Origin of the sequence: Streptomyces sp. NPDC091649, from assembly GCF_044756785.1 — a bacterium.
Lineage (GTDB): Bacteria > Actinomycetota > Actinomycetes > Streptomycetales > Streptomycetaceae > Streptomyces.
Genome location: NZ_JBIVTR010000013.1, coordinates 116,293 through 172,510, shown reverse-complemented (window position 1 = coordinate 172,510; position 56,218 = coordinate 116,293). Strand labels below are relative to the sequence as shown.

Genomic DNA, 56,218 nt, shown 5'->3' with positions numbered 1-56,218 from the left:
AGGTGGGCTCCCCCGACGTCGAGGCGGGGCTCTCGTGAGGTCGGGCCGGGGCTCTCGTGAGGTCGGGGCGGGGGCTCTCCCGCCGGGGCGAGCCCGACGCGCCGGGTCGCGGCCGGACCGCCGCGCCGGCCCAAAGGAGGGCCGGGATTCTGAGCCGGCAGCCCAAGCGCCTTGCCGGGAACCGGAGTTGAATTCGTGGTGTCGGGCGTGGTGATCCACGAGGCCACGCATCCCGACAGACGGAACCGAACCCACCGGGAGACGTACGATGATCGACCAAGAGACCTTCGTCGAGCTGATGAGCGGGGTGTGCGCCCCGGTCACCGTGGTGACGGCGATGACCGCCGACGGGCGGCCGCACGGCAGCACCGTGTCGAGTTTCGCCTCGCTCTCGCTCGCCCCTCCGCTGGTGAGCTTCGCCCTGGACCGCTCCTCGGGCCTGCTGGCCCACCTCCAGCCGGGTGACCGGGTGGGGGTGAACATCCTCGGCGCCCACCAGCGGGAACTGGCGTCGACGTTCGCCCGCCGGAGCCGGGGACCGGGCCTGAAGTTCGACGGCGTCGACTGGACCGTCCGCGCCGGACTGCCCTTCCTGCCCGAGTCCGCCGGCTGGACAGCGGGACGCGTCGAACGCCACGTGGACGGCGGTGACCACATCCTGCTCGTCGTGCAGGTCGAGGAGGCCGAGTCGACCCCCGCCGCCCCGCTGGTCTACGCGCGCCGGGTCTTCGGCACCCACTCCCCGCTCGCAGTCGCGAGCTGACCCCTTCCCCGCACGACCGCCGACCCCGGAGTGACGACGCATGAGCATCATCATGGACGCCCCCCGCACCACCGACGCCGCGCGCACGCTGCGGGCCGATCTCGTCGAGCGCGCAGCCGCGCTGCGACCGCTGCTGGAGGGCAACGCCGATCCGACCGACCGCGAGCGCGGAGTACCCGTGGAGAACGTGGCCGCCCTGGCCGAGGCCGGGCTGCTCTCGCTGATGCGGCCCGCCCGCTACGGTGGCCTGCAGACCGACTACCGCACCCTGCTGGAGGTCGGCCGCGAGGTCGGGCGTGCCTGCGGCTCCACCGCCTGGGTGGCCTCCCTGCTCAACGCCAACGCGTGGTTCGTCGGCCTCTTCCCCGCCCGGGCCCAGGACGACGTCTGGGCCGGGACCCCCGACGCCCGGGTCGCCGGCGTCGTGACCCCCTCGGGAACCGCGCACCCGGTCGAGGGCGGGTACCGGGTGAGCGGGCGCTGGGCCCCGGCCTCCGGGTGCGCCCACGCCGACTGGGCGGTCCTCGGCGTCACCCGGCCGGACGCCGAGGGCACGCCGGACGCCGTCGGCATCGTGCTGGCGCCGATGCCGGAGCTGACCGTCGAGGACACCTGGTTCGTGGCGGGCCTGCGCGGCACCGCGTCGAACACGCTCACGGGCGAGGACCTGTTCGTGCCCGCGCACCGCTTCCACTCCGTCCCCGACGCCGTCGAGGGCCGCTACGCCACACCCTTCACCGGCGAGGCGCTCTACCGGGCGCCGTTCGTGCCGGCCGCCGCGCTCGTGCTGACCGGGCCCCTGCTCGGGCTGGCCGCCGCCGCTGTCGATCTCCTGACGGAGAGGGCCCCGCGGCGATCACTGACCATGACGAGCTACGCCACCCAGGCCGAGGCCCCCACCGTCCAGCTCGCCATGGCCGAGGCGGCGTCGCTCGCTGACTCCGCCCGACTGCACGCCTACCGCGCCGCCGCCGACCTCGACGAGGCCGCGCGGGCCGGGGTGTTCCCCGATTACGACGCCCGGGCACGGATGCGGATGGACGCGGGCAGGGCGGCGGTCCACGCGCGTGAGGCGGTCCGCGTCGTGTGCTCGGCCCAGGGCGCTTCGGGCTTCGGCGAGTCCAACCCGCTCCAGCGCGTCTGGCGCGACATCGAGACCGGGAGCCGCCACGCCGTCCTCAACCCCGAGGTGGCTGCCGAGATCTACGGGCAGTCGCTGTTCGGCATCCGGGGCGCGGTGTCGGCGATGGTGTAGGGCGGTCCCGGCCGGTCGCGCGCCGGAACGCTTGAGGCGCGGCGGCCGGGTCAGGGCGTCGGCGTGTGCGCTTCAACGGTGACGCGGGGCAGCAGGTCGGCGTAGGCCGCCGCGTCGAACTCGCCGGCCGTAGGGGACAGCACGGTCGCCGTCGACAGGGCCACCGCCCGGGCCAGCCGCTCCGGCCAGGGAAGGCCCTCGGTCAGGGCGGAGAGCAGCCCGGCCACCGCGGAGTCGCCCGCACCGGTCGGGTTGCCGCGCACGGGCGCGGGCGGAGCGGCCCGCCAGACGCCGTCCGGGGTGAGCGCGAGCACCCCCTCCGGGCCCAGGGACGCGATCACGGCGTGGGCGCCCCGCCGGCGGGCGTCCCCCGCGGCGCGCAGGGGTTCGCGGGAGCCGGTCAGCCGGGCCAGTTCCTCCGCGTTCGGCTTGACCAGGTCGGGGCGGGCGGCGATGCCCCGGCGCAGCGGTTCTCCGCTGGTGTCCAGGAGCACGGGCACGGCGGCGGCGCGGGCGATCCGGATCAGTTCCGCGTAGGCCCCGACGTGGATGCCGGGCGGCAGACTGCCGCAGAGGGCGACCGCGTCGGCTCCGGCGACCAGCCCCTCGTACGTCCGCAGGAACGCGGCCCATTCGGCGGGGCTCACCTGCGGTCCCGGTTCGTTGAGCTGGGTGGTGTCGCCGGTCGAGCGGTCGGTGACCGCCAGGGTGCGGCGAGTGTTCCCGGCGACGGCCACGAGGGCGTCGCGCGGCGGGAGCGGGGCGAGCAGGGACCGCAGGACGTCCCCGGTCGGGCCTCCGGCGAAGCCGGTGACGACGCTCTCGTGGCCCAGCGCCCCGAGGACCCGGGCGACGTTGAGTCCCTTGCCGCCGGGGCGTTCGGTGACCTCGCCGACCCGGTGGCTGCTGTGCGGGACGAGCGCGTCGACGGTGTACGTCACGTCGAGCGCCGTGTTCAGGGTGACGGTCAGGATCACCTTCCGGTCCCTCCCTCGGTCCGCCGGTCCGTGGCCCGGTGTTCCCGGACACCGGTGGTGCCGCGTACCGCCGAGCCGGTGGTACGAGCCTGTTGATCATGTCAAAGGGAAGGCGGCCGGGCCCAGTCCGGGGGCCCGACCGCCATCTCTTCGTTATGCGGGGAGCGGCTGCTCCGCGGGGCTCAGGCCGTCTTGGGCTCGATGATCCACTCGCCCCGGCGCATGACGCCCTTGAGGACGAAGTCCTCGTCGAGGACCACCAGGTCGGCGTCCTTGCCCGCCTCCAGCGAGCCGACCCGGTCGTCGACGCCGAGCAGCCGGGCGGGGTTGGCGGAGATGGACCGGACGACGTCCTCGACGGGGATGCGGTCGAGGACGACCGCCCGCCGGAACGCGGTGTCCAGGGTGAGCGTGGAGCCGGCGATCGAGCCGCCCTCCACCAGCCGGGCCACCCCGTCGGTGACCTCGACCGCGAGCGGACCGAGTTGGTACCGGCCGTCGCCGAAGCCGGCGGCGTCCATCGCGTCCGTGATCAGCGCGACGCGGCCCGCGCCCTTGTGGCGGTAGGCCAGCTCCAGGACGGCCGGGTGCAGATGCGTGCCGTCGTTGATCAGCTCGACGGTGATCCGGTCGTCCTCCAGGAGGGCGGCGATCGGACCGGGCTCGCGGTGGGCGAGCGGCGGCATCGCGTTGAACAGGTGCGTGGCGACGGTCGCGCCCGCGTCGATGGCCTCGACGGTCTGCTCGTACGTCGCGTCCGTGTGGCCGATCGCGGCGATGACCCCGTGCTCGGCGAGCAGCCGTACGGAGTCGATGCCGCCGGGCAGCTCGGTGGCGAGGGTGAACATCCGGGCGGCGCCGCGCGCGGCGTCCAGCAGCTTGCGGACCTCGGCCGGGTCCGGGTCGCGCAGCAGTTCCTCGCTGTGGGCGCCCTTGCGGCACGGCGAGATGAACGGGCCCTCGAAGTGGATGCCGGCCAGGTCGCCCTGCTCGACCAGCTCGGACAGGACGCCCGCGCGCCGGGCGAGGAAGTCCATCTCGCCGGTGACCGTGGAGGCGACCATGGTGGTGGTGCCGTGCTCGCGGTGCGTACGGATGCCGGTGAGGACCTCGTCCACGGTGCCGGAGGTGAAGGAGGCCCCGCCGCCGCCGTGGTTGTGCATGTCCACGAAGCCGGGGACCACCCAGTGGCCCGCGAGGTCGACGGTCCGGGCGCCCTCCGGTGCACGACCGGCGATCCGGGAGCCCTCGACGGCCACCCGGCCGTCCTCGACGGTGCCGGTGGGGAGCACCACCCGGGCGCCGGCGAGAACGGTGCTGTCTGCTGCGCGTGGGGCCATCAGGCGGAAACCTCCGTGGAGAGTAGATCCCAGGCGAGCAGCCCCGCGCCCAGGCATCCGGCGGTGTCCCCGAGGGCCGCCGGGACGATGTGGGGCAGTTTCTGGAACGTGAGGCGTTCCTCGACGGCCGCACGCAGTGGTGTGAACAAGGTTTCCCCGGCTTCGGCGAGTCCGCCACCGATGATGAGCGTGCCGGGGTCGAGGAGGGTGAGCGCGGTGACGAGGCCGGCGGCGAGTGCGTCGATCGCGTCCTGCCAGACCCGGATCGCCGCGGGGTCGCCCGACTCGACGGCCTTCGCGCAGTCCGCGGCGTCCGCACCGGGGTCGCCGGAGGCGGCGGCCCAGGCCCGGGTCACCGCGGCGGCGGAGGCCAGCGTCTCCAGGCAGCCGCGCTGGCCGCAGCCGCAGTCGGGGCCGTCCGGGCGGACCACGATGTGGCCGATCTCCCCCGCGTCGCCGTGGGCCCCCGCCTCGATGGCGCCCGCGATGCCGATGGCCCCGGCGATCCCGGTGCCCAGCGGGACGAACAGGAAGCGGTCCGAGGTCCGCCCGGCTCCGATCCGGCCCTCGGCGAGGCCGCCGGTGCGGACGTCGTGGCCGAGGGCGACCGGGACGCCGAGGCGTCTTTCCAGCAGGGTGCGCAGCGGTACGTCGCGCCAGCCCAGGTTCGCGGCGTACACCGCGATGCCCTTTTCGGCGTCGACGATGCCGGGCACGGCGACCCCGGCGGCGAGGGCGCTCTCGCCGAGATGCTCCTCGCCGTGGGCGCGCAGCTCCGCCGCGAACGCGAGGATCGACTCGACGACCGCGTCGGCGCCGCGCTCCCGGCCGGTGGCCCGCCGCGCCTGGTGGAGGAGGGTGCCGTCGGTCCCGACCAGCGCGGCCTTCATTCCGGTGCCGCCCACATCGAGGGCGATGACATGTCTCACGGGAGACAGTTTCGCCCGCCGACCCCCAAAAGGTCTAGTCCACTAACGCGGTTTGTTGCGCACCCATACAAAATGATGACCGAGCGAAGGAGGGTCGTTATCTGGCGAAAAGTCGCACATGGGAAGCCCGGACCGGGGGAAAGTGGGCCAAAGGTCTGGACCAAGATACGGCTCGGGGCTCCCGACTGCCAGTGCCCGCAAGCCAGTTGTGGCCCCCAGGGCCCGTATACGTTGCCGAAGCGATACGCCGGTGGTGTAGACCTTCGCGTCGGCAATGGGGGAAAATCGCAGTTCATCCGGGCGGTGTCCAGGACAGGGCGGCATGGCCGCGGCCGAACAGAGGCCGTCGGCCGGCGCCGTGCGCACCGTCCGTGAGCAGGCGATCGACGAGGATGGGCGAGGCTGTGCAGCGGCGCTTTTTGGGTCTGACCGCGGTGGTGGCCGCGCTGGGTATGACGGCAACGTTGTCGGGCTGCGGCGGTGACGCCGCATCGGGCGACGTCACGCTCAGACTGGTGGCCGCCGACTACGGCACCGGCCCCGAGAACAGCTCCGAGAAGTACTGGAGCGGGGTCGCGACGGGCTTCGAGAAGGAGCACCCCGGCATCAAGGTCGACGTCACCGTCCTCCACTGGAAGGACGTCGACCGCGAGGTCGCCGAGATGGTCGAGGCCGGCAACGCCCCGGACATCGCCCAGATCGGCGCGTACGCCGACTACGCCAAGGCGGGCAAGCTCTACGCCGCCGACGAGACGCTCGCGATCCGCACCACGGCGAACTTCCTGCCGAGGCTCAGCGACGCGGGCAAGATCGACGGCACGCTGTACGGCCTGCCCTTCGTCGCCAGCACCCGGCTTCTCTTCTACAACAAGAAGCTCTTCGACCAGGCGGGCCTGAACGCCCCCAAGACCTGGGACGACATCCGGAGTGACGCCACCGCGCTCAAGGCCAAGGGCGTCGACTACCCGTTCGCCCTGCCGCTCGGCCAGGAGGAGGCCCAGGCCGAGACCCTGATGTGGCTGCTCAGCGGCGGCGGCGGCTACACCGACGAGGTCGGCGCCTACGACATCGACTCGGCCCAGAACATCGCCACGTTCCGCTGGCTGCGGGACAACCTCGTCGGCAAGGGCCTCACCGGTCCCATCGAGCCGGGCAAGCTGGACCGGGCCAAGGCGTTCGAGGCGTTCGCCGACGGCAAGGTCGGCATGCTCAACGGCCACCCCACCCTGATGGACGAGGCCGAGGCCAAGGGCATCGAGGTCGGCATGGTGCCGCTGCCCGGCTCCGAGGGCCCCACCAAGGGCTCCATGGGCGTGGCCGACTGGATGATGGGCTTCAAGGAGAACGGCCACCGCAAGGAGATCGGCGCGTTCCTCGACTACGCCTACTCGGACGAGAACGTGCTGGAGTTCGCCGAGGAGTACGACCTGCTCCCGGTGACCGGCAGCGCCTCCGCCGCGATGGAGACCGACAAGAAGCACAAGAAGCTGCGCCCGTTCCTGGCGGCCCTGCCGAACTCGACGCTGACCCCCTACGGCAAGACGTCCTGGGCCACGGCCAGCGAGTCGATCAAGAAGAAGATCGGCGACGCGGTCGCACCGGGCAACAACCCCGAGACCGTTCTCGGCGAGATAGCGACCGAGGCGGCCCAGGCGGAGGCCGCCGAGTAGCCCACCCGGCCCACGGCCGGGGACGCGCTGTCGGGGGCGGGCGTTAGGTTGGTTGATATGACCGCCCCCGACCCCGCCGCCGACGGGACCCCTCCGCCTCCGGGACCGGACGCCGGGCTGTCCGCGCGGGACCGGGCCCTGCTGGCCATGGAGCGGCGGCCCTGGGCCGGGCCCGGGGCGAAGGAGCGGGCAGTCCGCGAGGAGCTGGGGATCTCGCCGGTCCGCTACTACCAGCTGCTGAACGCGCTGATCGAGGACGAGCGGGCGCTGCGCGAGGACCCGGTCACGGTGAACCGGCTGCGCCGCGTGCGGGAAGCGAAGCGCGGCCGCCGCTGAGCGCACCCCGCCGGGGCCCGCGCCCCCGGACCCCGGCACCTCGGCGGCCGGACGGGCCCGGCTTCAGGGCGCGCAGCCGATCACCAGGTCCACCGCGCCGTCCAGGCAGTCCCGCTCCCGGTCGGTCAGATACGGGTTGGCCCGCTGCCGGGCGCGGGCGAGGGCCAGATCGGCGGGCGACGCGCCACCGTCCTCGGCGATCTCCCCGAGGAGCGCCGTCAGCAGGGGCCGGACGGCGGCCCCGGCCGGGGACCGGGGGTCGAGCGCGGTCCGGGCCAGGGTCAGCGCCGACATCGCCCGGTCGAGACCGGGCGGGCCCTCCGCCGCCGTGGACCAGTCGATCACCACCGCGCCCCCCTCCGTCAGCATCACGTTCTCCGGATGCAGCTCCAGGTGGAGCACGGAGTCCTCCGGGTTCGCCGACACCCGGGGCGGTATCCCGTGGAGCTCGCGCAGCAGCCGGGCGAGCAGCGCGCCGGCCTCGGCCGTCCCCAGCCGCCCCGCCAGCAGGGCCTCGGCCAGGGTCGGCCCGGTCAGCCGCTGGAGCACCAGATCCGTGGGGCGGGCATCCGCGGCGGGCGGACCGATGCGCGGAACCGGGAACCCGAAGGCGCCGACGTAACTCATCACGGCCAGCTCCTCCGTGGTGTCGGTGCGGTCGCGGTAGCGGCGAAGGACCCAGGAGCCGTCGAGTGCGTACACGTCGGCGGTGCGTCCCGAGCCCAGAAGTTGCCCTGTGTGCATGAGGGCGAACCTACCCGGGAGCCCCGCCGAAGGGGAGACGGCCCTCACTCCGCCCGGCCGGCCCGCGGGAACGGCTCCGTACCCCGCCGGGGGCGGCCGGAACACCCGCCGCGCGGCCCCATAACGCGGAGGGAGGGGGGTGAACGGGATCTCCTGCCCCGGGCGTCACCGCCGCTACGGTTTCGGCAATTCCCTGGTCCGGACCAACCCCCGCCGGGCCCGGACACCCCCTGAACCAAGGAGAGTTACGTGGAGAGAACCCCGCTCCGCAGACGCGCCCTCGCCGCCGGCACCGCCACGGTGGCCGTGGGCGCGCTCGCCGTCGCCGGGCTGACCGGCGTGGCGTCCGCCGGCCCCGCGGACACCACCGCGCCGTCCGTGTCCGCCGGGAGCCTGTCGCCCGGACTGCTGGCCGCCATGGAGCGCGACCTCGGCCTGGACGCGGACGACGCCCGCAGCCGGATAGCCAACGAGTACCGCGCCGCCGCCGTCGCCGCCGGGCTGGAGAAGTCCCTCGGCGCCAGCTTCGCCGGAGCCCGGGTCAGCGGTAGGAAGGCGGCCCTGACCGTCGCCACCACCGACGCCTCCGAGACCGCCCGGATCACCGCCGCCGGGGCGAAGGCCGAGGTCGTCGGACACAGCCTGGACCGGCTCGAAGGGGTCAAGGAGGCCCTCGACCGGGCCGCGCTGCGCAAGGCGCCCAAGGACGTGCCCGTCTGGTACGTCGACGTCGAGGCCAACCGGGTCGTCGTGAACGCCGCCAGCACCGCCGCCGGCCAGGCGTTCTGGAAGTCGGCCGGGGTCGACGGCGGCCTCGTCACCGTCGCCCGGTCCGCCGAGCGGCCCCGCGCCCTCGCCGACATCCGCGGCGGCGACGCGTACTACATGAACGGCTCCGGCCGCTGTTCCGTCGGCTTCTCGGTGAAGCGCGGCACCCAGAACGGCTTCGCCACCGCGGGCCACTGCGGACGGGTCGGCACGACCACCACCGGTGTCAACCGGCAGGCCCAGGGCACCTTCCAGGGCTCGACCTTCCCCGGCCGCGACTACGCCTGGGTCGCCACCAACGCCGACTGGACGCCGCGTCCGCTGGTCAACGGCTACGGGCGGGGCGACGTCACCGTCGCCGGGTCCACCGCGTCCGTCGTCGGCGCCTCGGTCTGCCGCTCCGGCTCCACCACGGGCTGGCACTGCGGCACCGTCCAGCAGCTCAACACCAGCGTGACCTACCCGGAGGGCACCATCTCCGGCGTGACCCGCACGAGCGTCTGCGCCGAACCCGGCGACTCCGGCGGCTCGTACATCTCCGGCAGCCAGGCGCAGGGCGTCACCTCCGGCGGCTCGGGCAACTGCTCCTCCGGCGGCACGACGTACTTCCAGCCGATCAACCCGCTGCTCCAGGCGTACGGGCTGACCCTGGTCACCAGCGGCGGGCCGACGGACCCGCCCACCGACCCGCCGACCGACCCGCCCACCGACCCGCCGGGCGGCACCTGGGCGGCCGGCACCACCTACGCCGCCGGCGCCACGGTGACGTACGGCGGAGCGACCTACCGCTGCCTCCAGGCGCACACGGCCCAGCCCGGCTGGACCCCCGCGGCCGTCCCGGCGCTCTGGCAGCGGGTCTGACCCGCACCTGACCCCCACCCGCCCCGCGGCCACGATGACCGCCGGGCGGTCACGACGACCGCCCGGCGCCACCGAACCTCCTGAACCTCTCCGCCTCCCCGCACCGAGGACTCCGAGGAACTGTCATGACCCCACAGATGGACAACGCGAACCCCCCTGACCCGGACGCGACCGACGAGGCGTCGGGTGACCGCCGGCGGATCAGCCGCAAGGGCCTCCTGAAGGCCGCGCTCGTCGCGAGTGCGGCGCCCCTGCTCGCCGGAGGGGGCGTCGCACTCGCCCGGGACGCCGCCTCCACCGGGAACGGACCGCTGGCCCCCACCCCGGAGTGCGACGACGGCGACGACCCGACGCCGCCGCAGATGGAGGGGCCGTACTTCAAGCCCAACTCACCGCGCCGCACCAGCCTGGTGACCCCGGGCACCCCCGGCGTGCCGCTCACCGTGAGCGGCTACGTCTTCGGCCGGGCCTGCCGCCCCATCCCCGGGGCCCTGCTCGACTTCTGGCAGGCCGACACCAACGGGTCCTACGACATGGCCCGGTTCGCCTTCCGGGGGCACCAGTTCACCGGGGCGGACGGGTCGTTCAGCCTCACCACCGTCGTGCCGGGCCTCTATCCGGGGCGTACGCGCCACCTCCACGTGAAGGCGCAGGCGCCCGGGGGACGCATCCTGACCACGCAGCTGTACTTCCCGAACGAGCCGCGCAACAACACCGACGCCCTGTTCGACCCGGAGCTGCTGATGAACGTCCGCAGCGCCGGGAACGGGCGCCAGGGCACCTTCGACTTCGTGCTCGACGTCGCCCAGACGCCCGGCCCGACCGATCCGCCCACCGACCCTCCCACCGAGCCGGGGACCAGCTGGTCGTCCGGCACCTCCTACCGCGCGGGTGACCGCGTGACCTACGGCGGGGTCGCCTACCGCTGTCTGCAGGCGCACCTGGCCATGTCGGGCTGGGAGCCGCCGAACGTCCCCGCGTTGTGGGAACGCGGGTAGACGCGGAGACAGCGAGCGCGCACCACCGCCCGCGCCCCGTTCACGCCGTCCGGCGCGTGAACGGGGCGCCTTCCCGTGCTCCGCGCGAAGTTCTCGCGGACCGTCCGAAACATTTCCCCGCCCCCGACGCGTCGTACAGGGGGAAGGGCGGAACGGACGGACCGACGGGGGAGAGCATGAGGGCGTCGCGCACCGAGGAGTTCAAGGTGTTCGCAGCCGGCCGGGCGGGCCATCTGTTCCGCTCGGCCTGCCTGCTGACCAGCGGCGATGTGCACCTCGCCGAGGACCTGGTGCAGGAGACGCTGAGCCGCATGTACGTCCTGTGGGGCCGGGCCCGACGTATCGACAACCCGGCGGCGTACGCCCAGACCGTGCTCGTGCGGGCCTTTTTGACCCACCGGCGACGCCGCTCCGCCGGCGAACGCCCCCTGGCCGAACTGCCCGAGGGCCCTCCGGCCGACACCGACGACCCGGCGCTGCGGATGACGCTGCTCCGGGCCCTGGCCCAGCTGGCTCCCAAGGACCGGGCGGTCGTGGTGCTGCGGTACTGGGAGGACCGCAGCATCGAGGAGACCGCCGCCGTCCTCGAGGTCAGTTCCGCCGCCGTGCGGACCCGCTGTGTGCGGGCGCTCGGACGGCTGCGTGAACTGCTGGGCGGCAGCATCGCGGAGTTCGCCGCGCGCTGACCTCCGGGCATCAGCCCAACCGGCCCCCCCGGAGGGGGCCGTCATCTGCCGAGCAACCGGAACGAGAAGTGGTGGTTCCCCATGCCCTTTGAAGACGAACTCAGCGAGGAACTCCGCCGGACCGGGGAGACCTTCGACCTGACCGGCTCCACCACGGTGGTGGACGGAGCGCTCGAACGCGGCCGGCGGACCGTGCGCCGGCGCCGAACCGCCGCGGTGGCGGGCAGCGTGCTGGCCCTGGCTCTGGTGGGGGGCGGCGGCGCGGTCGCGGCCGGGCTGCTGGATCGCCCCGACCACGCGGCAAACGTCGCGAGCAGCGGCCCGGCCGCGCCGTCGGCCACCGCTGCACCCACCGCCACGCCCACCACCACTCCCACCGCCACACCCACCGCCACGCCGACGGCCGTGCCCACGGACGCCGCCAAGGACGGCCCGCGCTCCGATAAGCCGGTACCGGGACCGTCGTCGTCCACGTCCCTGGACAGGGGGAACCCGGCGCCCTCGCTCGACTACACGCTGCTGATGCCGACCTTCCTGCGGCTGCTGCCCGAGGGGCTCCCGGTCGTGGAGAAGACGGACAGCGGCGGCGAGTTCGCCTCGGTCGTCGTCGACGACGGCGAGGGCCGTTCCCTCGTGCAGATCAATGTGCAGCCCGATATGCGGGACGCCGCCGGCGATCTGTACGGCGAGGCGACCACCCTGCCCGACGGCACTTTGCTCGCGACCTCGAAGAGGCCCGGCGAGAAGGGCGGGGCCGGAGTCCTCTGGTGGTCGGCCGACACGATGCGCCCCGACGGCATGCGGGTCGTCGTCTCGGCCTTCAACTCGGGCGCGCAGTCGACACCCGCCACCCGTCCGGAGCCCGCGCTCACCATGGACCAGCTCACCGCCCTCGCCACCAGCCCGGAATGGCTGAAGCTTCAGCAGTAGCAGTAGCAGTAGCAGTAGCAGAGGCAGAGGCCGTCACTCCGGTTCGTCGGCCGTTGGGCCTCCCCACGTTCGTCCGTCCGGTCACTTGGCGTCCGCGTACCGCTCCACCACCGCCGTGGTGAAGGGGAACCGCACCGGCGTCCGGCCGAAGGCGGTCCGCCCGGCCAGCTCGCCCGCCGCGCGGACCGCCTCCGTGACGGCGGCGGCCTCCCCGGCCGGGCAGTGCACGATCACCTCGTCGTGCTGGAAGAACACCAACTGCGCCCGCAGCCCCTGCTCGAAGAGCGTCCTGCGCAGCGCGGCCAGGAGCAGCAGCGCCCAGTCGGCCGCACTGCCCTGCACCACGAAGTTCCGGGTGAAGCGCCCGCGGGCCCGCGCCAGTCCGCCGTCGGACGCGGAACCGGCTCCCTCGGGGCCTTCCTGAGGGATGCCCGCCTCCTCGTCCTGGCCCGCCAGCGCCACCGGCGGGCTGGTCCGGCCCAGCCAGGTCCGCACCACGCGCCCCTCCTCGCCCGCCCGCGCCGCGTCGTCCACATAGGCGACGGCGAGCGGGAACCGGCGCCGCAGTGCGGCCAGGTTCTTCAGGCCGTCCCCGGACGTCTGGCCGTAGATCGCGCCGAGCAGCGCCAGCTTGGCGTGCTCGCGGTCACCCCGGAACGCCCGGTCGGACAGCGCCTTGTAGAGGTCGCCGTCGTGGCCGGCCACCTCCATCAGACCCCGGTCGCGGGAGATCGCCGCCAGCACCCGGGGCTCCATCTGGTCGGCGTCCGCGACCACCAGCCGCCATCCCTCGTCGGCGACGACGGCCTGGCGTATCACCTTGGGGATCTGGAGGGCCCCGCCGCCGTTGGTCGTCCAGCGGCCGCTGACCGTGCCGCCCGGCTGGTACTCCGGGCGGAAGCGGCCCTCGCGCACCCAGTCCTGGAGCCAGGACCAGCCGTGCGCGGTCCAGATCCGGTACAGCTTCTTGTACGCGATCAGCGGCTCGACCGCCGGGTGGTCCAGCTCCTCCAGCTCCCACCGCCGGGTCGACTTCACCGGAATCCCCGCCTGCGCGAACGCCTTCACCACATCGGCGGGCAGGTCGGGGCGGACCCTTCGGCCGAAGGCCGCCGACACCTCGTCCGCCAGTTCGGCGAGTCTGCGGGGCTCGCCGCCGCCCGCGTACCGCTCGCCCAGGAGTCCGTTCAGCACCTCCCGGTGGACGTCGGCGCGCCAGGGCACCCCGGCCCGGTGCATCTCGGCGGCCACGAGCATCCCCGCCGACTCCGACGCGGTCAGCAGGCGCATCCGGTCCGGGTGTTCCGCCGTGCCGTGGCGGCGCACCTGGTCCGCGTAGACCCGCAGCAGCCCCTCGAACGGCACGCCGGGGCCCGACGACGGCTCGAAGAGGGAGGACTGCGCACCCGGTTCGGCGGACCGGGCGGGCGGGTCCGGGGGCACCGGCGCGCCGTCCAGCCGGGCCAGCGCGGCTGCGGCGGACCGGGGCTCACCGAGCCGCCCCGCGTGCCCGAGCAGCAGCAGCTCGGCGCACTCGATGTCGTAACACCGCTCGACCCGGACTCCGGCGGCCAGCAGCCGGGGGTAGACCTCGGCGGTCGACCGCCACACCCAGCGCACCACATCGGGCCGGGAGCGGACCGCCTCGACGAGGTCGGGCTCGGCGAGGACCGGCCCGGCGGGCATGCCGTCCCGGGCCAGCGGCGCGAGCAGCGCCCCGCCCCCGTCCGCAGCCGCCACCGCCCACCGTTCGGTCATGGGTGCGAGTCTGGCACCCGCCACTGACATCACCCCGGATCCATGGCCGGGCCGCCCCGGATCCACGGCCGCATCACCCGGACCCACGGCCGGGCCGCCCCCGACCCACGGCCGCATCACCCCGGACCTGCGGCCGCACTGCCCCCGGACGCGTGGCCGCGCCGCCCCTGAGCTGCGGACGCAACCGCCCCGGGCCTCCCGGACACCCGGCCCGGCGGGAGCCCGGGAAGCCGGCCCGCGCCGGGGCGCCGACTGGCCGCCCGTCCCCGCAGCCGTGAGGATCACCCCATGGAAGCGATCGTGTACGAGGAGTTCGGCGGCCCCGGCGTCCTGCACCTGGCGCGTCTCGACCCGCCACGCCCCGGCCCCGGCCAGGTCCGGGTCGCCGTGCGCGCGGCCGGCGTGAATCCGCTCGACCACAAGATCCGGAACGGCTGGATGGAGGACGCGTTCCCCACCCCGCTGCCCGCCACGCCCGGCGCCGAGTTCGCCGGGGTGGTCCTGGAGGCGGGGGAGGGCGTCACGGAGTTCGCCCCCGGCGACGACGTCCTCGGCTGGAGCGCCACCGGCTCCTACGCCACCGAGGCGCTGGCCGAGACCGCCGCCCTCGCCCGCAAGCCGGAGGGCCTGTCCTGGGAGGAGGCCGCCGCGCTGCCCGTCTCGACCGGCACCGCCTCCCGGGTCCTGGACGAACTGGCTCTGGCCGAGGGCGAGACACTGCTCCTGCACGGGGCGGGCGGCGGCGTCGGCTCCGTCGCCGTACAGCTCGCGACGGCCCGCGGCGCGACCGTCATCGGCACCGCGTCCCCGGCCAACCACGACTATCTGCGGGTGCTGGGCGCGATCCCGGTGGCGTACGGGAACGGGCTGGTCGAGCGGGTGCGGGAGCTGGCCCCGGAGGGGGTGGACGCGGTCTTCGACGCGTCGGGGCGCGGTGCGCTGCCCGCCTCCATCGAACTGCGCGGCGGCACGACCGACCGGATCGTCACCATCGCGGACGGGAACGCGGCCGAACTGGGCGTCGCCTTCTCCTCCGGCGGCGGCGGACCCTCCGCCGAGCGCCTGGCCGAGCACGCCCGGCTGGCGGAGAGCGGCGAGCTGCGCGTGGAGATCGCCCAGGTCTTCCCGCTCGCCGACGCCGCGAGCGCCCACTCCCTCAGCGAGGGCGGCCACGTCCGGGGCAAGCTGGTCCTGCTGCCGTAGACGGCCGCGGGTGCGGGCGGTGCGGGCCGCGCGGGCGGTGCGGGCGGTGCACCTACCCTTGGCCGGATGGAATCGGTGATCGACCGGGCGTGCGCGGCGGCCCTCTACACGGAGGGCGACGCCGCCCTGGACGCCGGGGCCTCCCTGCTGGCCGCCGCCCCGGACGCCGACGAGGCGCTGCAACGGCGCGGCGAGGAGTTCGTGCGCCGGGCGTGGGACCGCGGCTGGCACCCCGCCGACCTGGTTCGGTTCGTCCGCCGGGAGCTGGACGAGCGGCGGGCGGCGCTGGCCGCGACCCTGATCGCCGCCGAGACCGCCCGGTACAAGGAGCTGCCGCCCCGCTGGCGGCAGCAGCTCGCCGGATTCCCGCCCGCCGTACCCGTCAACAGCCCCGACCGCTTCCGGTACGCGAGCGACCTGCTGGAGCTGTTCCGGCTGCTGCTGCGGCTGCCCGCCATCGAGCCGGTGGGGCCGCCGCCGGGCGCCGCCGCCGACCACCTCCACCGGCCGCCCGCCGCCGACGAGCCCCGCATGCTCACCCGCATCCGGGCTCTGCTGGCGAAGGCGGAGGCGACCGGCTTCCCGGAGGAGGCCGAGGCGCTGACCACCAAGGCCCAGGAGCTGATGGCCCGGCACAGTGTGGACGAGGCGCTCCTCGCCGCCCGGACGCGGAGCCGCGAGACACCGGGCGCCTGCCGGATCGGAGTGGAGCCCCCGTACGAGAGCGCCAAGGCGATCCTGCTCGACGCCGTCGCCTCCGCGAACCGGTGCCGGGCCGTGTGGAACGACGACCTCGGCTTCACCACGGTCGTCGGCTTCGCGCCGGACCTGGAGGCCGTCGAGCTGCTGTTCACCTCCCTGCTCGTCCAGGGGACGGCCGCGATGACCCGGGCGGAGGCCGGGCAGCGCGCCGGGGGACGCAAACGGACCAAGACCTTCCGGCAGGCGTTCCTCATGGGATACGCCCAGCGGCTCGGCCGGCGGCTGGCCGCGGGCACCGAGCGGGCCACGGCCGCCGCTGGCGCGGAAACCGGCGGAGAGGCCGGCGCGGAGGCCGGGGACGTGCTGCTGCCCGTGCTGGCCGCCCGGGACATCGCGGTCACCGACACCGCCGGGCGGATGTTCCCGAGGACCACGACCACCCGGGTCCGCGGTGTCACCGACCTGGACGGCTGGACGCACGGCACCGAGGCCGCCGACCGGGCCCGTATGGGCGGCGGGCCCCGGGGCGGCACGCCGCGCGGACCCGACGGCGAGATCACGGCGGGTCCGCGGACGTGAGCGGTGTGCCGTCCCGACTTGACTGACTCGCTGTCACGTCGCCTGGGGATCGCGGGTGGCGGGGGCCTGGCAGCGGGAGGCCCGTGGCCGTGGGTGATCGTTTCTGTTCTCGACGCAGAACGGTCTCGACGCAGAACGATCACCCGGAAGCCACGGGCTCGGACAGCCATACGGCGTCGCTGCTCGACCTGGGCGCCCTGCCCGTCGCCGCCCCACCCCGCGACCGGAGCGAAATCCCGCGACCGGGGCGAACTCCGTGCACGGCTCCTGGACGCGACCCGTCCCGCGGTGTTCCGCAGCGGCATGATGGGATGGCCATTCCAGCAGGTCAGAGGCGTGAGCGTCCCGCAATCCCCCATATCTCCCCATGCCTCTTGGCGGGCCCGACCCGGAGTGGAATGGTCTTGGTCGCGCCCGCGTCTCGACGTCGGTTCCGAGTCGTGGACGTCGGGCGAGTTCCTTGGACAGGAACAGCAGAGGTGCTCAAGTCGTGACCCACCTTGAGACCGCAATGGGAGACCCGCAAGGGGGAACCCGGAATGGGGAGCAAGCATGAAGAGCTTTTGGCACCGACAGGGCCAGGCGCGTACGGCGACGGGCACGGGGCGTCGCGTGAAGCGGACTGTCGCAGCGGGGGCGGCGGGCCTCGTTCTCGCAACCGGCATGACCGCCCTGGCCACGCCCGCCCAGGCAGCCTCCAAGATCACTTTCACTGTCTCGTACAAGTCGGACGGTTCGGCGAAGATCCTGGTGCGCAACAACGGCGCCGTAGCCGGCGTGGTCCTCTGGGCGGCCGACCCCGACTCCTACCCCTACACGACCGACAACAAGGGTGACACCCTCTACGTCCGGGACCAGTACCGCGACGGCTATGCCATCTCCGGCACCGTCGTCCAGGCATCCGGAGCGCCCAAGCACTACCGCTCTGTCAGCACTTCCGGCCACACCGCGGACTACAGCGTCCGCAAAACCCAGAACCTCGCCGAAGGCCACAAGCTCCAGCTCCGGGCCCAGGTCCTCCAGGGGTCCAAGGTCATCCGGTCCAGCGTCTACTACAAGATCCGCGCTTAGCGCGCTCGGGCCGTCGGCCGCCGAGCGGCCGGCGTTCGACCGCCTCGCGACGCGGCCGTCGCCGCCGCTCCGGTGACCGGCGGCCGGCTGTGGACGGGGGGTCCCCCGTCCACAGGTGGCTCTCGAAGCCGTCGGGCACGGTGGCGAAGGGGCGCGAGCGGTCTTCGGCGAACCCGCCACCAGGTACGGAATCGCGGACCTGTCACCAGGTACGGAATCACTGTCGTTCCGGTCGCCGAGAATCGCCTTACCGCGCCCAAGTTCGAGGACCCATCATGGCGTAGGCCCGACTTGCCCAGAATTGCGGCTAGGCTCGGCCCATGAGCTGGCTCCGGGCGCTGAAGGAGACCGCCCGCTCGGGGCTGGAGATCGAGCGGCAGAGGCTGGAACCCCTCATCGCGCTGCGCGGTGCGGCCGGCCTCGCCCTCGTCGTCGGCACGGTCCTCGTGCTGTTCGGCCCGGAGATCGCGGCGAGCTCCGCCTTCGGGGCGTTCCAGGCGGCCCTCGCCACCTTCCAGCGCAGCTGGCGCCCGCGCCCCGTCCTCGCCCTGGTCTCCGGGGCGAGCCTCGCCGTCTCGACGTTCCTCGGCTATGTCAGCGGCGCCCACGTCGTGCTCTTCCTGTGCCTGCTCGGCGCCTGGACCTTCCTCGCCGGTCTCGCCTGGGCGGCGGGTCCCACGGGCGGCATCATCGCCGCCTCCAACGTCGCGATCATGCTGGTGACGATCACTCTGCCCACCTCGGTCGCGGACGCCGCCGTCCACGCGCTGATGATCGCCGTCGGCGGCGTCGTGCAGGCGGCGCTCATCGTCCTCTTCCCGGTCCGCAGATGGGGCGCCCAGCGCGACGCGCTCGCCGACGCCCTGGCCGCCGAGGCCGACTACGCCCGGCGGCTGCGGCACGACCCGGTCGCCCCCTTCGACCCGCTGCCCCTGATGACCGCCCGCAGCGCCGCCGCCGTCACCCCCCGCCAGGCCCGCCATCGCCCCGCCGAACTGCACGGGGCCCGGGGCGTCGCCGAGCGGCTGCGCCCGGTGCTCGCCTCGCTCGCGGACCCGGCGATGGGGGTGCCCGGCGACGGACTGGAGCGGCTCTGGGTGAACGAGCTGCTGGGCGCCGCCGGCTCGGTCCTGGACGCCGCCGCGCGGGCCGTCCGGCACGGCGAACCCGTGCATCTCTCCGCCACCGACCTGGGTGTCCTGAAGACCCCCGACAACGACGTGATCCTGGTCGGCCCCGCCCGCCGGGCCTCCGACCGGCTCGCGGCGCTGCTCGACGACGTCCTGGAGATCGCGGAGGGCACCGGCACCGACAGCGGTGTCCCCGCCGGTCTCGCCCCGGACACCCGGCACCGGCCCACGCTGCTGAGACTGGTCCCGGTGGTGCTGGCCGCGATGCGCCGCGAACTGCACCACGGCTCGCCGATCCTGCGCCACGCCATCCGGATCGCGGTCGTCGCCGTCTCCGGGTACTTCGTCGGCGCGGCCGTGCCGTTCGGCCACGGCTACTGGGCCCCGATGACCGCCGTCATGGTGATGCGGCCCGAGTTCTCGCAGACGTACTCCCGCTCGGTGGCCCGCTTCGGCGGCACCCTGGTCGGTGTCGGGCTCGCCACCGCCGTCATGCAGACCGCCCACCCCGGTGCCCGGCTCTCCGCGCTGCTCGCGGTGGTCTGCGCCGGGCTGATGTACCTGCTCATGCGCACCGGCTACGCGGTCGGCCAGGTCTGCGTCGCCGCGTACGTCGTCTTCCTGCTCGGCATGGCCGGCGACGACTGGTCCCAGACCGTCACCGAACGCATCGTGCTGACGCTCGTCGGCGGGCTCCTCGCGATGATCTCGTACGCGGTCTACCCCGCCTGGGAGACACCGCGGCTGCGCACCCGGCTGGCCGAGTGGCTGATGGCGGACGGGCGGTACGCGGCCACGGTCGTCGACCGGTACGCGGACCCGGCCTCCCGGGACGCCGCCGACGTCCGCGACGCCCTGATCGCCACCCGGGAGGCCCGGGTGGCGTGGCAGGAGGCGCTGGCGACCGCCCAGCACGAACCCGTACGCCACCGGGGCATCTCCCGGGCCGCCGCCACCGACGCCCAGCTCGCGCTGGCCCAGCTGGGCCGGTCCGCCATGGTCCTGGAGGCCCACCTGCCGTCCCGGTCGGCCGACCCGGTGCCCGGCGCCGCCCAGCTGGCCGAGGCGTTGCGCCGGGCCACCGAGAAGGGCGCGAAGGCGGTACGGGAGCGGCGGCTGCCCGACTGGCAGCCGGTGGTGGACGCGGTGGCCCACTGGGACATGGCCACGCCGACGGAGGACGGCACGACGCCGATCGGCGACCCGGTCGTGCGCCGGGGCGCCGCGCTGCTCCTGGAGGCGCTGGAGGAGTTCACCCGCGCTCTGGACGAGCGCGGCGGCTCCACCCGCGTCAGCAGCACGCTCGCCGGGGACTGAGCGGACCCCGGCGGGCGGGGCCTCAGGCCGTGGCGGGCCTCACGGCGCGGGGATCTCGGGCATGTCCGGGAGCGAGGGCATGTCGGTGGGCAGCTTGCCCGGGTCGGCCTTGGTGAGGGTGTCCTTGACGCCGCCGTCCCACGAGACGACCAGCTTCGTGCCGTCGACGGAGTCGATCGCGCCCATCGTGCGGTCGGTGGAGCCGCCGGTGCACTTCAGCGCCAGCATCGGCTCGCCGCCCATGTCCTTCACATCGCCCTGGCACACCGACCGGTCGGCGACGAGGGCGACCTTGCGGGCGGTGACGGACACGGTGACGTTCTTGCCGTCCGTCAGCCCCGCCCAGGTGCCCTCCAGTGCCGCGACGTCCGTACCGCTGCCGGCGGACTCGCCGGAGCCGTCGTCACCGCCCCCGGGCGTCGCGCTCGCCGCGGAATCCGTCTTCGCGTCCTTGTCCGCGTCGTCGCCGCCGCATGCCGTCAGCGCCAGTGAGGCGGCCAGTGCGGCGACGGCCATCGCGCCCGTGCGTAGAGACCTGGTCACGTGGAGTTCCCCCTTGCTGTTCCCCGGATGAAGGACCGCGCCACGTTACCAAGGTCCGTGTGGTTCAACTCCGGGGAGCGGGAGCGAATGAGACGTGCCGTTCGTCTCTCTTCCGGAGGGCGCGATCGGTTGCCGAATGCCTGTAATCAAAGGAACACCCGCCGTGCACGTGCATCTGCTCATGCATTGGCATATGAACAGAGCTATGATCCGAGCTAGTTGACACTTGCACCTTGCAACTCGGGGAGCGTCCTGTGCACCACGTGTACAACGGCATGGCGGCCACAGAGCTTCACGGAGTCGTCTGGCAGAAAAGCAGGCACAGCAACTCCCAGGGCTCCTGTGTGGAGTTCGCGCGGCTGCCCGGAGGCGATGTGGCGATGCGGAACTCCCGTCACCCCGACGGGCCCGCCCTCGTCTACACGCCCGCGGAGATCGAGGCGCTGCTGCTCGGCGTCAAGGACGGCGAATTCGACCACCTGGCCACCGGCGGCTGACGCCGGGCCCGGCGGGGGCGGGCCGGGACGCGCGCGATCTTCCGGACGCGTGCCCCGGGCCGGACCCGGGGCACGCGGCCCTACGAACCCGCCTTGGCGCTCTCCGGGAGGCGGAAGAGGGCCCAGACCACCTTGCCGTACAGCGGGCCGGAGGGCGGTTCCCCGAGCGGCACGGGCGAGGGGTGCCAGCCCCAGCTGTCGCTGACGCATTCCACCAGGAACAGTCCGCGGCCGGACTCGGCCGAATCCGGCGCCTCGCCCGCCACCGGGCTCTCCCGGCTGGGATCGCGCACCGCGCACACCAGCCGTGAGGTCCAGCGCATCAGGTGCAGCCGCACCGGCGGGTCCTGGAACTCCCGGGGCGGCTCGCCGGGCAGGGCGTGACGCAGGGCGTTGGTGACGAGTTCGGACACCACCAGGGCGACATCGTCGAAACGGTCGCCCAGCTCCCACCGCTCCAGGGTGGACCGGGTGAACTTCCGTGCCCCGCCGACCGCTTCGTAACGCGCGGGCAGAGCGCAGGACGCCGATCCGGCAACCCCTGAGGGGTCGGTGGGGGGAAGCCCCTGCCGTAACGGCTCGAGCATCGTCGATCCATTCGTCCCCATACGAGGCACTCCCGGGATTCGCGGCTGTAGCGGCACTGCCTGTAGCGGTACTGCGGGGGGTACAGCGGCACAACACGAGCACGCAGGTGCGCGACGCCCATGGTTCCGAATGCGCAGGGCAGATGCAAGGGCAGATGCACGTGCACGCGCCGGAACTGCCCGATACCGTGGTGGTTCTGGGGTATTTCTTCCCGAGGTCAGTTTCGGAGCTTTCTGGACGTCTTCACATTTCCGTAATCGAATGAGTACGGGCTGAAGCGTTTTGGTGGCAGAATCCGGCACTCGGGGTTCCGGGGGGCTCCGGGTGCCAGGGAGAGCGATGGGGAGGGTCGGACCAGTGTCGGCAGGCGAGTCGAGTGGATCGGTGGTGCGGCGCATCCTCCTGGGCTCTCAGCTCAGGAGGCTGCGGGAGTCGCGCGGCATCACCCGTGAGGCGGCCGGCTACTCGATCCGGGCCTCCGAATCGAAGATCAGCCGCATGGAGTTGGGACGGGTGAGCTTCAAGGCCAGGGACGTCGAGGACCTGCTCACGCTCTACGGAGTCGCGGACGAGGCGGAGCGGGACTCCCTCCTCGGCCTGGCCCGCGAGGCCAACGTGGCGGGCTGGTGGCACAGTTACGGAGACGTGCTGCCCGGGTGGTTCCAGACGTACATCGGTCTGGAAGGCGCCGCCTCCCTCATACGCGTCTACGAAGTCCAGTTCGTGCACGGTCTGTTGCAGACCGAGGAGTACGCCCACGCGGTCGTCTCGCGCGGAATGCGCGGCGCCTCGCCCGCCGAGATCGACCGCCGGGTGGCGCTGCGTCTGGAGCGCCAGAAGGCCCTCGTCTCGGAGCGCGCCCCGGCCTTCCACGCCGTTCTCGACGAGGCGGCACTCCGCCGCCCGTACGGCGAACGCGACGTCATGCGCGCCCAGCTGCGGCATCTGATCGATATGTCGGAGCAGCCGAACGTCACGCTCCAGGTCATGCCCTTCAGTCACGGTGGTCATGCCGGCGAGAGCGGCTCTTTTACGATGCTGCGTTTCCCGGAATCCGACCTGTCGGACATTGTCTATCTGGAGCAGCTGACGAGCGCGCTCTATCTGGACAAGCCCGAGGAAGTCGCGCAGTACGAAAAGGCCATGGCGGGTCTCGCCCAGGACAGCCCCGCACCGGAAGAGAGCCGGGATCTTTTGCGCGGTCTGCTCCAACTAATCTGATTACTCAGTACGATGACGTCGCATCAGGAGTCTGCGAACGCCTGCAGTAAGGGATTGCATGTCCTACTTCCATGAACTGGCCCACCAGTACATCGACGGCGAGTGGCTGACCGGCAGCGGCTCGTGGGACATCATCGATTTCAATCCCTACAACGGTGAGAAACTCGCCGCCGTCACCGTGGCCACCGCGCTGGAGGTCGACCGGGCCTACCGGGCCGCCGAGCGGGCACAGCAGGAGTGGGCCCTCGTCAACCCCTACGAGCGCCGCGCCGTCCTCGAACGCGCGCTCCGCATCCTCGGCGAACGCGCCGAGGACATCGCCGAGGCGATCATCGACGAGCTGGGCGGCACCCGGCTGCGGGCGCGCTACGAGGTCGATGGCGCGGCGGAGTTCCTGCGCGAGGCGATCCACCAGGCGCTGCGGCCCACCGGGCGGCTGCTGCCCGCCGTGGGGGACGGCCGGGAGAACCGGCTCTACCGGCTGCCCGTCGGCGTCGTGGGCGTCATCAGCGCCTTCAACTTCCCGTTCCTGGTGACGATGAAATCCGTCGCGCCCGCGCTGGCGCTCGGCAACGCGGTCGTCGTGAAGCCCCATCAGAACGCGCCCGTCGTGGGCGGCGGGCTGATAGCGAAGATATTCGAGGACGCGGGACTGCCGGCCGGGCTGCTCAACGTGCTGATCACCGACAGTGCCGAGATCGGCGACGCGTTCATCGAGCACCCCGTGCCGAAGGTGATCTCGTTCACCGGCTCCGACCGGGTCGGCCGGCACGTCGCCGCCACGGCGGCCGGCGCCTTCAAGCGGACCATCCTCGAACTGAGCGGGAACAGCGCCCTGGTGGTGCTGGAGGACGCCGACGTGGACTACGCGGTCCGGGCGGCCGTCTTCAGCCGCTTCCTGTACCAGGGGCAGGTCAGCATGGCGGCCAACCGCATCCTGGTGGACCGGTCGGTGGCGGCGGAGTTCACCGAACGGTTCACCGCCGAGGTGGCCGCCCTCAGGACCGGGGACCCGAGGGACCCGGAGACCCGGATCGGCCCTGTCATCAACGCCTTCCAGGCCGACGCCCTGGACGCCCTGGTCGAGCGGGCGGTCGCGGACGGCGCGACGGCGCTCGTGAGGGGCCGGACCGTCGGCAACGTCGTCGGGCCGACCGTCCTGACCGGTCTCGCGGAGGACTCCCCGCTGCTGACACAGGAGATCCTCGGCCCGGTGGCCCTCCTCATGACGTTCGACGGCGAGGAGGAGGCCGCGCGGATCGTCAACGACGGCCCGTACGGACTCAGCGGCGCGGTGCACACCCGTGACGCGGAGCGCGGGGTGCGGTTCGCGCGGCGCATCGTCAGCGGGATGTTCCACGTCAACGACTCCACCGTGCAGGACGACCCGCTGGTCGCGTTCGGCGGCGAGAAGACGTCCGGGGTGGGGCGGCTGAACGGCGAGGCCGTGGTGGAGGCGTTCACCACGCAGAAGTGGATGTCGATCCAGCACGGACGTTCGGTCTTCCCGTTCTGACGGGCGCCGCCGTCCGCATGCCCACGGGCCCCCGGAAGGTGGTGCGGTAGGCGCTCGGCGACACGCCCAGCGCCGCGTGGAAACGGTGGCGCAGATTGGCCGCCGTTCCGAGCCCGGCGCGGGCGGCCACCTGCTCGACGGGCATGTCCGACTCCTCCAGCAACTCCCGGGCGAGCTCGATGCGTTGCAGGGCCAGCCAGTTCATCGGCGTCAGGCCGACCTCGTCCCGGAACCGCCGGGTGAAGTGCCGCACGCTCATCGACTCCCTGGCCGCCAGCTGCCCGAGCGTGATCGGGTCCTGGAGCCGCCGCAGCGCCCACGCGCGGGCGGCCGAGGTCCCCGGAGCCGACCGTCCGGGCACCGGCCGCCGGATGTACTGGACCTGGCCGCCCTCGCGGTGGGGCGGCACGACCGTGCGCCGGGCCACGTCGTTCGCGACGGCGGTGCCGTGGTCGCGGCGGATCATGTGCAGGCACAGGTCGATCCCGGAGGCGCAGCCCGCCGAGGTCAGGACGGCCCCGCCGTCGGTGTAGAGCACGTCCGGGTCCAGCTCGACCCGCGGGAAGAGCCGGCCGAACAGCTCCGTGTACCTCCAGTGGGTGGTGGCCGTGTGCCCGTCGAGCAGCCCGGCCGACGCCAGCACGAACGCACCGGTGCAGATGGAGGCCACCCGGACGCCGGGCCGGATCAGCGCGAAGGCGTCCGCCAGCGGGGCCGGGAGCGCCGGCGTCTCCTGGACGTAGTCCTCGTACGACGACAGGACGATCACCGTGTCGGCCTCGGCCAGCGCCTCGGGGCCGTGCGGGACCGCCACGGTGAAGTCGCCGTCCGTGCGGACGTCCCCGGGCGTCAGGGAGCAGGTGGCGACCTGGTACAGCGGCTCGCCGTCCGCCGACGCCCCCTGTCTGGCCTGGCCGAAAAGCTGGTGCACGATGCCCAGCTCGATGGGGAGCAGGGCCTCGCGGGCGAGTACGGCGACGCGGTGGCGCCCGGGGTGGGTGAAGACCGTCATGGCCATATCCTTGCGCAGCTGGTCCATCCGGACACTCGTGGTGGCGTGCCTCGCTCGCCAGGCTGCGTGCATGGCTCCCTCCACCTCCACCTCGTCCCCGGCCCCGGCGTCCACGCGGCCCTCCCGCCGGCTCCGTATCCACCGTGCCTGGCTGATGGCCGCCGTCGCGGGCGCGGCCATCGTCACGGCCGGCGCGTTCACCACCGTGCCGGGCCTGCTGGTGACGCCCCTGCACGAGGAGTACGCCTGGGAGCGCGGGCAGATCGCGCTCGCCGCCTCGGTGAACATGGTGCTCTTCGGCCTCACGGCCCCGTTCGCGGCGGCGCTGATGGACCGGATCGGGGCCCGCCGGGTCGTCATGGGGGCGCTGCTGCTGATCGCGGCGGGAGCGCTGCTCACCGGTGTGATGACGCGGCCGTGGCACCTGGTCGCGTACTGGGGGGTGCTGATCGGCCTCGGCAGCGGCTGCCTGACCATGACGTTCGCCGCCGGGGTGACCGCCCGCTGGTTCGACCGGCGGCGCGGCCTGGTGACCGGTGCGCTCAGCTCCTCCAGCCACCTGGGCCAGTTGCTCTTCCTGCCCCTGCTGGCCTGGTCCGTCGGCCGCTTCGGCTGGCGTCCGCCGGTGGTGACCCTGGCTCTCGTGGCCCTGGCGGTCGCCGCCCTGGTGTTCCTGCTGCTGCGCGACCACCCGGCCGACGTCGGCGCCGCTCCGTACGGGGCGGCGGAGTCCGTTCCCGGGCCGCCTCCGGCCCCCGGGGCAGCGGCGCGCACGCTGCGAGTGCTGGCGCGTGCGGTGCGCACCGGCCCGTTCTGGCTCCTGGCCGGGATGTTCGCCCTCTGCGGGGCGTCCACCAACGGCATCATGTGGTCCAACTGGGCCCCCGCCGCGCACGATCACGGCATGCGGGCCACGGCGGCGGCCTCGCTGCTGTCCCTCGTCGGGGCCTTCTCCGCCCTCGGTGCGCTCCTGGCCGGCTGGCTGACCGACCGGTTCGACCCGCGCCGCCTGCTGACCGTCTGCTTCGCGGTCCGCGCGCTCACCCTGCTCGCCCTGCCCCAGGTGTTCGCCTCCGAGGTCACGGCCCCGATGCTCCTGTTCGTGGCCGTGTACGGGCTGGTCGACATCGCGACCGTGCCGCCCGTCATCGAACTCTCCCGCCGCGCGTACGGCCAGGACGGCCCCATCGTCTTCGGCTGGACGAACGCCGCCCACCAGCTGGGGGCGGGCGCCTCGGCGTTCCTCGGGGCCACCGCGCGGGACGTGCTCGGCACGTACGACGCGGTGTGGGTGGCGCTGGCGGCCGGATGCCTCGTCGCGGCGCTGCTGGCCCCGGCCGTACGTGCGAGGGCACACCGGCCGGCCGTTCGCAAGCGGCCGGGCTGAGGGCTGTCCCGTAATCCCTGGTGGACCGGCGCGCGGCGTCGGATGCGGTGCATCGCAAGGCGAAGGGATGTCCGCGTACCGGATGTCTGTGGATGTTCCGACAACGCGGCGAGGTGCCGTAGCTGTCGTCGTGCGCCCGCCAGGGATTGCGGGACAGCCCTTACCCTAGTCAAAGTTGAATAGGAGCTCCGGCGCGGGAGACCCCCGGGGAAAGGGATGGGTGTCATGTCCGCGATCCGGCTGCTGGTCCTCGGCGCCGTGCGCATGCACGGCCGCGCGCACGGCTACCAGGTCCGCAACGACCTGGAGTACTGGGGTGCGCACGAGTGGTCCAACGCCAAGCCCGGGTCGATCTACCACGCCCTGAAGCAGATGGCGAAGCAGGGGCTGCTCCTCGCGCACGAGACGGCCCCCTCCACCGCCGGCGGCCCGCCGCGCACCGAGTACGAGATCACGGAGGAGGGGCTGGCGGAGTGCCGCAGTCTGCTGCGCGAGGCCATCCGCTCCTACGACCAGAACATGGACGTCCTCTCGGCGGCGATCGGGTTCATCGTCGACCTGCCCCGGGAGGAGGCGGTCGCGCTGCTCAAGGAGCGGATCGAGGGCATCGAGGAGTGGCGCCGGTCGGTCACGGAGTACTACACGCCCGAGGAGGGGCCGGAATCCCTCGGCCACATCGGCGAGATCATGAACCTGTGGGTGCACTCGGCCGACAGCGGCGCGGAGTGGACCCGGGGCCTGATCGCCAGGATCGAGAGCGGGGCGTACACCTTCGCCGGCGAGGGCGACCCGTTCGTCGGGCTGCTCGCCGACGGTGAGGTCAATCCCTACGCCACCGGCGTTCCGCACCCCGGGGATCACGACTAATCAAGTTTGACGAATGAGCGATGAGGGTTTACCTTCGTCCTGCTAGTCAAGTTTGACTACGAGAGGGTGGCGGGAATTTTGACCGAAGCGATCGTCATGGACGGCGTGCACAAGCGGTACGGGGAGAAGCGCGCCCTGGACGGACTGGACCTGGCCGTCGGCGGCGGCACCGTCCACGGAGTGCTCGGCCCCAACGGGGCGGGCAAGACCACCGCCGTACGGATCATGTCGACGCTGCTGCGCCACGACGCGGGCAAGGTCACCGTGGCCGGCCTCGACGTCCGCGCCAGGGCGGGCGAGGTGCGCCGCAGGATCGGGCTGCTCGGGCAGCACGCGGCGGTGGACGAACAGCTCGGCGGACGGCAGAACCTGGAGATGTTCGGGCGGCTGTACCACCTGGGCGCACGCCGGGCGGGCATCCGGGCGGACGAGCTGCTGGAGCGGTTCGGCCTCGCGGACACCGGCCGCAAGGCCGTCAAGCAGTACAGCGGCGGCATGCGCAGGCGGCTGGACCTGGCGGCGTCGCTGATCACCGAACCGGAGGTGCTGTTCCTGGACGAGCCGACGACCGGCCTCGACCCGCGCGGCCGGTCCGAGGTGTGGGACGCGGTGCGGTCCCTGGTCGGCGGCGGTACCACGGTGCTGCTGACCACCCAGTATCTGGAGGAGGCGGACCAGCTGGCGGACCGGATCTCCCTCATCGACGGCGGCCGGTCGGTCGCCGAGGGCACCCCCGACGAGCTGAAGGCCCGCGTCGGCGGCGACCGGATCGACATCGTCCTGCGCGACGCGTCCCGGCTGGAGGAGGCCGCCGGACTGCTCGGCGGCGCGGACCTGGTGCTGGACGCCGACCGGCGGCGGATCGGCGCGCCCGCCCCGGACCGGATGGCGGCCCTGACCCGGACGGTGCGGGTGCTGGAGGAGGCCGGCATCGAGGCGGAGGACATCGCCGTGCGCCGCCCCACCCTGGACGAGGTGTTCCTGTCGCTGACCGGACAGCCCGTCGACGACCGGCGTACGGAGAAGGCGGAGGCGACGGCGTGAGCGCGACGACGACAGCGGTACCCGGACCGGGCGGAGTGTCCTCCCGGCTCGGCTGGGCACTGGCCGACTGCTGGACGATGACCCGCCGCGAACTGGCGCACTGGGCCCGGCAGCCCGTCGAGGTGCTCGTCGGCCTGGTCTTCCCCGTGATGCTGCTCCTGATGTTCACGTACCTGGTCGGCGGCGGCCGGGGCGTGGACGGCGACCCCACCGAGTACCTGGTCCCCGGGATGCTCGTGCTGACCATGGCCTTCGGCCTGGAGGGCACGATGCTCGCGGTCACCCAGGACCTCGGCAAGGGCGTCATCGACCGCTTCCGCTCGATGCCGATGGCCCCGGGGGCCGTCCTCGTCGGCCGCAGCGCCGCGGACATGCTCCAGTCGGCGGTCGCGCTCGCCGTGATGACCGGGGTCGGCTACGCGGTCGGCTGGCGCTGGCACGACGGGGCCGCCGCCGCGCTGGGCGCGGTGGGGCTGCTGCTCCTGCTGCGGTTCGCGATGCTCTGGGTCGGCATCCAGCTCGCCATGGCGGCGGGCCGGCCGGAGCTGGTCTCGGCGGTACAGATCCTGGTCTGGCCGGTCGGCTTCCTCTCCAACGTGTTCGCCGACCCCGAGTCGATGCCCGGCTGGCTGGGCGCGGTGGTGGAGTGGAACCCCCTGTCCGCCACCGCCACCGCCGTACGGGAGCTGTTCGGCAACCCGGGCGGCGCGACCGGCTCCTGGGCCGCCGAGCACGCCCAGCTCCTGGCGGTGCTCTGGCCGGCGGTCATCATCGCGGTGTTCCTCCCGCTGGCGGTGACAAGGTTCGCGCGCCTGGACCGGTAGGCGTTCTCAGTGGTGGAAGGCGGTCGGGGCCGCCCGGTCGTGGCTCGACGGGTGCTTCTGTGCCCGCAGCTCGGGCAGCAGCAGCCTCAGATCCTCGACCAGCAGCTCGGCCAGGTCCGAGGAGAACCCGTTGCGGCACACCACCCGCAGCACCGACAGGTCCTGCCGGTTGGCGGGGAAGGTGTACGCGGGCACCAGCCAGCCGCGCTCCCGCAGCCGGCGCGACACGTCGAACACGTCGTACGCGTGGACGTCCTCGGCCGTCGTGAAGGCGAACACCGGCAGCTCGTCCCCCCGGGTGAGCAGCCGGAAGTCGCCCAGCGCCTCCACCGCGCGGGCCAGTGAACCGGCCACGTCCCGGGAGGCTCGCTGGACCGCCCGGTAGCCCTCGTGCCCGAGGCGCAGGAACGTGTAGTACTGCGCGGCCACCTGCGCCCCGGGCCGGGAGAAGTTCAGCGCGAACGTCGGCATGTCGCCGCCCAGGTAGTCGACCCGGAAGACCAGCTCCTCCGGCAGCGCGTCCGCCGTGCGCCACAGCGCCCAGCCGACCCCCGGGTAGACGAGGCCGTACTTGTGCCCCGAGGTGTTGATCGACGCCACCCTCGGCAGCCGGAAGTCCCACACCAGCTCCGGATCGAGGAAGGGCGCCACCATCGCGCCGGAGGCCCCGTCCACATGCACCGGGACATCGAGTCCGGTGCGCTCCTGGAGGGCGTCGAGGGCCGCGCACAGCTCCGCGATCGGCTCGTAGGACCCGTCGAAGGTCGAGCCGAGAATCCCGACGACCCCGATGGTGTTCTCGTCGCACAGCTCGGCGGCGGCCCCCGGGTCGAGATGGAACCGCTCGCCCTCCATCGGGACGAGCCTCGCCTCCACCTCCCAGAAGGCGCAGAACTTCTCCCAGCAGACCTGCACGTTGACGCCCATCACCAGATTGGGCCGCGCCGTCGCCGGATAGCGGTCCGCGTTCCGCCGCGACCAGCGCCGCTTCAGGGCGAGCCCCGCGAGCATGCACGCCTCGCTCGACCCGGTGGTCGAACACCCCACGGCCGCCCTCGGATCAGGCGCGTTCCACAGGTCGGCGAGCATCGCCACACAGCGCCGCTCCAGCTCGGCGGTGCGCGGGTACTCGTCCTTGTCGATCATGTTCTTGTCCCGGCACTCGCCCATCAGGACGTCGGCCTGCGGCTCCATCCAGGTGGTCACGAACGTCGCCAGGTTGAGCCGGGAGTTGCCGTCGAGCATCAGCTCGTCGTGGACCAGCCGGTACGCGGTGAGCGGCGGCAGCGGCCCGTCGGGCAGCCGGTGCCGGGGCGGCGCGGTGTTCATCGCGGCGGTCGGGTCCGCCTCGCCGAAGAACGGGTTCAGGGACAGCCGGCGCCGCTCCTCGGAGGGTTCGTCCTGTTCCGGGTGGGCACCGCGGTGGAGCGGCATGGGAAAACCCTTCTCTCGGCTCGCTCGGCCGGACCTCGCGTACGGGGCCGGGCGCCCCCGGCCCGCCCGGCCGTCTCTCGCGCACGGCGCCGGCCGCTCAACTCCCGGCGGCCAGCCCCGCCTTGATCGCCCGGGTGAACTTCACGACCCGCTCGGCCTGCACCCGTGCGGCGGTCAGGGTCTCCTCGCCGACCGGGATGTCGCCCTGCCCGGCGACGTGGGAGGTGCCGTACGGGTTGCCGTCCACGAACTTCGTGGGGTCGGTGTACCCCGGGGTCACGAGAATGCCGCCGAAGTGATGGATCGTGTTGTAGAGCGCGAGCAGCGTGGACTCCTGGCCGCCGTGGGCGGTCGCGCTGGAGGTGAAGCCGCTGTAGACCTTGTCGGCGAGCTGCCCCGCCTGCCACATGCCGCCCAGCGTGTCGATGAACTGCTTCAGCTGGGCCGTGATGTTCCCGTACCGGGTCGGCGAACCGAAGATCACCGCGTCCGCCCACGCCATGTCGTCCGGCGAGACCTCGGGGATGCCCGCGGTCGCGGTGACGTTCTCGGCCCACGCCGGGTTGGAGTCGATGGCCGCCTGCGGGGCGAGCTCGGCCGCCCGGCGCAGTCGCACCCGGGCCCCGGCACGCTCGGCGTCCTCGGCGATGGCCTTCGCGATCGTGGCGACGGTGCCGGTGGAGGAGTAGTAGACGACGGCGACATTGACGGGCGTGGACATGCGGGGGCTCCTTCTGTCGTGCCTGATGCCACGCGCCTCACCGTAGGGGGATATACCGGACACGGCAGCTCGGGCGGGGCACCCGAGCGCGGTGTGCACCCGTGCGGCAGACGCGTCCGGCGGGCGCCGCCCGGCAGGGCGCATGGGCGAGGGCGCCCCGCCGGGCCGAATCGGCCCGGCGGAACGCCCTCACCCGTACCGCCGTCGCTCGTACCCGTACGCCGGGCTCAGTCGCGCCCGGAGCCCGAGGTCACCCGCGCGTGCCGGCCGCGCTTCGGCGCGGCGGCGGGCTCCTTCGGCTCCTCGCCGCGCGCCCGGTGCTCCACCACCAGGACCGCGATCACCACGGCGGCCCCGAGCGCGATCAGGGCACAGGTCAGGCCGACCGAACCACTGGGGGCCAGCAGCCCGCGGTCGTCGTCCTGCCAGGGCCACAGCGCGCGCAGCGAACCCGCCATCAGACCGGTCATCACGACCAGCGTCATGTGGTGGTAGTTCTCCAGCAGCCACTTCAGCAGCTTCACGAAGAGCGCCAGCCCCACCACGCAGCCCAGCGCGAAGGCGGCGAGATAGCCGAAGTCACGCTCGTTGACGGCGTCGATCGTCGGCTCGTACAGGCCCAGCGTCAGCAGCAGGAACGAACCGGAGACCCCCGGGAGCACCAGGGCGCAGATCGCGACCGAGCCCGCCAGCGCGACCACCACCGGGTGGGTCGGCATCTCGCCCGGCGGCAGCCCGGTCAGGGCGAAGGCGCCCACCGCGACGACCAGGCAGATCGCGTAGTTCCCGCCGGTCCAGCGCTGCCCGGAGCCCGAGTACGGCACCCACAGCGAGGCCAGCACCAGCCCGAAGAACAGGGCGTACGCGAACTGGGGGTGCTCCTCGACCACTGGTGCGATCAGCTTGGCCGAGAGCACCAGCGCCGCCGCCATGCCGATCAGCAGCGGAACCACGACCATCCAGTCGACGTTCCTCAGCTCGGCCCTGGCACGCGCGGCGCCCCGGCCGCGCGGCAGGTCGGACACGGCCATCCGCAGCGCGCTGGTGACGTGACCGGCGCCGCCGATCAGCTTCTCGTACACCCCGGTGATCAGGGCGACGGTGCCACCGCTGACGCCGGGTACGGCCTCCGCGGTGCCGATGAGCGCGCCACGGAAGGCGTTGAAGACGTGGTGACCGGATGGCTTCGCCATGATCTCCTGTTTCGGCTGGCGGCTCTCGGCCGCGGTTCGGCTCTCGGCCGTTGAAGGGGAGTAGGCGCCATCCTAGGCGTCGTGCCGCGGCGCCGGGGATACGGACGGGGTCCGTAGCGGGAACGGGCAGGTCCGCCGCGTCCTCAGAATCCCCGGGTCCGCTTCGCCGCCCGGCGGCTCGCCCCGCCGACCGCACCCGGCACCCCCATGAACAGCCGGGAGATCTCGCTCCCCAGGTTCACCCCGATCGCGATGGCCAACGCCGTCGCGACCGCCGTGGACAGCGAGGTCAGACCCCGGTTCACCTCGGCCTGGGCCACGCCCAGCAGACCGAAGTACGTCGCCGAACCGGGCAGCAGCGGTCCGATCGCCGCCGTGATGTACGGCAGCGAGGACGTGAACCGGTAGCGCGAGAACAGCTGGCCGAACAGCCCCACCAGCCCCGCCGCCACCGCCGTGGCCGCGACCGGCGAGATGTCCCCGGTCCGGGCCATCGCCCCGAAGATGATCCAGGCCACGCCGCCGTTGAGGGTGACCGCCAGCACCGTCGACCGCTCCTGCTGGAGCAGCACCGCGAAGGCCAGGCTCAGCGTCATCGACACCAGGATCTGCAGCGCCGGCCGGTCGTTGGGGACGAACTCGGCCTCGGGATTGAGCTGGGCCCCCAACTGCACCCCCAGGTACAGGATGATCAGCACGCCCGCGACGATCCCGATGAAGAAGTACATGACCTCCAGAAGCCGGGCCGAGGCGGTGATGTAGTAGCCGGTCAGCCCGTCCTGCACCCCCGCCACCAGCGCCCGCCCCGGCAGCAGCGCGAACAGCCCACCGGTGATCACCGCGGACGGCCGGATGTCCGTCGAATGGGTCAGCGTCAGCGCCACCCCCATCGCGGCCGGCGGCATCGCGGCCACCGTGAACTGGTAGAACTCCGGCAGCCCCCGCCCGGCGCACAGCCACGCCAGCCGGTCGCCGAGCATCGCGCCCGCCGCCGCCACGATGAACACCAGCGCCCCGCCGCCGACCAGCACCGAAGCCGAACCGGCCAGCAGCCCGGCCGCCGCCGTCAGCACCCAGCCCGGGTAGGGGTGGCGATTACGGCGGATCTCCGCGAGCCGCCGGTACGCCTCCTCCAGCGAGACCTCGGTGTCGGTGCTCGTGATGTCGTCGACCAGCCGGAACACGGCCGCCAGCCGGGTGTAGTCGGTGCCCCTGCGGCGCACGGTGCGGCTCGCCGTCACCGGGTCGTCGACCAGCGACGGCTGGTGCGAGATGGACAGCAGCGTGAACGTGACCGTCGGCTCGCTGCGGTCGAGACCGTAGGACCGGGTCACCGCGAACATCGCCGCCTCGACGTCCTCGGCCCCCTCACCGCCGGCCAGCAGCAGCTCCCCGATACGCAGCGTCAGGTCGAGCACGCGCGGCACGGCCGGACCCGTCTCGTCGTCGGTGCGCTGGATCGACTCCGGCGCCGGGCGCTCGGTCACCGGCATCCGCAGCATCGTGCGCATCCGGTCCTGCCAGGGCGCCTCCTTGGTCAGCTTGACCATCGGAATGCCCTGCGCCGGAGTGAAGGCGGGCGGCGCCTGCTGCGCCTTGTACGTGCTCGGCGGAGTGAAAGCGGAACTCAACGTGTCGGAGTTCGTACCGCCTGTGGAGCCGCTACCCGGCGCCGCGGGACCGCTCGCCTCCTGGTGCACACCGATCGGCAGCGCGAACTCCGACGTCGGGTGGTCCTCCTCGGGCGGTGACGCCGGATGGCTCGTCCCCGCGGGCGGGGCGAAAGCGCTCCGCGCCTCGTCGGACTGGGGCTTCTGGTCCTCAGGACCGCCCGATTCCGCCACTGCTGGACCTCGTTCCTCCTCGACTGCACGTCTCTGGGCAGGTGTCCCGTCGCACGTCTGCCCAGTATGGCCACCGGCATGGGCCCGGACGCGCAGAAGTGCGGACAGCGAAACGGGCGGCACACCCGCGAAGGTGTACCGCCCGTTCCCCGACGGCCGTCCGGCTCACAAACGGAACCGGAAGAGGGACGTCAGTGCGCGCCGCCCTGCGCCTCAAGACGCTTGTACGAAGCCTCGATCTCGGCCTCCGCCTCGGTACGGCCGACCCAGTCGGCGCCCTCGACGGACTTGCCCGGCTCCAGGTCCTTGTAGACCTCGAAGAAGTGCTGGATCTCCAGGCGGTCGAACTCCGACACGTGGTGGATGTCGCGCAGGTGCTCCACGCGCGGGTCGGACGCCGGGACGCAGAGCAGCTTGTCGTCGCCGCCCGCCTCGTCGGTCATCCGGAACATGCCGATGGCACGGCACTTGATGAGACAACCGGGGAAGGTCGGCTCGTCCAGAATGACCAGCGCGTCCAGCGGGTCGCCGTCCTCGCCGAGGGTGTTCTCGACGAAGCCGTAGTCGGCCGGGTAGCTGGTCGAGGTGAAGAGTCGACGGTCCAGGCGGATCCGACCGGTCTCGTGGTCCACCTCGTACTTGTTCCGCGAACCCTTCGGGATCTCGATGGTGACGTCGAACTCCACGGGTGGCTCCTCCATGATCAACACATACGACTGGTGATTAAGTGTCCCCCACGCAGAAGAGTGCTCGCGAAAGGGGCTGGTCAACGGTGGCCGAGCCGGTGGAAAGACCGTCCATGCGCCCGTCGGACCCGTCGGGCGGGCCGAAGAGTCCGAAGAGCCGACGCACCGGGCCGTACACCTGGCAGGTCATCGCAGGCTCCGCCACGCTCGGCCTGGTCGTCGCCGCCGGCGCCGTCCTCGCCGCCGGCCCCTGGGACAGGGGTCAGCGTAAGGCCGAGCGGGCGCTGGCAGTCGCCGCGGACCGCACAGGTGGCGCACATCACGGCCGCCCGACGCCCGACGGCCCCCGCCCGGCCCCCAGCGCCCCGGCGGTCCTCCACGCCCTCGGCACCGCCGCCCAGGACACCCCCCAGGACCCCGCCGGGCTCCGCGACACCCTCGCCCCGCTCATGGGCGCCCCCGCCCTCGGCGGCAAGGTCGCCGCCTCCGTCATCGACACCGCCACCGGCGAGCAGCTGTACGCGAGCGGCGCCGCCTCCCCGATGACCCCGGCCTCCACGATCAAGATCGCCACCACCCTCGCCGCGCTCTCCGCCCTCGGCCCCGACCACCGCATCGCCACCACCGCCGCGCTGTCCCCCGACTCCCGCACCCTCACCCTCGTCGGCGGCGGCGACCCCACGCTCAGCAAGGCGGCCCTGCGCTCGATCGCCGCCGACGCCGCCGACGCCCTGCGCGAGGGCGACCGCACCTCCGTACGCCTCACCTACGACACCTCCCGCTACACCGGCCCCGTCCTCCACCCGATCAGCCCCAACGAGAACATCGCGCCCGTCACCGCCCTGATGGTCGACGAGGGCCGCCTGGACGGCACCGACCGCGGCCCCGCCCCGCGCACCGGCGACCCGGCCGGCGACGCCGCACGGGCCTTCGCCGCAGAGCTGAGGAAAGCGGGCGTCAAGGTCACCGGCGAGCCCCGCGCGGCCCGCGCGGCGGACAAGGCCCGCACCGTGGCCACCCACCGCTCGGCCCCGCTCTCCGCCCTCGTCGAACGCACCCTCACCAACAGCGACAACGACATCGCCGAGGCCCTCGCCCGGCAGACCGCCATCGCCAAGGGCGAGAGCGCCGACTTCGCCGGAGCCCGCCGCGCCGTCACCAAGGAGCTGAAGAAGCTCAAGGTCCCGGTGGCCGGCGCCCACCTCGCCGACGGCAGCGGCCTGGACCGCGCCGACCGGGTCACCCCCGCCCTCCTCACCACCCTCCTCGCCCGCGCCGCCGACCCCGACCGCCCCGGCCTGCGCCCCGTCCTCACCGGCCTCCCGGTCGCCGGATTCAGCGGCACCCTCGGCGGCCGCTACCGGGAGGACTCCGAGGGCACCGGCCTGATCCGCGCCAAGACCGGCACCCTCAGCGGCGTCAACTCCCTCGCCGGAACCGTCGTCGGCCCCCAGGGCCGGCTGCTCGCCTTCGCCTTCCTCGCCGCCGGCAGCCGCTCCGCGGCCGAGGCCGAACCCGCCCTCGACGCCCTGGCCACCGCCCTGGCCCGCCCCGCCCGCTGAGCCCGCCCGCACCCGAAGGACGGTGCAAGACCTCACCACCGGACGACGGGCTCACGTACGGTTGACGCATGACGAGCATCGGTGGTGCCGAGATGGTCGACTGGAAGCTCGCGGTGGCGACCGCGACCCGGCTGGTGCGGCCCGGGCCCGAGATCAGCCGCGAGGAGGCCCGCACGGTCGTCGCGGAGCTCCGGCGGCATGCCAGGGCCTCGGAGGAACACGTCCGCGACTTCACCCGGATGATCCCCGACGGGACCGAACCCGAGGACACCCCCGTCCTCGTCGTCGACCGGGCCGGCTGGATCAGGGCCAACGTCGCCGGCTTCCGCGAACTGCTGCGCCCCCTCCTCGCCAAGATGGAGAGCCGCCGCTCCGGCGGGCCCGGCGGAGCGGTCCTCGGCGCGGTCGGCGGCAAGGTCACCGGCGTCGAGCTGGGGATGCTGCTCTCGTTCCTCGCCTCCCGGGTCCTCGGCCAGTACGAGACGTTCGCCCCGGCCACCCGGGACCTCCCCGCCTCCGCGAACGGCGGCGGCCGACTGCTCCTGGTCGCGCCGAACATCGTCCACGTCGAACGGGAGCTGGACGTCGACCCGCACGACTTCCGCCTCTGGGTCGCCCTCCACGAGGAGACCCACCGCACCCAGTTCACCGGCGTGCCCTGGCTCCGCGACCACCTCCAGGGCGAGATCCAGACGTTTCTCGACGAGACCGACGTCGACCCGATGACCTTCCTGGAGCGCCTCCGCGAGGCCGCCCAGTCCCTCTCCGGCGCCGGGCGCCCCGAGGGCGAACAGGGCGAGGACGGCGGCCGGAGCCTCGTCGACATCGTCCAGACCCCCGCGCAGCGCGAGGTGCTCGGCCGCCTCACCGCCGTCATGTCCCTCCTGGAGGGGCACGCGGACTTCGTGATGGACGGCGTGGGCCCCGAGGTGGTCGGCTCCGTCGCCGAGATCCGGGAGAAGTTCCAGCGCCGCCGCGCCCAGGGCGCCGGCCGCCTCGACCAGGCCCTGCGCAAGCTCCTGGGCCTGGACGCCAAGCTCCGCCAGTACAAGGACGGCGAGAAGTTCGTACGATCGGTCGTCGAAGAGGTCGGCATGGACGGCTTCAACCGCGTCTGGACCTCACCGAACACCCTCCCCACCAAGGCCGAGATCGCCCGCCCCGCCGACTGGGTGGCGCGCGTGCACCGCAAGGCCGAATCCTGACGGCCCCGATCGCCCGCTGATCCGGGCCCGGTCCCGGCCGGAGACCTGACGCATATTGGCCCTCCAATCACCCATCCGAGGGACCGCAGGGGCATGGGAAGGCGTGCGATGCTCGATGAACAGCTTGCCTCTGTCACCATCGACGCACTCTGAGTGACGGGACTCACGCGTTCCGGCGCTCGACGCTCCTCCCGAACTCCACGAAGGGCACCGGACATGGGTCCCCATCCTGCGGTCGCGGCGATACGCCTGGCGGTCCGCCGCGTACTCCACGACGTACTCACCGAATTCCACCTGCACGCCGGTCACGACCGGCCCGCCGAAGCGGCGAGGCGCCCCGCGCACGCCGCCCGCTCCCACTACGCCGAGGCCGGCGCCGGCGGGCCGGCCCTCTCCGAACGGCCCGCCCTCCCCGAACGGCCCGACACCCCGCTCGTGCTCGTCGCCTGCTCCGGCGGCGCCGACTCCATGGCGCTCGCCTCCGCGCTCGCGTTCGAGGCCCGCAAACTCTCCGTCCGGGCCGGCGGCATCACCGTCGACCACAACCTCCAACCGGGATCCGGTCTCCGCGCCGCCGAGGTCGTCACCCGGCTCGCCGCCATGGACCTCGACCCCGTCGAGGCCGTCGCCGTGCACGTCGGACGCGAGGGCGGCCCCGAGGCCGCCGCTCGCGACGCCCGCTACACAGCGCTGGACGCCGCCGCCGAACGGCACGGCGCCGCCGCCGTCCTGCTCGGCCACACCCGTGACGACCAGGCCGAGACCGTCCTCCTCGGCCTCGCCCGCGGCTCCGGCATCCGCTCGCTCTCCGGCATGGCCGCCGCCTCCGGACCGGCCGGACGCTACCGCCGCCCCTTCCTCCAGCTCGACCGGCAGACCGCCCGCAAGGCATGCCTGATCCAGTCCCTGCCCGTCTGGGACGACCCGCACAACATCGACCCCGCCTACACTCGCTCCCGGCTCCGCCACGAGGGCCTGCCCGCCCTGGAGAAGGCGCTCGGCAAAGGCGTCGTCGAAGCCCTCGCCCGTACCGCCCAGCTCTCCCGCGACGACGCCGACGCCCTGGACACCTGGGCCGCCGAGGCCGAGCTGTCCGTACGCGACGACACCGGTCGCCTGGAGTGCGCCAAGCTCTACGCCCTGCCGCCCGCGGTCCGCCGCCGGGTGCTGCGCCGCGCGCTGATCGAGGCCGGGGCGCCCGCGGGCTCCCTCTTCGCCCGGCACCTCGAAGAAGTCGACCGCCTGATCACCGGCTGGCGCGGCCAGCGGGCCATCAACCTGCCCGGCCGCGTCGAGGCGATGCGGCAGGGTGGCAGACTGGTCATTCGGCAGAGCTGACGCGCGAGCGGCTGAAGTGCAGGCGAACAGCCGGCCCGGTCCGGGGCCCGCCCCGGACCGGCAGGCAGAGAAAGAGACGTGGGTGAACGAGAAGGACATGGGTACCGACCTTCAGTCGGTGCTCCTCACCAAGGAAGAGATCGACGCGAAGCTCGTCGGGCTGGCCGCGGAGATCGACGCGGAGTACGCGGGCAAGGACCTGCTCATCGTCGGCGTCCTCAAGGGCGCGGTGATGGTCATGGCGGACCTGGCGCGCGCGCTGTCCACCCCCGTCACGATGGACTGGATGGCCGTCTCCTCGTACGGAGCGGGCACCCAGTCCTCCGGAGTCGTGCGGATCCTCAAGGACCTCGACACCGACATCAAGGGCAAGCACGTCCTGATCGTCGAGGACATCATCGACTCCGGACTGACGCTGTCCTGGCTGCTGTCCAACCTGGGCTCCCGGGAGCCGGCCTCGCTGGAGGTCTGCACCCTGCTGCGCAAGCCGGATGCCGCAAAGGTCGCGATCGATGTGAAGTGGATCGGTTTCGACATCCCCAACGAGTTCGTCGTCGGCTACGGGCTGGACTACGCGGAGAAGTACCGCAACCTGCCCTTCGTCGGCACGCTCGCCCCGCACGTCTACGGCGGCTGACCCCGGCCGGCCCGCTGGGAACCCTCGCCGCCCTCGGGCCGTTGAGGCTTCGAAAGCAGGTTTCTCCGCCGTACCCGGCAGTCGTCGGTGACGATGCTGGGGTACCGTCCGAAGAACAGTCTTTTCAAACAGCAGCATTTACCTACGGGCAGGAGGGACGGGGCGTCTTCGCTCCGTATGGATGGACGTGAAGCGATACTTCCGTGGGCCGGTCATGTGGATCGTGCTGGCCGTCCTCGCCGTGGTCGTGTTGATGCAGGTCGTCGGCTCGTCGGGCGGCCACAAGACGGTGGACACCGGCAAGGTGATCCAGGCGATCAGTAAGAACCAGGTGGAAGAGGCCAAGCTCACCACCGGTGACGAACAAACCCTCAAGATCCAGCTGAAGGACGGACAGAAGCTCGAAGGCGAGTCCGGCAGCAAGTTCCAGGCGAGCTACATCGGCAACCAGGGCGTCGAGCTCGCCGACACGCTGCAGCAGAAGTACGAGAACGGTGACATCGAGAAGGGTTACACCGTCTCGCCGTCGAAGCAGTCCCCGTTCGTCTCGATCCTCCTCTCGCTGCTGCCCTTCGTCCTCATCGTGGTCGTCTTCCTGTTTCTGATGAATCAGATGCAGGGCGGCGGTTCCAAGGTCATGCAGTTCGGCAAGTCCAAGGCCAAGCTGATCACCAAGGACACCCCCAAGACGACCTTCTCCGATGTGGCGGGGTCCGACGAGGCGGTCGAAGAACTCCACGAGATCAAGGAGTTCCTCCAGGAGCCGGCGAAGTTCCAGGCCGTCGGCGCCAAGATCCCCAAGGGCGTCCTGCTGTACGGGCCGCCCGGTACGGGCAAGACGCTGCTCGCACGCGCCGTCGCCGGCGAAGCGGGCGTGCCGTTCTACTCGATCTCCGGTTCCGACTTCGTCGAGATGTTCGTCGGCGTCGGCGCCTCCCGTGTGCGCGACCTCTTCGAGCAGGCCAAGGCGAACGCCCCGGCGATCGTCTTCGTCGACGAGATCGACGCCGTCGGACGCCACCGCGGCGCCGGCATGGGCGGCGGGCACGACGAGCGCGAGCAGACGCTCAACCAGCTGCTCGTGGAGATGGACGGGTTCGACGTGAAGGGCGGCGTCATCCTGATCGCCGCCACGAACCGCCCCGACATCCTCGACCCGGCGCTGCTGCGCCCGGGACGCTTCGACCGGCAGATCGCGGTCGACCGCCCGGACATGCAGGGCCGCCTGGAGATCCTCAAGGTGCACCAGAAGGGCAAGCCCGTCGCGGAGGGCGTCGACCTCGGCGCCGTCGCCCGGCGCACGCCCGGTTTCACCGGTGCCGACCTGTCGAACGTGCTCAACGAGGCCGCGCTCCTGACGGCGCGCAGCAACAGGAAGCTCATCGACAACGAGATGCTCGACGAGGCCATCGACCGCGTCGTGGCGGGCCCGCAGAAGCGGACCCGGATCATGTCCGAGAAGGAAAAGAAGATCACCGCGTACCACGAGGGCGGACACGCCCTGGTCGCGGCGGCCTCACCCCAGTCGGACCCGGTCCACAAGATCACGATCCTCTCCCGCGGCCGCGCCCTCGGTTACACGATGGTGCTCCCGGAGGAGGACAAGTACTCCACGACCCGCAACGAGATGCTCGACCAGCTGGCGTACATGCTGGGCGGGCGCGCGGCCGAGGAGCTGGTCTTCCACGACCCGACCACCGGTGCCGCGAACGACATCGAGAAGGCCACGGCAACGGCCCGGGCGATGGTCACGCAGTACGGCATGACGGAGCGGCTCGGCGCGATCAAGTTCGGCGGCGACAACTCGGAGCCCTTCCTGGGCCGCGAGATGGGCCACCAGCGCGACTACTCCGAAGAGGTCGCGGCACTGGTCGACGAGGAGGTCAAGAAGCTCATCGAGACCGCCCACAACGACGCGTGGGAGATCCTCGTCGAGAACCGCGACATCCTCGACGCCCTGGTGCTCGAACTGCTGGAGAAGGAGACGCTGGGCAAGGACGAGATCGCCGAGATCTTCGCCCCGCTCGTCAGGCGTCCCGCCCGCCCGGCATGGACCGGATCCGCCCGGCGCACTCCGTCGACGCGGCCCCCGGTGCTCTCTCCCAAGGAGCTGGCCCTCACCAACGGCGCATCGACCGCCAACGGTTCGGCCACCCCGCCGGAGATCGCTCCGAAGGACCTGACGAAGGACATCGCCCCGTCCACCGAGGCGACTCCCGAGGAGCGTCCCGAGAGCTAGTGCCGGACCGACTCCGGTGAGACCCCCGTCACGGGGGTGGAACCGGTCCCGGAATGGATGCCGTGCCCCCCAGGTTTTAGCCTGTGGGGGCGCGGCTTTTCCGTATGCCTGCGAGGTCTGAGCGCGAACCCGCGCACGGGACAGCACAGAGGAACGAGGCACAGATGACCGACCCGGTGACGTTGGACGGCCAGGGTTCGATCGGTGAGTTCGACGAGAAGCGGGCCGAGGCGGCCGTACGCGAACTGCTGATCGCCGTCGGAGAGGACCCGGACCGCGAGGGCCTGCGGGAGACGCCGGGGCGGGTGGCGCGGGCGTACAAGGAGATATTCGCGGGCCTGTACCAGGAGCCCGAGGACGTCCTGACGACCACGTTCGACCTGGGTCACGACGAGATGGTGCTGGTCAAGGACATCGAAGTGTTCAGTACATGTGAGCATCATCTGGTGCCGTTCAGGGGCGTCGCGCATGTCGGCTACATTCCGGCCGCGACCGGCAAGATCACCGGCCTGTCCAAGCTGGCCCGGCTGGTCGACGTCTACGCCCGCCGACCGCAGGTCCAGGAGCGGCTGACAACCCAGATCGCCGAGTCCCTCATGTCGATCCTGGAGCCGCGGGGAGTCGTCGTCGTCGTCGAGTGCGAGCACATGTGCATGTCGATGCGCGGGATCCGCAAGCCGGGAGCGAAGACCCTGACCTCTGCCGTGCGAGGTCAGCTCCGCGACCCCGCGACCCGCGCCGAGGCGATGAGCCTCATCATGGCGCGCTGACCACGCCCCGAGACGCGCGACACGGGCGCGGTCAACTGTCCTACGCGGCTGCCGCGCCCGTGCCGTTGTGGTCGTCGCCGTTCTCCGGGAGGCGGCAGACCCGCTCCAGGAAGAGCGCGGCCGCGACGACCGCGATGCCGGCCACCACCGCCGCGCCCGCGTAGATGGCCTGGTCGCGGCGGGGCGGGATGTCGAGGTAGCTCAGGAGGAAGACGCCGGTGCCGCCGTACATTCCGGCGACCAGGGCGGCCACTAGGGCGCTCGCCTGGCCGAAGACGACCGCGCGGGCGGCGAACAGGGGCTCGACGCCCTTGGCGCCGGGTCGGCGCTCGCGCTGGGCGCGGAGGCGGGCGCGGGTGGAGAGCGCGGTCGCGAGCAGGATCACCGCGATCGCGGCGAGCACGATCGACGCGGCCAGCGGGACGCTCGGCAGGGTGCCGAGGGAGTCCCAGAGCCGTGCCCCGCCCCAGGAGAGGACACCGGCGGCGGCGAAGAGGCCCGCCAGTACCCCGAGCCGTAGTTGCTTCACCGAGTGAGCCGCCCTTCGCGCGCCTGTGCCCGGTCCGGCCGTGCGCCGGACCACCGTCCGTCGAGCCTAACGATTACTCCGGCAGGCGCAGTTCCAGGTCGGCGCGGGGAAGGACGCTGTCGCGGCCGACCTCGTCGAGCAGCTGGGCCACCGGACCGGCTCCGGGCAGCTGGGCCTCGGGGTCGACGTCGTGCCAGGGGGCGAGGACGAAGGCCCGCTCGTGGGCGCGCGGATGGGGCAGCGTGAGCACCGGGTCGTCGGACAGGACGTCGGCGTACGCCACGATGTCGACATCGATGGTGCGCGGTCCCCAGCGTTCCTCCCGGACCCGGTCGAACGCCTCCTCGACGGCCTGGCCGCGCTCCAGCAGGGAGGCGGGGGGCAGCGTCGTCTTCACGAGGATGACCGCGTTGAAGTACGAGGGCTGGGAGTTCGCCTCGACGCCCCAGGGCTCCGTCTCGTAGACCCGGGAGACCGCCTTGACCTTCAGGCCCGGGGTGTCCTCCAGGGCGTCGACGGCCCCCTGGAGGGTCTCCAGCCGGTTGCCCAGGTTGGAGCCGAGGGAGATCACGGCCATCTTCGGGTTCGAGAGCGTGACATCCGCGGCGTCCACCTGCTGGACGACAGCGGTCGGAACCGGCTGTACGGTCGGGTCGCTCTGCCCTTCGGTGGAAAATGCAGTCATGCTCGGCTCCGAATGATGGTGATGGTCACGTCGTCGAAGGGGACGGTGATCGGCGCATCGGGTTTGTGCACGACGACCTCCACCTCCTGGACGCCTTCGTGCTTCAGGCACTGCTGGGCGATGCGCTCGGCGAGCGTCTCGATCAGATCGACCGGTTCGCCGGTCACCACGTCGACGACCTCCTCGGCCACCACGCCGTAGTGCACGGTGAGGGCCAGGTCGTCGGTGGCCGCCGCGGGGCGGGTGTCCAGGCCGAGCACCAGATCCACGATGAAGGTCTGGCCCTCTTCCCGTTCCCGGGGGAAGACACCGTGGTGCCCACGGGCCTTGAGGCCGCGCAGCGCGACACGATCCACGCGAATCACTCCTGCTGTCGTTGGTCAAGAGGCACCCGGCCGCGTGCGGGCGGCGAGGTGCCTTCGTTCGAATCTACCTGCGAGCACCGACAGTGCTCGCTCGCGGGGGCCGGGGACAGCACCTCACTGGGCTGGGGGCCGCTCGTACCCGGTGGCCGTCGCTTCCCGTCCCTACCGGTCCCGTACCCACTCAGGAGGGGGTTTCCTCCTCGTCGTCCTCGTCGGATTCCGCCAGGACGGGCGACCCGTGGTGGGACCAGAGTTTCCAGCCCTCGGGGGTGCGCCGGAACACGTTCGTGGCGACGACCAGTTGGCCCACGAGCGGGCCCAGCGCGTTGCCGTCCTCGGCGGGGCCGCCGCTGAGGATGTTCTCGGTACAGGTCACCAGAGCGGTGTCGCCGGTCATCGAGACGTTGACGTCGGTCAGGAAGAACTGGATGTACTCGGTGTTCGCCATGATCAGGGCGTAGCTGCGCAGCACCTCGCCGCGGCCCGTGAGCACCGGCCAGCCCGGGTGGACGCAGGAGACGGTGAGGTCCTCGCCCGGCAGCCAGCGCTGGGAGAGGTCGTCGTGGTCGCCGCGTTCCAGCGCCTCGTAGAAGGCGGTGTTGGCGGCCTCGACCTCCGCGATGTCGGCGGCGGCCTGTGCGTGCTCCTCGTTCACGCGGCCGCCTCGACCGCGCGGGCGACACGGACCGCGTCGGCGGTGGCCCGTACCTCGTGGACCCGGACCGCCCAGGCGCCGGCCGCGGCGGACAGCGCGGAGACGGCGGCGGTCGCCGCGTCGCGTTCGCGGGCGGGCGGCGGGGCCGCGCCCGGACCGGCCAGGACGTGGCCGAGGAAACGTTTGCGGGAGGCGGCCACCAGCAGCGGGCGGCCCAGGGTGCGCAGCTCGGCCAGGTGCGCGACCAGCGACAGGTCGTGGGGGGCCTCCTTCGCGAAGCCGAGCCCGGGGTCGATCACGAGGCGCTCGGGGGGGACGCCGCCCGCGATCACCGCGTCCATCCGCTGCCGCAGCTCGCCGAGGACCTCGGCGACGACGTCCCCGTACACCGCCCGGCTGTTCATCGACTCGCTGAAGCCGCGCCAGTGCATCACCACGAACGGGACCCCGGCGTCGGCGACGGCCGGGATCATGTCCGGGTCGGCGAGCCCGCCGCTGACGTCGTTGACCAGGACGGCCCCGGCGGCGACGGCCTGCTCGGCGACCCGGGCGCGCATGGTGTCCACCGAGACGGTGACGCCCTCCGAGGCCAGTCCCCGTACGACCGGGACGACCCGGCGCAGCTCCTCGGCCTCGTCCACCCGGCTGGCGCCCGGGCGGGTCGACTCACCGCCCACGTCCACCAGGTCCGCGCCCTCGGACACCAGGTGCAGGCCGTGCTTGACCGCGGCCGTGGTGTCGAACCAGCGGCCGCCGTCGGAGAAGGAGTCGGGCGTCACGTTGACGACGCCCATGACCGCACAGCGGTCCCACTCCGGCAGTCCTCGGACCGTGCCCCGCGTGCGCAACGTACTCATACGTCCAGCCTAGGCCCCGTGCGCCTCGCCTACGCCGCGCTCACCTCGTGCTCGGAGGGGACGCGCCGGGTGTGGCCGCACGGGCGGAGGCGGCGGGGCCGGAACGGGCGGGGCGGCGAGAGGTTCACGAAACCCTCCGCCCGCATCGCCGCGAGCCCGATGCGGGGCAGGTCGCGGCTGGTGCGGAAGACCACGAAGCGGGGCTCCCAACGCGGCTCGAACTTGGCGTTGAACTTGTACAGCGACTCGATCTGGAACCAGCGCGACAGGAAGATCAGCAGCCCCCGCCAGCAGCGCAGCACCGGCCCCGCGCCGAGCCGCTCGCCGCGGGCCAGGGCGGAGCGGAACATCGCGAAGTTCAGCGAGAGACGGGCGACGCCGAGCTTCTCGGCGGCCTGGAGCGAGGCGACGATCAGCAGTTCGTTCATGCCGGGGTCGGCCGAGCGGTCGCGGCGCATCAGCTCCAGGGACATTCCGTCGCGTCCCCAGGGGACGAAGTGGAGGACCGCCTTCAGGTCGCCGTGCGGGGCGTCCTGTGTGCCGGAGCCGGGCAGGTGGGCGGTGGCGATCACGCAGTCGCCGTCGGCCGGGTCGCCGATCCGGCCGAGTGCCATGGAGAAGCCGCGTTCGGTGTCGGTGCCGCGCCAGTCGGCGGCGGCCCGCCTGATCCGGTCCAGCTCGGTGTCGCCGATGTCACGTGCCCGCCGGACCCGGGTCTCGTAGCCGCCTCGTTCGATGCGCTTGACCATCTGGCGCACGTTCCGCATGGCGCGCCCGGCGAGGGAGAAATCCGCTACGTCCACCACCGCCTCGTCGCCCAGCTCCAGGGCGGTGAGCCCGGTCTCGCGGGTCCAGACCTGGCCGCCGGTCTCGCTGCACCCCATCACGGCGGGGGTCCAGGAGTGCGCCCGCGCCTCGTCCATGAAGCGCTCGATCGCGCCCGGCCACGCCTCCACGTCGCCGATGGGGTCGCCGCCGGCCAGCATCACCCCGGAGACGACCCGGTAGCAGACGGCGGCCTTGCCGCTGGGGGAGAAGACGACGCCCTTGTCGCGGCGCAGCGCGAAGTGGCCGAGCGAGTCCCGGCCGCCGTGCCGCTCCAGCAGGGCCCGCAGCCGGCTCTCGTCGTCCTCGGTGAGGCGGGCGGCCGGGTGCTCGGGGCGCAAGGCGAGGTAGACGGTGGTGACGGCGGTCAGCAGTCCGAGCGCGCCCAGCGAGTAGGCCACCGTCCAGCCGGTCCGCCCGGCGTAGTCGACGGGCCCCTCCACGCCGAACAGGCCGTACAGCACGTGCTGGAGGCGGTCGGCGATGGACGGGTCGCCGACGACCCGGCCGGGGTGGACGCTGACGATGATCAGCCCGAGTCCCAGCGATCCGGCGCCGAGCAGGACGAAGTTGGCGAGCGCGCGCCAGCGGCTGCGCGGGTCGGGCAGTGCCCGGAACTGGTCCCGGTGGCGCACCAGCAGCCAGCAGAGCGTCAGCGAGACGAGCACCCCGACGATCGAGTGGCGGTAGGCGAACTGGGCCACGGCCCCCGCGGGCAGCAGGATCACCGCCGCCCGCCAGGCGCGCCGCTTGTGCCGCTTCAGCCCGTGGGCGAGGAGGAGCAGGAGCATGCCCGCGCTCAGCGAGAGCGCGGCGGCGAAGGGGCCGAGCGCCCCGGGGAGCACCTCGGCGAGGGCGTGCATCCGGCTGTGCCGGAAGCGGGGGAAGACCCCGGCGGCGATGTCGATCAGTCCGACGACGGTGCAGGCGCTGCCGACGAGCGCCGGTACGGACGCGGGGCGCGGCCCTCGCAGCAACCGGCGGACGCGCTGCGGAACCGACACCGAATTATCCCCATCTAGCGTGACAGACATCGCTTCCCGTGGCTTCGCGAGAGATTCGTTGAGTCCGCCGGCCGGAGCCCCGCGGACGATGTGCGCCCTCTAGGACGTGGGTCGCGGGGCGTGGGTTCACCCACATTCCGGAAATTTCCCGCATCCGGCACCGTACGGAATCACGGAGAAAGCACACTCATGGGTCTCACCGGCACCGCGGTCCTGGCGGTCGTGGCGACGCTGGCCGTCGCGCTGTTCGCCGCCACGGTCCTGCTCTGGCCGCGGCTGGCCCGGCCCGGCGCGGCGGCGGTCTCGGGCCGGATCGGGCTGCTGCTGGCGACCCAGCTGACGCTGTTCGCCGCGGTGGGTCTGGCGGCCAACAACGCCTTCCTCTTCTACGGTTCCTGGGCCGACCTCTTCGGGCGGCGGCAGGAGCTGGGGGTGGTCACCGATCACGCGGGCGGGGCCGGCAGCCGGCACCTGGCGAGGGTCGGCAGCCGGCATCCGGACGTTCCGGGCGGCCGGGTCCCGGCGGTCGGCGGACGGATCGATCGGGTGGTCGTCTCGGGGCGGACCTCGGGCATCGCCTCCCCGGCGTACGTCTATCTGCCGCCGGAGTACTTCCAGGCGGCGTACGCCGGGCGGCGGTTTCCGGCGGTCGTGGTCCTCACGGGCTACCCGGGAACGGCGGAGAACCTGCTGAAGGGGCTGCGCTACCCGCAGACCGCGCATGACCGGGTGAAGGCGGGGAAGGCCCGGCCGATGATCCTGGTGATGCTGCGGCCCACGGTCGCGCCGCCCCGGGACACCGAGTGCGTGGACATCCCGGGCGGGCCGCGTACGGAGACGTTCTTCGCGAAGGACCTTCCGGAGGCGGTGGCGGGCTCCTACCGGGTCGGGGAGAAGGCGCGCAACTGGGGCATCATCGGCAATTCCACCGGTGGCTACTGCGCGTTGAAGATCGGACTGCACCACCCGGACCGGTACGCGGCGAGTGCCGGGCTCTCCGCGTACTACAAGGCGGCCGAGGACCCGACGACGGGCGACCTGTTCCACGGGGACGAGGAGCTGCGCGACCGCGCCGACCTGATGTGGACCCTGGAGAACCGGCCGCCGGCCGGTGGCTCGTTCCTGGTGACGACGTCACGGGAGGGAGAGGGCAACCTCGGGAGCACGATGGAGTTCATCGAGAAGGTGAAGGCGCCCGCGAAGGTGTCGTCCATCGTGCTCGACAGCGGCGGGCACAACTTCACGACCTGGCGGCGGGAGATCCCGGCGGCCCTGGAGTGGCTGAGCGCCCGCCTCGCCGCGAACTGATCCGGGGCGGGCGCCTTCCCTCTCGGGACGCCTCAGGGGGCGCCTTCCCTCTCGGGACGGCCTCAGCGGGCGCTTTCCTTCTCGGGACGTCCTCAGGGGGCGGTGGCGATGGTCGCCACCGTCTCGACGGCGACCTCGGCACGCGGTACGTCCTGGGCGTCCGCGTCGATCGAGCGGCGCAGGGCCTCGTGCAGCCGGGCGGGGGTCAGCACCCCGAGGAATCGGCCCTCGCTCTCCTTGTCGATGACCGCGATCCAGCCCGCGTCGTGCTGGAGCATGGTGGCGAACGCCTGTTTGAGGGGGGCGCCGAGCGGCAGCCAGGCTTCCATCCGGCGGGCGTGCCCGCGGACGGTGTCCTCGGCGGTGTCCTCGGCGGTGTCCTCGGCTGTGGCGTCCTCGCCGGTCGGGCCGGCGGTCGCGGCGCCGGTCCCGGCGGTGGTCGCACCGGCGGGTGCTCCGGCGGGTGCTCCGGCGGTCCCGTGGGTGGTCGCGTCGGCGGGGATCCAGCCGTGGAGGTTGTCCCGGCCGTCCAGGACGACCGCCCAGCGCGCACCCTCGGACCGGAGCCGTTCGGTGGCCGTGGCCAGCGGGTCGTCGAGGTGGACGACCGGTGGCTGGTCGAGGTCGCTCTCCTCGATGGGTGTCACCGAGAGCCGCTTGAGGCCGCGGTCCGCGCCGACGAAGTCGGCCACGTACGGGGTCGTGGGGGCTCCGAGCACGGTGGCGGGGGAGTCGAACTGCTCGATGCGGCCCTGACCGTAGACGGCGATCCGGTCGCCGAGGCGGACGGCCTCCTCGATGTCGTGCGTGACGAACAGCACGGTCTTGCGCACCTGGGCCTGGAGTTTCAGGAATTCGTTCTGAAGGCGTTCGCGGACGACCGGATCGACGGCCCCGAAAGGCTCGTCCATCAGGAGCACGGGCGGGTCGGCGGCCAATGCACGGGCCACGCCGACCCGTTGGCGCTGACCGCCGGAAAGCTGTTCCGGATAGCGGTCACCATAAACGGAGGGGTCGAGTCCGACGAGGTCGAGGAGTTCGGCGGCGCGTTCGCGTCCCTTTCCGCGCTTCCAGCCCAGCAGATGGGGAACGGTCGCGGTGTTCTCCAGCACCGTCTTGTGCGGGAAGAGCCCCACCTGCTGGATCACATAGCCGATTCGGCGGCGCAGTCGGACGGGATCGATGGTGGATATGTCGTCCCCGTCGAGGAATATCCGGCCCTCGGTCGGTTCGATGAGCCGGTTCACCATCTTCATGGTGGTCGTTTTGCCGCACCCGGAAGGCCCCACGAGCGTGACCAGTTCCCCCTCGGCGACCTCGAAGGAAAGGTCGTCGACGGCGGTGGTGCCGTCGGCGTACCGCTTGGTGACGTGCTCGAAACGGATCATGGTTCCCCATTGTGGAGGGCGTTCTGTGAAGGGCATGTTGCCGGAATGCGGCTGCCTCCGCGATTGTCAGTGGTCGAGGATAGGCTCGTCAGTCATCAGTTCGATCCGGGGCGACGAGGGAAATCAGGAGGGGGGGCGGATGGCCGAGCAGAGCTGCCTGGTGACGAACGACTGGATCTGCGGGGAGTACCTCCGCTCCCGCAGCCAGGAGTTGACCGACGCGACCGTGCAGCACGTCGGGATCACGGTGGTCTCGGTGCTGATCGGGCTCGCGGTGGCCTTTCCGCTGGCACTGCTCGCCCGCCGGGGCCGACGCTTCGCCGGGCCGGTGCTCGGGCTGACGACCGTGCTCTACACCGTGCCGTCGCTGGCGATGTTCTCGCTGCTGCTGCCCCTGTTCGGGCTGTCGGCCGCGCTCGTCGTCACGGGGCTGGTGCTCTATTCGCTGACCATCCTCGTACGCAACATCCTGGCCGGGCTGGCGGCGGTGCCGCAGGAGGCCAAGGACGCCGCCCGCGGCATGGGATACGGCCCGGCGCGGCTGCTGTGGGAGGTGGAGCTCCCGCTGGCACTGCCCGCGGTGATGGCGGGGCTGCGGATAGCCACCGTGTCGACGGTGGCGCTGACCACGATCGGCTCGCTCGTCGGCAAGGGGGGCCTCGGCAATCTCATCGACGACGCGCTGCCCAGCTTCTTCAAGGCCCAGGTGCTCGCCGCCTCGGTGCTGTGCGTGCTGCTCGCGGTGGCGGCGGACCTGCTGCTGCTCGGCGTCCAGCGGTTGCTGACGCCCTGGACCCGCATACCCGGCCCGGCCCGCATACCCGGCCCGGCCGGTTCATCCGGTGCGGCCCGCGGGTCCGCCGCGGCCGGAGACCGGCGTGCGGACCCGGACGGACCGGGTGGACCGGACGGACAGGGTGGACCGGCGGGCCCGCCCGCCCCGGCGAAGATGGAGGCGGGCTGACCCGTGGGAGTCATCGGCGACGCCTGGACCTGGCTGACCACCGGGGCCAACTGGTCGGGGGACGGCGGGGCGGCCCACCGGCTCGGTGAGCACCTGTACGTGAGCGGGGCCGCTCTCGCGGCGGCCTGCGCGATAGCGCTGCCGCTGGCCCTGTACCTGGGGCACATCGGCAGGGGCGGCGCGCTCGCGGTCAACCTCTCCAACGTGGGGCGGGCGATCCCGGTGTTCGCGGTGCTGGCGCTGTTCATGGTCACGCCCCTGCGCAACTCGGGGTACTGGCCCACGATCATCGCCCTGGTGCTGTTCGCGGTGCCCCCGCTGCTCACCAACGCCTACGTCGGTATGCGGGAGGTGGACCGGGCCGTGGTGGAGGCCGCGCGCGGCATGGGGATGTCGGGCGCGCAGCTCTTCGTCCGGGTCGAGCTGCCCCTCGCCTACCCGATGATCATGACCGGGCTGCGGTCCGCGGCCGTCCAGGTGGTGGCCACCGCGTCGATCGCCGCCATGGTCGGCCTCGGCGGGCTGGGCCGGATCATCACCGCCGGGTTCAACACCTACGACACCGCCCAGGTCTTCGCGGGCGCCGTCCTGGTCGCAGGGCTGGCCCTGCTGGTGGAGGCGGCGCTGGTGGGCCTGGACCGGCTGCTGTCGCCGCTGCGCCGCCGCCGGCCCGCCTGATCGCGCTTCTTTCCCCTGGTCACTTCCCTTCTGTTCGGACGGAGAACAACACATATGAGCAGGACCTCGCGGATCGCCGGAGCGGTCGTCAGCCTGGTTGCGCTGGCCGGGTCGCTCGCGGCCTGCGGCGGCGACAGCCTGGAGAAGGAGAAGGGCGGCTCCGGCTCCTCGGCCGGCGACGGCGAGAAGGGCTCCCTGGTCGTCGGCTCGGCCTCGTTCACCGAGTCCAAGGTGCTCGCCGAGCTGTACGCCGGGATCCTGGGCGACGCCGGATACAGCACCTCGGTCACCACGGTGAAGAACCGTGAGTTGTACGAGCCGTCGCTGGAGAAGGGGGAGATCGACGTCATACCGGAGTACGCGGCCACCCTCGCCGAGTTCCTCAACGCCAAGGTCAACGGGGCCGAGAAGGCCCAGGCCGAGCCCGTGGCCTCCGGGGACGTCGATGCCACGGTGGCCGCCCTGGAGAAGCTCGCCGGGCCGCTGGGTCTGAAGGTTCTTCCCCCCGGGAAGGCCGTCGACCAGAACGCCTTCGCGGTCTCGAAGGAATTCGCCGAGAAGAACAGCCTCACGACGCTTTCCGATCTGGGGAAGGCGAAGATCAAGGTCAAGATCGCGGCGGGGGACGAGTGCGAGGTGCGGCCGTTCTGCGCCCCCGGACTGAAGAAGACGTACGGCATCGATGTCACCGGTATCGATCCCAAGGGCGTCGGCACCCGCCAGTCCAAGCAGGCCGTCCGCGACGGCAAGGTCCAACTGGTCCTGACCACCACCACGGACGCGGTGATGGACGGACTGGTGTTCCTGGAAGACGACAAGAAGCTCCAGAACGCGGACAACGTCCTTCCGGTCCTCCACGCGAAGGACGCGGGCGCGCCGGAGATCGCCGACGCCCTGGGCAAGCTCACCGCCACGCTCACCACGGAAGATCTCGCCGAGCTGAACCGGAAGGTCGACGCCGAGCGCGCGAAGCCGGCCGATGCGGCCAAGGAGTATCTGGAGTCGAAGGGCCTGATCAAGAAGTAGGGTCCGGCCGGGACGGCTTGCTCCGGCGGATTGATCAAGAAGGAGAAAAGCGGCCGGGCGGAGGGATTTTGGGGTCCGTGAGGTAACCGGCGGGGAACAGATTGCCGGGCGGCCCCCCAAGCGGCCCGTACGCACGGTAAATTTCAGGCCATGCCACGTGGACGCCACCGCCATTCGCCGCCCCTCCACAGAATCCTGCCCCCCTCCGTGGTGGCGGGAGTGTCGGTCGTCGGTGCCGCCGGCGCCTGGCTGCTGGCCGAACCCCTGGCCCTGCGCGGTCTGGTGGCGGCCGTGGCTGCCGCCGCCGTCACCGGCGCGTATCTGATGCGCAGCTGGGACCGGGCGGCGGGGCTGCGGGTCGCGGAGCTGACGCGGGCCCGTGCCGGTGACGCGTGGCGGGCCGAGGAACGGATAGCCGAGCTGGAGCAGGATCTGGAGGAGTCGCGCGAGCTGCGCACCCGCCTGGAGACCAAGCTCCGCCGCAAGCGGGTGGAGCTCGCCGGGCTGCGCGGGGAGCACGCCGGGCTGCTGCGCCGCTACGCCAACGCCGAGACGGAGCGGGCCAGTGCGCTGGAGGGCCGCAGGCGGCTCGCCGTCGAGGCCGCGGCCCCCCGGGAGCTGCTGCCCGCGCGGTCCACGCCCACTCCCGAGTCGTACCGGCGCGCGGACGAGGCCCTGATGAACCTCACGCGCAACGCGGTGCTCCAGGCGGCGCGCCGCACGGCGGAGTCCGCCCGGCGGCGCGAGCCCGTCGAAGACCCGCAGGGGCGGGACCCGGAGGCGGAGGGCCCGGCGGGGAAGCACGCGGCGGCGACCGGTGTGGACCGGCGGCCGGACCACCACCGCAGCCCCTCGGCCGCCCCGCCCGCCCCGGCCCCGAACCCTCCGGCTGCCGCCCCTCCGGCTCCGCACGCGTACGTTCCCGCCCTCGGCGCCCGGAAGCCTGCCGCCCCGTCCCCGGAGCCGCAGGCCCCCGGCGTGCCCGACCTCGCCGAAGCCCCGGCCCCGCCGAGCGCGAAGTCCCCGGCCTCCATCGCACCGGTGCGGGTGCCGCGCGCGATCGCGGCCGCCTCGGCCGTCGCCCCGTACGCCGCGCGCCGGAACTCCGCCCCCCAGGGCAACTTCGACTACTTCGGCACCCAGAGCACCCCGAGCACCCAGAGCACCCCGAGCGCCCCGAGCACCCAGAGCACCCCGAGCACCCAGAGCACCCCGAGTGCCCAGAACGCGCAGAGCACCCGGAACGCGCAGAGCACCCGGAACGCGCTGAGCGACCAGCACGCACAGGGCGACCAGAGCCCCCCGGGCGGCCGGGAGGCGAACGCCGCGATCGAGTCCGTGCAGAACGAGGACCTCGCGGACGTCGTCGGTGAGGAGGCGCTCGCCGCACACCGCACGGGAGCTGTCGACCACCGCGCCGTCGGCAAGGTCATCGACCTCACCGCGCACGACGAGACCGAGCCGATCGACGTGGCACGCCTGCGCGGCGCGGTCTCCTGAAGGACGGAGACCTCCCGCCCGCTATTTGTCGATGTCGCCGACCACGAAGAACAGCGAGCCCAGGATCGCCACCATGTCGGCGACCAGAGTGCCCGGCAGAAGTTCGGTGAGCGCCTGGATGTTGTTGAACGAGGCGGAGCGCAGCTTCAGCCGGTAGGGCGTCTTCTCGCCCTTGGACACCAGATAGTAGCCGTTGACGCCGAGCGGGTTCTCCGTCCAGGCGTAGGTGTGGCCCTCGGGTGCCTTGAGCACCTTGGGCAGCCGCTGGTTGATCGGCCCCGGCGCCAGGTGGTCCATCCGGTCCAGGCAGGCGTCCGCCAGGTCCAGGGCTCCCAGGGTCTGCTCCAGCAGGCACTCGAAGCGGGCCAGGCAGTCGCCCTCGGTCCGGGTGACGACCTTCAGGGTGTCCTGAAGCTCCCCGTACGCGAGGTACGGCTCGTCGCGCCGCAGGTCGAAGTCGACGCCCGAGGCACGGGCGATCGGCCCCGACACCCCGTACGCGTGCACCGCGGCGGCGGACAGCACGCCCACGCCGCGCGTACGGCCCCGGAAGATCTCGTTGCCGAGGACGAGGTTCTCGTACACGTCCATGCGGGAGCGGACGGAGGCGACGGCGTCGCGGACCCGGCCGGCCCAGCCCGCCGGGACGTCCTCCTTGAGCCCGCCGACCCGGTTGAACATGTAGTGCATCCGCCCGCCGGAGACCTCCTCCATCACGGCCTGGAGCTCCTCGCGCTCGCGGAACGCGTGGAAGACCGGGGTGATGCCGCCGAGTTCGAGGGGGTAGGAGCCGAGGAACATGAGGTGGTTGAGGACCCGGTTCAGCTCGGCGAGCAGCGTCCGCGTCCACACCGCGCGCTCGGGGACCTCCATGCCGAGCATCCGCTCGACGGCCATCACGACGCCCAGCTCGTTCGAGAACGCGGAGAGCCAGTCGTGGCGGTTGGCGAGCATGATGATCTGCCGGTAGTCGCGCGCCTCGAACAGCTTCTCCGCGCCCCGGTGCATATAGCCGATGACCGGTTCCGCGTGCTGGACGCGCTCGCCGTCCAGCACGATCCGCAGCCGGAGAACCCCGTGCGTCGAGGGGTGCTGGGGGCCGATGTTCAGCACCATGTCGGTGCTCTCCGCCGCTCCGCCGATGCCGATCGTCGTCTCCGTCATGCGGGACAGTATTCCCTGCGCCCGTTCGCCGGGCGGCACATCCCTGCGCCCGTTCGCCGGGCGGCACATCCCTGCGCCCGTTCGCCGGGCGGCACATCCCCGCGCCCGTTCGCCGGGCGGCACAT

General features: G+C 72.6%; 52 protein-coding genes (1 of these 52 cut by a window edge). 31 read left to right on the top strand and 21 right to left on the bottom strand.

Annotated features, from left to right (window positions below; translation table 11 throughout):
- The 3 genes from ACIQMU_RS22320 to ACIQMU_RS22310 all read left to right on the top strand — a co-directional run.
- Positions 1–60, top strand: the 3' portion of a protein-coding gene (locus ACIQMU_RS22320; RefSeq protein ID WP_402689523.1) for a PucR family transcriptional regulator. Its footprint begins 1,341 nt before the window's first position; 60 of the gene's 1,401 nt are visible here — the last part of the coding sequence; its start codon lies beyond the left edge, outside the window; the stop codon is at positions 58–60.
- Between the two features lie 208 nt (positions 61–268).
- Positions 269–763: a flavin reductase family protein gene (locus ACIQMU_RS22315; RefSeq protein ID WP_352242824.1), complete on the top strand. Its 495-nt coding sequence runs from the start codon at positions 269–271 to the stop codon at positions 761–763.
- Between the two features lie 40 nt (positions 764–803).
- The gene (locus ACIQMU_RS22310; RefSeq protein WP_352242823.1) at positions 804–2,018 is read left to right on the top strand and encodes an acyl-CoA dehydrogenase family protein; all 1,215 of its coding nucleotides are present in this window, start codon (positions 804–806) and stop codon (positions 2,016–2,018) included.
- Positions 2,019–2,068: 50 nt separating this feature from the next.
- Here the strand turns inward: ACIQMU_RS22310 and ACIQMU_RS22305 are convergent, their stop codons facing one another.
- The 3 genes from ACIQMU_RS22305 to ACIQMU_RS22295 all read right to left on the bottom strand — a co-directional run bounded on the left by ACIQMU_RS22305 (position 2,069) and on the right by ACIQMU_RS22295 (position 5,225).
- Positions 2,069–2,995: a 1-phosphofructokinase family hexose kinase gene (locus tag ACIQMU_RS22305; RefSeq protein WP_352242822.1), complete on the bottom strand. Its 927-nt coding sequence runs from the start codon at positions 2,993–2,995 to the stop codon at positions 2,069–2,071.
- A 182-nt stretch (positions 2,996–3,177) separates the two neighbouring features.
- A complete protein-coding gene (nagA, locus tag ACIQMU_RS22300; protein WP_352242821.1) occupies positions 3,178–4,335 on the bottom strand; it encodes an N-acetylglucosamine-6-phosphate deacetylase in 1,158 nt (385 codons plus the stop codon).
- Positions 4,335–5,225: an ROK family protein gene (locus ACIQMU_RS22295; RefSeq protein WP_402689531.1), complete on the bottom strand. Its 891-nt coding sequence runs from the start codon at positions 5,223–5,225 to the stop codon at positions 4,335–4,337. The genes nagA and ACIQMU_RS22295 overlap by 1 nt, the downstream gene beginning before the upstream one ends.
- 431 nt (positions 5,226–5,656) lie before the next feature.
- On the opposite strand from ACIQMU_RS22295, the gene ACIQMU_RS22290 reads away from it, so the two are divergent.
- Together ACIQMU_RS22290 and ACIQMU_RS22285 are read left to right on the top strand one after the other, a co-directional pair.
- The gene (locus ACIQMU_RS22290; RefSeq protein ID WP_352242819.1) at positions 5,657–6,934 is read left to right on the top strand and encodes an extracellular solute-binding protein; all 1,278 of its coding nucleotides are present in this window, start codon (positions 5,657–5,659) and stop codon (positions 6,932–6,934) included.
- Between the two features lie 57 nt (positions 6,935–6,991).
- A complete protein-coding gene (locus tag ACIQMU_RS22285; protein ID WP_402689522.1) occupies positions 6,992–7,270 on the top strand; it encodes a DUF3263 domain-containing protein in 279 nt (92 codons plus the stop codon).
- A gap of 63 nt (positions 7,271–7,333) precedes the next feature.
- Here ACIQMU_RS22285 and ACIQMU_RS22280 read toward each other — a convergent pair whose 3' ends face one another.
- Positions 7,334–8,014, bottom strand: coding sequence for a phosphotransferase (locus ACIQMU_RS22280; protein WP_402689521.1), 681 nt, complete (start codon positions 8,012–8,014; stop codon positions 7,334–7,336).
- A 249-nt stretch (positions 8,015–8,263) separates the two neighbouring features.
- Here ACIQMU_RS22280 and ACIQMU_RS22275 point away from each other — a divergent pair, with 249 nt between their 5' ends.
- The 4 genes from ACIQMU_RS22275 to ACIQMU_RS22260 all read left to right on the top strand — a co-directional run bounded on the left by ACIQMU_RS22275 (position 8,264) and on the right by ACIQMU_RS22260 (position 12,257).
- Positions 8,264–9,643: a carbohydrate-binding protein gene (locus ACIQMU_RS22275; RefSeq protein WP_352242816.1), complete on the top strand. Its 1,380-nt coding sequence runs from the start codon at positions 8,264–8,266 to the stop codon at positions 9,641–9,643.
- A gap of 137 nt (positions 9,644–9,780) precedes the next feature.
- Entirely contained in the window at positions 9,781–10,641 is an 861-nt protein-coding gene (locus ACIQMU_RS22270; protein ID WP_352242842.1) for a carbohydrate-binding protein, read from the top strand.
- Positions 10,642–10,817: 176 nt separating this feature from the next.
- Positions 10,818–11,327: a SigE family RNA polymerase sigma factor gene (locus ACIQMU_RS22265; RefSeq protein ID WP_352242815.1), complete on the top strand. Its 510-nt coding sequence runs from the start codon at positions 10,818–10,820 to the stop codon at positions 11,325–11,327.
- 81 nt (positions 11,328–11,408) lie between these two features.
- Positions 11,409–12,257, top strand: a complete 849-nt coding sequence (locus tag ACIQMU_RS22260) for a hypothetical protein (protein ID WP_402689520.1) — start codon at positions 11,409–11,411, stop codon at positions 12,255–12,257.
- Positions 12,258–12,338: 81 nt separating this feature from the next.
- Here ACIQMU_RS22260 and ACIQMU_RS22255 read toward each other — a convergent pair whose 3' ends face one another.
- Positions 12,339–14,015, bottom strand: a complete 1,677-nt coding sequence (locus ACIQMU_RS22255) for a bifunctional 3'-5' exonuclease/DNA polymerase (protein WP_352242813.1) — start codon at positions 14,013–14,015, stop codon at positions 12,339–12,341.
- Between the two features lie 288 nt (positions 14,016–14,303).
- Here ACIQMU_RS22255 and ACIQMU_RS22250 point away from each other — a divergent pair, with 288 nt between their 5' ends.
- The 4 genes from ACIQMU_RS22250 to ACIQMU_RS22235 all read left to right on the top strand — a co-directional run bounded on the left by ACIQMU_RS22250 (position 14,304) and on the right by ACIQMU_RS22235 (position 20,017).
- Positions 14,304–15,218, top strand: a complete 915-nt coding sequence (locus ACIQMU_RS22250) for an NADP-dependent oxidoreductase (RefSeq protein ID WP_402689519.1) — start codon at positions 14,304–14,306, stop codon at positions 15,216–15,218.
- Positions 15,219–15,284: 66 nt separating this feature from the next.
- Positions 15,285–16,499, top strand: coding sequence for a DUF2786 domain-containing protein (locus ACIQMU_RS22245; protein ID WP_402689518.1), 1,215 nt, complete (start codon positions 15,285–15,287; stop codon positions 16,497–16,499).
- Between the two features lie 612 nt (positions 16,500–17,111).
- Positions 17,112–17,570: a hypothetical protein gene (locus tag ACIQMU_RS22240; RefSeq protein WP_352242810.1), complete on the top strand. Its 459-nt coding sequence runs from the start codon at positions 17,112–17,114 to the stop codon at positions 17,568–17,570.
- 320 nt (positions 17,571–17,890) lie between these two features.
- Entirely contained in the window at positions 17,891–20,017 is a 2,127-nt protein-coding gene (locus ACIQMU_RS22235; RefSeq protein ID WP_352242809.1) for an FUSC family protein, read from the top strand.
- A 39-nt stretch (positions 20,018–20,056) separates the two neighbouring features.
- Here the strand turns inward: ACIQMU_RS22235 and ACIQMU_RS22230 are convergent, their stop codons facing one another.
- Positions 20,057–20,560, bottom strand: a complete 504-nt coding sequence (locus ACIQMU_RS22230; protein WP_352242808.1) for a hypothetical protein — start codon at positions 20,558–20,560, stop codon at positions 20,057–20,059.
- 254 nt (positions 20,561–20,814) lie between these two features.
- Here ACIQMU_RS22230 and ACIQMU_RS22225 point away from each other — a divergent pair, with 254 nt between their 5' ends.
- Positions 20,815–21,057 (top strand): DUF397 domain-containing protein, encoded by a 243-nt coding sequence (locus tag ACIQMU_RS22225; protein WP_352242807.1) that lies wholly within the window; start codon positions 20,815–20,817, stop codon positions 21,055–21,057.
- 80 nt (positions 21,058–21,137) lie between these two features.
- Here ACIQMU_RS22225 and ACIQMU_RS22220 read toward each other — a convergent pair whose 3' ends face one another.
- Positions 21,138–21,644, bottom strand: coding sequence for an ATP-binding protein (locus ACIQMU_RS22220; RefSeq protein ID WP_352242806.1), 507 nt, complete (start codon positions 21,642–21,644; stop codon positions 21,138–21,140).
- A gap of 358 nt (positions 21,645–22,002) precedes the next feature.
- Here ACIQMU_RS22220 and ACIQMU_RS22215 point away from each other — a divergent pair, with 358 nt between their 5' ends.
- Positions 22,003–22,866: a helix-turn-helix transcriptional regulator gene (locus ACIQMU_RS22215; RefSeq protein WP_352242805.1), complete on the top strand. Its 864-nt coding sequence runs from the start codon at positions 22,003–22,005 to the stop codon at positions 22,864–22,866.
- Between the two features lie 58 nt (positions 22,867–22,924).
- Entirely contained in the window at positions 22,925–24,382 is a 1,458-nt protein-coding gene (locus ACIQMU_RS22210) for an aldehyde dehydrogenase family protein (protein ID WP_352242804.1), read from the top strand.
- Here the strand turns inward: ACIQMU_RS22210 and ACIQMU_RS22205 are convergent.
- Positions 24,327–25,400 carry a helix-turn-helix domain-containing protein gene (locus tag ACIQMU_RS22205; protein ID WP_352242841.1) on the bottom strand — a complete coding sequence of 358 codons (1,074 nt, stop codon included), beginning with the start codon at positions 25,398–25,400 and terminating at the stop codon, positions 24,327–24,329. The two genes, ACIQMU_RS22210 and ACIQMU_RS22205, sit on opposite strands and share 56 nt — an antisense overlap.
- 64 nt (positions 25,401–25,464) lie before the next feature.
- On the opposite strand from ACIQMU_RS22205, the gene ACIQMU_RS22200 reads away from it, so the two are divergent.
- The 4 genes from ACIQMU_RS22200 to ACIQMU_RS22185 all read left to right on the top strand — a co-directional run bounded on the left by ACIQMU_RS22200 (position 25,465) and on the right by ACIQMU_RS22185 (position 29,516).
- The gene (locus tag ACIQMU_RS22200; RefSeq protein WP_352242803.1) at positions 25,465–26,781 is read left to right on the top strand and encodes an MFS transporter; all 1,317 of its coding nucleotides are present in this window, start codon (positions 25,465–25,467) and stop codon (positions 26,779–26,781) included.
- A gap of 225 nt (positions 26,782–27,006) precedes the next feature.
- Positions 27,007–27,648, top strand: a complete 642-nt coding sequence (locus ACIQMU_RS22195; protein WP_402689517.1) for a PadR family transcriptional regulator — start codon at positions 27,007–27,009, stop codon at positions 27,646–27,648.
- A gap of 78 nt (positions 27,649–27,726) precedes the next feature.
- Positions 27,727–28,692, top strand: a complete 966-nt coding sequence (locus ACIQMU_RS22190) for an ATP-binding cassette domain-containing protein (protein WP_352242802.1) — start codon at positions 27,727–27,729, stop codon at positions 28,690–28,692.
- Entirely contained in the window at positions 28,689–29,516 is an 828-nt protein-coding gene (locus tag ACIQMU_RS22185; RefSeq protein ID WP_352242801.1) for an ABC transporter permease, read from the top strand. Before ACIQMU_RS22190 ends, ACIQMU_RS22185 begins: the two co-directional genes overlap by 4 nt.
- 6 nt (positions 29,517–29,522) lie before the next feature.
- Here the strand turns inward: ACIQMU_RS22185 and ACIQMU_RS22180 are convergent, their stop codons facing one another.
- The 5 genes from ACIQMU_RS22180 to ACIQMU_RS22160 all read right to left on the bottom strand — a co-directional run bounded on the left by ACIQMU_RS22180 (position 29,523) and on the right by ACIQMU_RS22160 (position 35,394).
- The gene (locus ACIQMU_RS22180; RefSeq protein ID WP_352242800.1) at positions 29,523–30,950 is read right to left on the bottom strand and encodes a glutamate decarboxylase; all 1,428 of its coding nucleotides are present in this window, start codon (positions 30,948–30,950) and stop codon (positions 29,523–29,525) included.
- Between the two features lie 97 nt (positions 30,951–31,047).
- Entirely contained in the window at positions 31,048–31,671 is a 624-nt protein-coding gene (wrbA, locus tag ACIQMU_RS22175; RefSeq protein WP_352242799.1) for an NAD(P)H:quinone oxidoreductase, read from the bottom strand.
- Between the two features lie 227 nt (positions 31,672–31,898).
- Positions 31,899–32,864 (bottom strand): DUF368 domain-containing protein, encoded by a 966-nt coding sequence (locus ACIQMU_RS22170; RefSeq protein WP_352242798.1) that lies wholly within the window; start codon positions 32,862–32,864, stop codon positions 31,899–31,901.
- Between the two features lie 143 nt (positions 32,865–33,007).
- Positions 33,008–34,708 carry a threonine/serine exporter ThrE family protein gene (locus tag ACIQMU_RS22165; protein WP_402689516.1) on the bottom strand — a complete coding sequence of 567 codons (1,701 nt, stop codon included), beginning with the start codon at positions 34,706–34,708 and terminating at the stop codon, positions 33,008–33,010.
- A gap of 191 nt (positions 34,709–34,899) precedes the next feature.
- On the bottom strand, positions 34,900–35,394 hold the full coding sequence (locus ACIQMU_RS22160) for an inorganic diphosphatase (protein ID WP_018959738.1): 495 nt from the start codon (positions 35,392–35,394) through the stop codon (positions 34,900–34,902).
- A gap of 113 nt (positions 35,395–35,507) precedes the next feature.
- Between ACIQMU_RS22160 and dacB the strand changes: the two genes are divergently transcribed.
- The 6 genes from dacB to folE all read left to right on the top strand — a co-directional run bounded on the left by dacB (position 35,508) and on the right by folE (position 43,145).
- The gene (gene dacB / locus ACIQMU_RS22155) at positions 35,508–36,956 is read left to right on the top strand and encodes a D-alanyl-D-alanine carboxypeptidase/D-alanyl-D-alanine-endopeptidase (RefSeq protein WP_402689515.1); all 1,449 of its coding nucleotides are present in this window, start codon (positions 35,508–35,510) and stop codon (positions 36,954–36,956) included.
- A 68-nt stretch (positions 36,957–37,024) separates the two neighbouring features.
- Positions 37,025–38,161 carry a zinc-dependent metalloprotease gene (locus ACIQMU_RS22150; protein WP_402689514.1) on the top strand — a complete coding sequence of 379 codons (1,137 nt, stop codon included), beginning with the start codon at positions 37,025–37,027 and terminating at the stop codon, positions 38,159–38,161.
- A 216-nt stretch (positions 38,162–38,377) separates the two neighbouring features.
- Positions 38,378–39,499 carry a tRNA lysidine(34) synthetase TilS gene (gene tilS / locus ACIQMU_RS22145; protein ID WP_352242794.1) on the top strand — a complete coding sequence of 374 codons (1,122 nt, stop codon included), beginning with the start codon at positions 38,378–38,380 and terminating at the stop codon, positions 39,497–39,499.
- 97 nt (positions 39,500–39,596) lie between these two features.
- Complete coding sequence (hpt, locus tag ACIQMU_RS22140; RefSeq protein WP_352242840.1) at positions 39,597–40,136, top strand: hypoxanthine phosphoribosyltransferase; 540 nt, start codon at positions 39,597–39,599, stop codon at positions 40,134–40,136.
- A 181-nt stretch (positions 40,137–40,317) separates the two neighbouring features.
- Positions 40,318–42,375, top strand: coding sequence for an ATP-dependent zinc metalloprotease FtsH (ftsH, locus tag ACIQMU_RS22135; protein ID WP_352242793.1), 2,058 nt, complete (start codon positions 40,318–40,320; stop codon positions 42,373–42,375).
- Positions 42,376–42,539: 164 nt separating this feature from the next.
- Positions 42,540–43,145: a GTP cyclohydrolase I FolE gene (gene folE, locus ACIQMU_RS22130; protein ID WP_352242792.1), complete on the top strand. Its 606-nt coding sequence runs from the start codon at positions 42,540–42,542 to the stop codon at positions 43,143–43,145.
- Between the two features lie 40 nt (positions 43,146–43,185).
- On the opposite strand, the gene ACIQMU_RS22125 is transcribed toward folE, so the two are convergent.
- The 6 genes from ACIQMU_RS22125 to ACIQMU_RS22100 form a co-directional block, all read right to left on the bottom strand.
- Complete coding sequence (locus ACIQMU_RS22125) at positions 43,186–43,674, bottom strand: DUF3180 domain-containing protein (protein WP_352242791.1); 489 nt, start codon at positions 43,672–43,674, stop codon at positions 43,186–43,188.
- Positions 43,675–43,747: 73 nt separating this feature from the next.
- Entirely contained in the window at positions 43,748–44,359 is a 612-nt protein-coding gene (gene folK / locus ACIQMU_RS22120; protein WP_352242790.1) for a 2-amino-4-hydroxy-6-hydroxymethyldihydropteridine diphosphokinase, read from the bottom strand.
- Positions 44,356–44,715: a dihydroneopterin aldolase gene (gene folB, locus ACIQMU_RS22115; protein WP_352242789.1), complete on the bottom strand. Its 360-nt coding sequence runs from the start codon at positions 44,713–44,715 to the stop codon at positions 44,356–44,358. Before folB ends, folK begins: the two co-directional genes overlap by 4 nt.
- Before the next feature lie 190 nt (positions 44,716–44,905).
- Positions 44,906–45,379 (bottom strand): nuclear transport factor 2 family protein, encoded by a 474-nt coding sequence (locus ACIQMU_RS22110; RefSeq protein WP_352242788.1) that lies wholly within the window; start codon positions 45,377–45,379, stop codon positions 44,906–44,908.
- The gene (folP, locus tag ACIQMU_RS22105; RefSeq protein ID WP_352242839.1) at positions 45,376–46,173 is read right to left on the bottom strand and encodes a dihydropteroate synthase; all 798 of its coding nucleotides are present in this window, start codon (positions 46,171–46,173) and stop codon (positions 45,376–45,378) included. Before folP ends, ACIQMU_RS22110 begins: the two co-directional genes overlap by 4 nt.
- A 92-nt stretch (positions 46,174–46,265) precedes the next feature.
- Entirely contained in the window at positions 46,266–48,095 is a 1,830-nt protein-coding gene (locus ACIQMU_RS22100; RefSeq protein ID WP_352242787.1) for a phosphatidylglycerol lysyltransferase domain-containing protein, read from the bottom strand.
- 159 nt (positions 48,096–48,254) lie between these two features.
- On the opposite strand from ACIQMU_RS22100, the gene ACIQMU_RS22095 reads away from it, so the two are divergent.
- Positions 48,255–49,373 (top strand): alpha/beta hydrolase, encoded by a 1,119-nt coding sequence (locus ACIQMU_RS22095; RefSeq protein ID WP_402689513.1) that lies wholly within the window; start codon positions 48,255–48,257, stop codon positions 49,371–49,373.
- 92 nt (positions 49,374–49,465) lie between these two features.
- Here the strand turns inward: ACIQMU_RS22095 and ACIQMU_RS22090 are convergent, their stop codons facing one another.
- A complete protein-coding gene (locus tag ACIQMU_RS22090; protein ID WP_402689512.1) occupies positions 49,466–50,761 on the bottom strand; it encodes an ABC transporter ATP-binding protein in 1,296 nt (431 codons plus the stop codon).
- Positions 50,762–50,900: 139 nt separating this feature from the next.
- Between ACIQMU_RS22090 and ACIQMU_RS22085 the strand changes: the two genes are divergently transcribed.
- From ACIQMU_RS22085 to ACIQMU_RS22070, 4 genes are all read left to right on the top strand, one after another.
- Positions 50,901–51,725 (top strand): ABC transporter permease, encoded by an 825-nt coding sequence (locus ACIQMU_RS22085; protein WP_402689511.1) that lies wholly within the window; start codon positions 50,901–50,903, stop codon positions 51,723–51,725.
- Positions 51,726–51,728: 3 nt separating this feature from the next.
- On the top strand, positions 51,729–52,403 hold the full coding sequence (locus ACIQMU_RS22080) for an ABC transporter permease (protein WP_402689510.1): 675 nt from the start codon (positions 51,729–51,731) through the stop codon (positions 52,401–52,403).
- Between the two features lie 54 nt (positions 52,404–52,457).
- The gene (locus tag ACIQMU_RS22075) at positions 52,458–53,429 is read left to right on the top strand and encodes an ABC transporter substrate-binding protein (protein WP_402689509.1); all 972 of its coding nucleotides are present in this window, start codon (positions 52,458–52,460) and stop codon (positions 53,427–53,429) included.
- A 219-nt stretch (positions 53,430–53,648) separates the two neighbouring features.
- On the top strand, positions 53,649–54,929 hold the full coding sequence (locus ACIQMU_RS22070) for a hypothetical protein (protein ID WP_402689530.1): 1,281 nt from the start codon (positions 53,649–53,651) through the stop codon (positions 54,927–54,929).
- Positions 54,930–54,950: 21 nt separating this feature from the next.
- Here ACIQMU_RS22070 and ACIQMU_RS22065 read toward each other — a convergent pair whose 3' ends face one another.
- The gene (locus ACIQMU_RS22065) at positions 54,951–56,093 is read right to left on the bottom strand and encodes an NADH-quinone oxidoreductase subunit D (RefSeq protein ID WP_352242780.1); all 1,143 of its coding nucleotides are present in this window, start codon (positions 56,091–56,093) and stop codon (positions 54,951–54,953) included.
- Positions 56,094–56,218: the final 125 nt, after the last annotated feature.

Excerpts from the sequence above, each read along its gene's own strand:
- ACIQMU_RS22315 (WP_352242824.1), top strand. The coding sequence starts at position 269 with ATGATCGACCAAGAGACCTTCGTCGAGCTGATGAGCGGGGTGTGCGCC.
- ACIQMU_RS22310 (WP_352242823.1), top strand. The coding sequence starts at position 804 with ATGAGCATCATCATGGACGCCCCCCGCACCACCGACGCCGCGCGCACG.
- nagA (WP_352242821.1), bottom strand. The coding sequence starts at position 4,335 with ATGGCCCCACGCGCAGCAGACAGCACCGTTCTCGCCGGCGCCCGGGTG.
- ACIQMU_RS22295 (WP_402689531.1), bottom strand. The coding sequence starts at position 5,225 with ATGAAGGCCGCGCTGGTCGGGACCGACGGCACCCTCCTCCACCAGGCG.
- ACIQMU_RS22290 (WP_352242819.1), top strand. The coding sequence starts at position 5,657 with ATGGGCGAGGCTGTGCAGCGGCGCTTTTTGGGTCTGACCGCGGTGGTG.
- ACIQMU_RS22285 (WP_402689522.1), top strand. The coding sequence starts at position 6,992 with ATGACCGCCCCCGACCCCGCCGCCGACGGGACCCCTCCGCCTCCGGGA.
- ACIQMU_RS22280 (WP_402689521.1), bottom strand. The coding sequence starts at position 8,014 with ATGCACACAGGGCAACTTCTGGGCTCGGGACGCACCGCCGACGTGTAC.
- ACIQMU_RS22270 (WP_352242842.1), top strand. The coding sequence starts at position 9,781 with ATGGACAACGCGAACCCCCCTGACCCGGACGCGACCGACGAGGCGTCG.
- ACIQMU_RS22265 (WP_352242815.1), top strand. The coding sequence starts at position 10,818 with ATGAGGGCGTCGCGCACCGAGGAGTTCAAGGTGTTCGCAGCCGGCCGG.
- ACIQMU_RS22260 (WP_402689520.1), top strand. The coding sequence starts at position 11,409 with ATGCCCTTTGAAGACGAACTCAGCGAGGAACTCCGCCGGACCGGGGAG.
- ACIQMU_RS22255 (WP_352242813.1), bottom strand. The coding sequence starts at position 14,015 with ATGACCGAACGGTGGGCGGTGGCGGCTGCGGACGGGGGCGGGGCGCTG.
- ACIQMU_RS22250 (WP_402689519.1), top strand. The coding sequence starts at position 14,304 with ATGGAAGCGATCGTGTACGAGGAGTTCGGCGGCCCCGGCGTCCTGCAC.
- ACIQMU_RS22245 (WP_402689518.1), top strand. The coding sequence starts at position 15,285 with ATGGAATCGGTGATCGACCGGGCGTGCGCGGCGGCCCTCTACACGGAG.
- ACIQMU_RS22235 (WP_352242809.1), top strand. The coding sequence starts at position 17,891 with ATGAGCTGGCTCCGGGCGCTGAAGGAGACCGCCCGCTCGGGGCTGGAG.
- ACIQMU_RS22220 (WP_352242806.1), bottom strand. The coding sequence starts at position 21,644 with ATGCTCGAGCCGTTACGGCAGGGGCTTCCCCCCACCGACCCCTCAGGG.
- ACIQMU_RS22210 (WP_352242804.1), top strand. The coding sequence starts at position 22,925 with ATGTCCTACTTCCATGAACTGGCCCACCAGTACATCGACGGCGAGTGG.
- ACIQMU_RS22205 (WP_352242841.1), bottom strand. The coding sequence starts at position 25,400 with ATGGCCATGACGGTCTTCACCCACCCCGGGCGCCACCGCGTCGCCGTA.
- ACIQMU_RS22200 (WP_352242803.1), top strand. The coding sequence starts at position 25,465 with ATGGCTCCCTCCACCTCCACCTCGTCCCCGGCCCCGGCGTCCACGCGG.
- ACIQMU_RS22195 (WP_402689517.1), top strand. The coding sequence starts at position 27,007 with ATGTCCGCGATCCGGCTGCTGGTCCTCGGCGCCGTGCGCATGCACGGC.
- ACIQMU_RS22180 (WP_352242800.1), bottom strand. The coding sequence starts at position 30,950 with ATGCCGCTCCACCGCGGTGCCCACCCGGAACAGGACGAACCCTCCGAG.
- wrbA (WP_352242799.1), bottom strand. The coding sequence starts at position 31,671 with ATGTCCACGCCCGTCAATGTCGCCGTCGTCTACTACTCCTCCACCGGC.
- ACIQMU_RS22170 (WP_352242798.1), bottom strand. The coding sequence starts at position 32,864 with ATGGCGAAGCCATCCGGTCACCACGTCTTCAACGCCTTCCGTGGCGCG.
- dacB (WP_402689515.1), top strand. The coding sequence starts at position 35,508 with ATGCGCCCGTCGGACCCGTCGGGCGGGCCGAAGAGTCCGAAGAGCCGA.
- ACIQMU_RS22150 (WP_402689514.1), top strand. The coding sequence starts at position 37,025 with ATGACGAGCATCGGTGGTGCCGAGATGGTCGACTGGAAGCTCGCGGTG.
- tilS (WP_352242794.1), top strand. The coding sequence starts at position 38,378 with ATGGGTCCCCATCCTGCGGTCGCGGCGATACGCCTGGCGGTCCGCCGC.
- hpt (WP_352242840.1), top strand. The coding sequence starts at position 39,597 with ATGGGTACCGACCTTCAGTCGGTGCTCCTCACCAAGGAAGAGATCGAC.
- ftsH (WP_352242793.1), top strand. The coding sequence starts at position 40,318 with ATGGACGTGAAGCGATACTTCCGTGGGCCGGTCATGTGGATCGTGCTG.
- folE (WP_352242792.1), top strand. The coding sequence starts at position 42,540 with ATGACCGACCCGGTGACGTTGGACGGCCAGGGTTCGATCGGTGAGTTC.
- folK (WP_352242790.1), bottom strand. The coding sequence starts at position 44,359 with ATGACTGCATTTTCCACCGAAGGGCAGAGCGACCCGACCGTACAGCCG.
- folP (WP_352242839.1), bottom strand. The coding sequence starts at position 46,173 with ATGGGCGTCGTCAACGTGACGCCCGACTCCTTCTCCGACGGCGGCCGC.
- ACIQMU_RS22100 (WP_352242787.1), bottom strand. The coding sequence starts at position 48,095 with ATGTCTGTCACGCTAGATGGGGATAATTCGGTGTCGGTTCCGCAGCGC.
- ACIQMU_RS22095 (WP_402689513.1), top strand. The coding sequence starts at position 48,255 with ATGGGTCTCACCGGCACCGCGGTCCTGGCGGTCGTGGCGACGCTGGCC.
- ACIQMU_RS22090 (WP_402689512.1), bottom strand. The coding sequence starts at position 50,761 with ATGATCCGTTTCGAGCACGTCACCAAGCGGTACGCCGACGGCACCACC.
- ACIQMU_RS22085 (WP_402689511.1), top strand. The coding sequence starts at position 50,901 with ATGGCCGAGCAGAGCTGCCTGGTGACGAACGACTGGATCTGCGGGGAG.
- ACIQMU_RS22075 (WP_402689509.1), top strand. The coding sequence starts at position 52,458 with ATGAGCAGGACCTCGCGGATCGCCGGAGCGGTCGTCAGCCTGGTTGCG.
- ACIQMU_RS22065 (WP_352242780.1), bottom strand. The coding sequence starts at position 56,093 with ATGACGGAGACGACGATCGGCATCGGCGGAGCGGCGGAGAGCACCGAC.